The following is a 56,627-nucleotide window of genomic DNA, read 5'->3' as shown; positions in this document are numbered from 1 at the left end:
GCAAAAGTATCTATGCAGCCATTTGAACGTGGTTTCGGTCATACTTTAGGTAATGCTTTGCGCCGTATCTTACTGTCATCCATGAATGGTTTTGCTCCTACTGAAGTGGCTATTGCCGGTGTATTACACGAATATTCTACTGTTGATGGTGTTCAGGAAGATGTTGTTGACATTTTGCTGAATATTAAAGGTATTGTATTTAAGCTCCATGGTCGTAGCCAAGTTCAACTTGTGTTGAAGAAATCAGGTTCAGGTGTCGTATCTGCCGGTGATATTGAGTTGCCGCATGATGTAGAAATTCTGAATCCTGGTCATGTCATTTGTCATTTGGCTGATAACGGTCAAATTGAGATGGAAATTAAAGTAGAGCAAGGTCGTGGTTATCAATCTGTTTCAGGTCGTCAGGTAGTTCGTGATGAGAACCGTCAGATTGGTGCAATCCAGTTGGATGCGAGCTTTTCGCCCATCAGCCGTGTTAGCTTTGAGGTTGAACCTGCACGTGTAGAGCAGCGGACGGATCTTGATAAGTTGGTTTTGGATATCGAAACCGACGGTTCTATTAATCCTGAGGAAGCTGTACGCAGTGCAGCACGTATTTTGATTGATCAGATGTCTATTTTTGCTGATTTGCAGGGTACGCCTGTGGAGGAGGTTGAAGAAAAAGCACCTCCTATCGACCCTGTTCTTTTGCGTCCGGTGGATGATCTGGAATTGACAGTACGTTCAGCTAATTGTTTGAAAGCTGAGGATATTTATTATATTGGCGATTTGATTCAACGCACTGAAACCGAGCTTCTTAAAACGCCGAATTTGGGACGTAAATCTTTGAATGAGATTAAGGAAGTATTGGCATCTAAAGGTTTGACACTGGGTTCTAAGTTGGAAGCATGGCCACCTGTAGGCTTGGAAAAGCCTTAATGAAGAATTAAAGGATAATTGATATGCGTCATCGTAATGGCAATCGCAAATTAAACCGTACCAGCAGTCATCGTGCTGCAATGCTGCGTAATATGGCGAATTCATTATTGACTCACGAAACTATTGTAACAACTCTGCCTAAGGCCAAGGAATTGCGCCGTGTAGTAGAGCCGTTGATTACATTGGGTAAAAAACCGTCATTGGCAAACCGCCGTTTGGCATTTGACCGTACTCGCGACCGTGATGTTGTGGTAAAACTGTTTGGCGATTTGGGTCCTCGTTTTACTGCTCGTAACGGTGGTTATGTTCGAGTGTTGAAATACGGATTCCGTAAAGGTGATAATGCACCTCTGGCACTGGTTGAATTGGTTGACAAACCGGCTGCTGAGTAATTTTAGTCGTATAACGCCATCTGCCGAAAAGCAGGTGGCGTTATTTTTGCAATATCTGATAGGTAATAGGGTATTGGCTATTATGTTTAAAATATTAATTGAATAGCTAGGGTTTGCGCGGTAAACTTACATCATTAAAAAATTCTATGATGGTCTATATGATGAATGCCTTCGATATAAAGTCGACAAAGATGGACGTATTGTCTATATCTTTGCATACATCAGACTTGTTTAATTTGGAAGATGTGTTGGTCAAATTAGGCAAGAAGTTTCAAGAGTCTGGTGTTGTTCCATTTGTTCTGGATGTTCAAGAGTTTGATTATCCCGAGTCTTTGGATCTTGCTGCATTGGTTTCGTTGTTTTCAAGGCATGGTATGCAAATTTTGGGTCTGAAGCATTCTGATGAACGTTGGGCTGCTGTGGCTATGAAGTATCATTTGCTGTTTTGTCTGTCTCATTCGGAAAATGTCAAAGAACTGGGTCAGGTTGAGGTGCAGAAAACGGAGGATGGTCAGAAAGCAAGGAAAACAGTATTGATTACATCCCCTGTCCGTACTGGTCAGCAGGTTTATGCCGAAGATGGCGATTTGATTGTTACAGGGGCGGTCAGTCAGGGGGCGGAATTGATTGCGGATGGCAATATACATATTTATGCGCCGATGAGGGGGCGTGCTTTGGCCGGTGCCAAGGGTGATACTTCTGCCCGCATATTTATCCATTCCATGCAGGCAGAACTGGTTTCTGTGGCGGGTATTTACCGTAATTTTGAACAGGATTTGCCGGATCATCTGCACAAGCAGCCGGTACAGATATTGTTACAGGATAACCGGTTGGTTATCAGTGCAATTGGCTCAGAGTAATTGTTTGATATTTTAAAAAGGAAATATTGTGGCAAAAATTATTGTAGTAACTTCAGGTAAGGGCGGTGTCGGTAAAACGACTACCAGTGCCAGTATTGCGACAGGTTTGGCATTACGCGGATATAAAACGGCGGTAATTGATTTTGATGTGGGCTTGCGTAACCTCGACCTCATTATGGGTTGCGAGCGTCGTGTCGTTTATGACCTGATCAATGTCATTCAGGGTGAGGCGACACTCAACCAGGCTTTGATTAAAGATAAAAATTGTGAAAACCTGTTTATTTTGCCGGCTTCCCAGACTCGGGATAAAGACGCTTTGACACGCGAGGGTGTCGAAAAAGTGATGCAGGAGCTGTCCGGCAAGAAAATGGGTTTTGAGTATATTATTTGCGACTCTCCCGCCGGTATTGAGCAGGGTGCATTGATGGCGTTGTATTTTGCTGATGAAGCCATTGTAACGACCAATCCTGAGGTTTCCAGTGTGCGTGACTCCGACAGGATTTTGGGAATTTTGCAAAGCAAATCCCGTAAGGCAGAGCAAGGCGGTTCGGTTAAAGAACATCTGTTGATTACGCGTTATTCTCCCGAACGTGTGGCAAAAGGCGAAATGCTGTCTGTACAGGATATTTGCGATATTCTGCGTATTCCTTTGCTGGGTGTGATTCCCGAATCCCAAAACGTCTTGCAGGCATCCAATTCCGGAGAACCGGTCATCCATCAGGACAGCGTAGCGGCTTCCGAGGCATATAAGGACGTTATTGCCCGTCTTTTGGGCGAGAACCGTGAAATGCGTTTCTTGGAAGCTGAGAAAAAAAGCTTCTTCAAACGTCTGTTCGGAGGATAAGGTATGTCATTGATCGAACTTTTATTCGGCAGAAAGCAGAAAACGGCAACCGTTGCCCGCGACCGCCTTCAAATCATCATTGCCCAAGAGCGCGCCCAAGAAGGTCAGGCTCCGGATTACCTGCCGACTTTACGTAAAGAGTTGATGGAAGTCCTGTCCAAATATGTGAATGTTTCATTAGACAATATCCGTATTTCCCAAGAAAAGCAGGATGGTATGGATGTGCTTGAGTTGAACATTACTTTGCCGGAACAGAAAAAGGTATAGGACATGACCTTAACCGAATTGCGGTACATCGTCGCAGTCGCCCAAGAACGTCATTTCGGTCGGGCGGCGCGGCGTTGTTTTGTCAGCCAGCCCACTTTGTCTATTGCCATTAAGAAATTGGAAGAAGAGCTTGCCGTCTCTTTGTTTGACCGGAGCAGCAACGATATTATTACGACCGAGGCGGGGGAACGTATCGTTGCACAGGCGCGTAAGGTATTGGAAGAGGCGGAGCTTATCAGGCATTTGGCAAATGAAGAACAAAACGAGCTGGAGGGTGCGTTCAAACTCGGGCTGATTTTTACGGTTGCGCCGTACCTGCTGCCGAAATTGATTGTTTCGTTGCGCCGTACTGCACCGAAAATGCCTTTGATGTTGGAAGAGAATTACACGCATACTTTGACCGAGTCGCTCAAACGCGGGGACGTTGACGCGATTATCGTTGCCGAACCGTTTCAAGAGCCGGGCATTGTTACCGAACCCTTGTATGACGAACCGTTTTTCGTGATTGTCCCGAAAGGGCATTCATTTGAGGAACTGGATGCCGTTTCGCCCCGGATGCTGGGTGAGGAGCAGGTTTTGCTGCTGACGGAAGGCAACTGTATGCGGGATCAGGTACTCTCAAGCTGTTCCGAATTGGCGGCGAAACAGCGCATACAGGGGCTGACCAATACATTGCAGGGCAGCTCGATCAATACAATCCGCCATATGGTCGCCAGCGGTTTGGCAATCAGCGTGTTGCCGGCAACCGCGCTGACCGAGAACGACCATATGCTGTTCAGCATTATTCCGTTTGAAGGTACGCCGCCAAGCCGGCGGGTCGTATTGGCATACCGCCGCAATTTTGTCCGTCCGAAGGCGTTGTCGGCGATGAAGGCGGCGATTATGCAGTCGCAGCTTCACGGGGTAAGTTTTATCTACGATTAGGCGCAGGCAATGCCGTCTGAAACGGGTTTCAGACGGCATTTGTTATCTCTGCCGTCAATCAGGCAAACCGATTTGACCTGCAATCGTGTTTTACTTCACTTTCGTACATACCTCACGGGAAATTCCGTCTTCAGACACCAATTTTCCTGTTTTATCCGCTTGATATATTTCATCTTTTCCGGGTTTGTCCATCTGCGCGACCAATCCGGTGTGCATCATGCTTTCCAAGAGTCGTCCATCCTCCGACTTTTCCAACCACGCCAGTGTTTCGGGGCTGTGTTGCCGTGAAACTTCGCTATATTTGATTTGGCTTTGCGTCAAGGCATTGTTTTCAAGACGCCATTTCCCTTCGCCGACAACACGGTATGCCAAGATATTGCCGTCATCATCAATTTTGAGTATGGCATCGCCACGGAAACTGCCGTCCTGAAGATATTCGACTTTTGTATCACTGTGAATGTTTTCATCAGTGCCGATGCAATGCCATGTACCGACAATCGGAGAAGCCAAGGCGGTTGTTGCGGATAAAAGTACCGGCAGAATAAAGAGTTTCATCGTATTTCCTTTTCGGTTGAAACCCCGCCCTTTAGGGCGGCAGGATTAGACTTTATTTGGGAGGGGCGTAACCCTTGGCAACACATAGGGCGACGCTTTATGTGTCGTCCTGTATGTTGAAACATCTATTTCCTTTCTTAAAAGAGGCCGTCTGAAAAACATTTTTCAGACGACCTTTGCGGGTATTCTGCCACAGGCGGACGTTCAAGAAATATAAATCACGAGGCCGGCAATCAGCACCAGTTGGACACCCAGCTTCATCAGTGCGGTACGGCTGACGAAGTAGATAAACCAAGTGCCGGTCAGAATCAACAATAGAATAATCAGCCACGGTCGCCATTTGTTGAGGTGGACGGCTTCGGTAAAGCAGGTATGAATATGAAGTACGACGATGGCGACGACGAGCAATATAGGCACGATGAAGTCCATCATTTGATTTCCTTTTGATGAGGCCGTCTGAAAACTCTGGTTTCAGGTTTTCAGACGGCCTTGTCTATTCAATCAAATCAGTCTTTCAACTTCGCCAACTGAGTTTGCACTTTTGCCATTTTGTCTTCCAATTCCACCAAATCGGCTTTGTCTTTTTCCACCAGATGCGCCGGGGCTTTTTCGGTGTAGCCGGGTTTGGAGAGTTTGGTGTTGAGTTTGTCCAAGGCTTTTTGCAGCTTCTCGGCTTCTTTGCTCAAGCGGGCGGTTTCGGCGGCTTTGTCGATTTCGACTTTCAGCATCAGGCGCGCGCCGTTGCAGACGGCGACGGGCGCGTCTTCGCTTTCGGGCAGGGCGGCGACTTGCCGTGCTTCGGTCAGGCGGGTCATCATCGGCAGGTATTTGAGGTAGTCCGCCAAGTCGTCCGCGCTTTCGACAAACAGCGGAGCTTTGACATTAGGCTGGATGCCCATTTCGCCGCGCAGGTTGCGGACGGCGCCGATCAAATCCTGCAACACGGTCATTTGCTCGAATGCCGTCTGAACAATATCGCCGCCGTCAGCTTCGGGGAAGCGGGCGAGCATGATGCTGTCGGCGGTTTTCGCGTCGCACATAGGAGCGACGGTTTGCCACAGTTCTTCGGTAATGAACGGGATAATCGGGTGCAGCAGGCGCAGGGCGGCTTCGAGTACGCGCAATAAGGTATGGCGTGTGGCGCGCTGGCGGCTGGCGCAGCCGGTTTGGAGCTGCACTTTGGCGAGTTCCAAATACCAGTCGCAATAGTCGTTCCACACGAAGCTGTACAGGGTTTCTGCCGCCAAATCAAAGCGGTAGGTTTCGTAGGCTTGCGTAACCTGCTCGATGGTTTGATTCAGACGGCCTACAATCCACATATCGGGGAAGGAATAGCCGCGCGGTTCGGTGGCGGTTGCGCCGTAGCCGCAGTCTTGGTTTTCGGTGTTCATCAAGACGAAGTTGGTGGCGTTCCAGATTTTGTTGCAGAAGTTGCGGTAGCCTTCGGCGCGTTTGAAGTCGAAGTTCACGCTGCGGCCGAGGCTGGCGTAGCTCGCCATGGTGAAGCGCAATGCGTCCGCGCCCATGCTCGGAATGCCTTCTGGGAAGAGTTTTTTCGTGGCTTCTTCCACTTTCGGCGCGGTTTCGGGTTTGCGCAGACCGGTGGTGCGTTTCACCAGCAGCTTGTCCAAGTCGATGCCGTCAATCAAATCGACGGGGTCGATGACGTTGCCTTCGGATTTGGACATTTTTTTGCCTTCGTGGTCGCGCACGATGCCGTGGATGTACACGTCTTTAAACGGTACTTTGCCGGTGAAGTGGGTGGTCATCATAATCATGCGCGCCACCCAGAAGAAGATGATTTCGTAGCCGGTTACCAAGACGTTAGACGGCAGGAAGGCTTTGAGTTCGTCGGTTTCAGACGGCCAGCCGAGCGTGGAGAACGGCACGAGCGCGGAGGAGAACCATGTGTCCAATACGTCTTCTTCGCGGGTCAAGCCTGTTTTGCCGGCTTGTTTTTCAGCTTCTTCCTGATTGCGGGCGACGTACACATTGCCTTCGTTGTCGTACCACGCGGGGATTTGATGCCCCCACCACAGTTGGCGCGAAATACACCAGTCTTGGATGTTGTTCATCCATTGGTTGTAAGTGTTGACCCAGTTTTCGGGGATAAAGCGCACTGCGCCGCTGTCGACGGCTTTTTTGGCTTTGTCTGCGAGGCTCAAGCCTTTGTATTCGCTGTCAGGTTCGCCGCCGTTTGGCGTGGCGGACATGGCGACAAACCATTGGCTGGTCAGCATAGGTTCAATCACTGAGCCTGTACGGTCGCCTTTTGGCGTCATCAGCGTGTGCGCTTTGATTTCGACCAACAAGCCTTGTTCCTGCAAATCGGCAACCATTTGTTTGCGCGCGGCAAAGCGGTCTAAACCTGCATATTTTTCAGGCAGGGCAAAGCCTGATTGCGCTTCGCCTTTGAAGTTGAACACTTCGGCGTTTGCCAGCACTTTGGCTTCCAAATCGAACACATTAATCAGGCGCGTGTCGTGGCGTTTGCCGACTTCATAGTCGTTGAAGTCGTGTGCAGGCGTGATTTTCACGCAACCGGTGCCGAAGTCTTTTTCAACGTATTCGTCGGCAATCACGGGGATGGTACGGCCGGTCAGCGGCAGGATTAATTCTTTGCCGATTAAGTGGGTGTAACGTTCGTCTTCGGGATTGACGGCAACGGCCACGTCGCCCAGCAACGTTTCGGGACGGGTGGTCGCCACGATAACGGCTTCGGCAGGATTGTCGGCCAGCGGATAGCGGATGTGCCACATAGAGCCTTGTTCTTCCACGCTTTCCACTTCCAAATCAGACACTGCCGTGCCAAGCACGGGATCCCAGTTCACCAAGCGTTTGCCGCGGTAAATCAAGCCCTGTTCATACAGGCGCACGAACACTTCGGTTACGGTTTCGGCGCGCACGTCGTCCATCGTGAAATACTCGCGCGTCCAGTCGGCAGAGCAGCCCACGCGGCGCATTTGTTGGGTAATCGTGCCGCCGGAAACTTCTTTCCATTCCCACACTTTTTCCAAGAATTTTTCGCGCCCCAAGTCATGACGGGACACGTTTTGCGCGGCAAGCTGACGCTCGACCACGATTTGCGTGGCGATGCCCGCGTGGTCTGTGCCGGGAATCCAGGCGGTGTTGCAGCCTTTCATGCGGTAGTAGCGGGTCAGGCCGTCCATGATGGTTTGGTTGAAGGCATGGCCCATGTGCAGCGTGCCGGTTACATTCGGCGGCGGCAGTTGGATGGAGAAAGACGGTTTGGTTAAATCCATATCGGGCTGGAAATAACCTTGGGTTTCCCAGTTTTGATAGTGTTTGGATTCGATTTCGGCGGGATTGTATTTGTCTAACATATGAAGCCCTGAGAAATAAGATGATTTGATGGTTTGAATTATAGCGCAAATGCCGTCTGAAACGCTTTTGGAGGTTTCAGACGGCATCAAAAGGGTACGGTTAGCGGATGATGCCGCGCGTCGATTGTGCGAAAAAGTCTCGGAATACGGCAAGCTCGGCTTGGGTTTCGGCGCGGCGGAGGATGTCTGCCTTGGCTTCTTCAAACGGAATGCCGCGATGGTAGAGGGTTTTGTACACGTCTTTGACGGCGGAAATCTGCTCTGCGGTAAAACCGTTGCGGCGCATGCCTTCGCTGTTGAGCCCCGCCGGTTCGGCGCGGTAGCCCGATGCCATAAAGTAGGGCGGTACGTCTTTGTGTACGCCTGCGGCGAAGGCGGTCATGGCGTAGTCGCCGATGCGGCAGAATTGGAAAACCAGCGTGTAGCCGCCCAAAACGACGTAGTCGCCGATGGTAACGTGTCCGGCAAGCGAGGCGTTGTTGGCGAAGATGGTGTAGTTGCCGACCACGCAGTCGTGCGCGAGGTGGCAGTACGCCATAATCCAGTTGCCGTCGCCGACGCGGGTTTCGCCGATGCCGGTTACCGTGCCTAAATTGAAGGTGGTGAATTCGCGGATGGTGTTGCCGTTGCCGATAATCAGCTTGGTCGGCTCGTCGCGGTATTTTTTGTCCTGCGGGATTTCGCCGAGGCTGGCAAATTGGAAAATGCGGTTGTTTTCGCCGATGGTGGTATGACCGTTGATGACGGCGTGCGGGCCGATTTCGGTATTCGCGCCGATTTGGACGTTGGGGCCGATGACGGTGTATGCGCCGACTTTGACGCCGGAGTCGAGTTCGGCTTTGGGGTCGATGACGGCGGTCGGGTGGATGAGGGTCATGTTTTTAATACTCCGCTGCTTGTTAAGACAAATAATAGAAAATCACAGTTTGTCGATTTCATCGCAGACCGCAATCACTTGATCGCCAAAATGGCTAAATACTGAAGCAGTATCTACATCCATGTAATTAAGCAGTTCAAAAATAGATTGGTGAATATTTCTAGCGTAGCCGGTATCTTTTATTGCACCTTTAAAACAAATCGGCTCGTGATGTGCCAAACGATTACGGAAATTGTTAATATTGGAAAGTTCTCGAAAAATCCATTTTTGGTTATATTGCACACTTGGTGTAGATTTGGGCTTTTTGGGAAAAACTTTCATCAATACTTTCCCTGTAGCATCAAATTGGGCATCTTTCCCTCCTGCAAACAGATACCGCCAAAAACCGAATCCTAGTCCTGCAACCAATTGGTTGTGGTCAAACTTTCCTCCGCTATTATTTTGTATTTTAGATAATGCAACCTTGATTAATTCAGCAGATTCTTTCGTACCATTTCTTAAAAAGCAACCTTGATATTTCAATGCAGGATTCGTTTGTGGCTGTATGCTATCATATAACCAGTTTCCGTCTTTAAACGCCTGCTGAAGGCAAATGTCAATTTTGTTTCTTAAAACAATCTCAAATATTGAAACAACATGAAAAAGTTCTCTTGATAAAGATAAATTCAATAAATACAATTCAGCTGCTTTGTCTTCCCCAACGGCATTTTTATACCGTTCCATTCTGAAATCAGAAAAAATACTACAGCATTCCTTATAATTCACGCTAACCCCTGATTCTTTATTTTTAAATTGACGTTTCAAACTATATTTGATATAGTCAGATGAAACTAATCCCCACCGTGTCCCTGGGTTTGAATAAACCTAAACCGGTGGGTTTTCTTTTTATTAGGTCGTCTGAAACTTTCAGACGACCTTTTTCTGAACACTCAAACCACGCGTTTGGCGCACATAATCACGGCTTCGACAGCGACTTGGCCGTCTACTTTGGCAACGGCGTTGAATTTGCCGATGCCGCGCCGGCTGGTCAGCAGCTCGACTTCAAAGACGAGTTGGTCGCCGGGGATGACTTGGCGTTTGAAACGGGCTTCGTCTATACCGGCGAAGAAGAAGAATTCGTTTTCCTTGCGCCCGCCTTCGCTTAAAATCGCCAACGTGCCGCACGCCTGCGCCATCGCTTCGATGATGAGTACGCCGGGCATAACGGGCAGGTCGGGAAAGTGGCCTTGGAACTGCGGCTCGTTCATGGTGACGTTTTTAATCGCGGTCAGGGTTTTCATCGGCTCGAAGGCGGTGATGCGGTCGAGCTGGAGAAACGGATAGCGGTGGGGGATGAGTTTTTGGATGTCTTTGGCTTCGATGGGGAGTTGAACGTCCATGTTTTTGTGTTCCTTGGAAAAATCGGTTTGGATTTATTGCGTGTCTTTGCCGTCTGAAAGCTGCTGCTCCAGTGTTTTGAGGCGTTTGTTCATTTCGCTTAAGCGGTGGATATGGACGGCGTTGCGCGCCCATTCTTTATGCTCGGACATCGGGAAGATGCCGGCGAGGTGTTTGCCGCTTTCGGTAATGCTGTGGGTCACGGACGTGCCGCCGCCGATGGTGGTTTTGTCGGCGATTTCGATGTGTCCGACCGTGCCGACACCGCCGCCGATGATGCAGTAGCTGCCTATGGTTACGCTGCCGGAAATGCCGGTTTTGGCGGCGATGACGGTGTGCGAACCGATTTTGCAGTTGTGTCCGATTTGGACTTGGTTGTCGATTTTGGTGCCGTTGCCGACGGTGGTGTCGCTCATCGCGCCCCGGTCGATGTTGGTGTTCGAACCGATTTCCACGTCGTCGCCCAGCGTTACCGCGCCGGTTTGCGGGATTTTAAACCACGAGTCGCCGGCGAAGGCGAGTCCGAAGCCGTCTGCGCCGATGACTGCGCCGCTGTGGATTTCGACGCGTCTGCCGAGTGTGCAGCCGTAATAAACGACGGCGTTGGGATGCATGACGACTTCGTCGCCCAGTTTGCAATCGTGTTGGACGACGGCGTTTGCCAAGATGCGGCAGCCTTCGCCGAGTACGGTGTTCGCGCCGATGTAGGCGTTCGCGCCGATTTCGCAGCTTGCGGGAACGGTTGCGCCCGGTTCGACGACGGCGGTCGGATGGATGCCGCCGCGCGCTTTGACGACGGGTGAAAACAGGCGCGCGACTTTGGCGAAATAGAGATAGGGGTCGTCGGCGACAATCAGGTTGCGCCCTTCAAATCCGTCTGCCGCTTTGGCGGAAACGATGACCGCGCCCGCGCTGCTGTCGTGGACTTCGGCTTTGTATTTCGGGTTGGCGAGGAAGCTGATGTGTTCCGCCTGCGCGTCTGCGAGCGGGCGCACGGCGGTAACGGAAATGTCCTCGCCGCGCCATTCGCCGCCGAGCCGCGCGGTGATTTGGGACAGGGTGTAGGTGGCCGGAATCATGGTTTTCCTGTTCGGTATGCCGTCTGAAAGGGTCAGCGGGCGTTCATTTCTTTAATGACGCTGTCGGTAACGTCGTATTGGGTGTTGACGTAAATCACGTCCTGCAAAATGACATCGTAACCTTCCTGTTTGGCGATTTTGACGATGACGCGGTTGGCGTTTTGCTGGAGGGAGGCAAACTCTTCGTTGCGGCGGAGGTTGTAGTCTTCTTCAAACTGCGCCTGTTTTTTGCGGAACGCCGCGACCAGTCCGCGCCATTTTTCTTCGGCTTGCGCCTTTTTTGCGTCTTTGAGTTTGCCTTCGGCAAGCTGCCTTTCCAAATCCAAACCTTCGCGTTGCAGTTTTTGCAATTCGTCCTGGCGGGCGGAAAATTCGCCGTCCAGCGTTTTTTGAATCTCGCGCGCCTGCTTGGATTCGAGGTAGATACGCTCGGTGTTGATAAAGCCGATTTTTTGGAAGGTGTCGGCGTACGCGCCTGCGGTGCAGCACAAACCGATCAGGGCGGCGGCAAACGCGCGGGTAAAACGGGTCATGGTAAAACTCCTTCGGATGTTGCCGCGAAATGCCGTCTGAAGGGCTTCAGACGGCATTTGCGGGATTAGAACGTCGTGCCGAGTTGGAATTGGAAGCGTTGGATTTCGTCTTCCGGTTTTTTCTTCAGCGGGTAGGCGTAGCTGAATTTCATCGGGCCCAAAGGCGAGAGCCAGGTAACCGCGCCGCCGGCGGAATAGCGCAATTCGGTGGCGAAGGTCGATTTGTGGGTATTGCCGGCGCCGTAAACGTTTTGAACCCTGCCGCCGGACGTGCCGGCAGCGCCGGTGCCGCCGGTCGCGGAATTGCTGCTGTTGTCGTCGTAGGTTTTGCCGTCCCACACGCTGCCTGCGTCGGCAAACAGGCTCAGGCGGACGGTGCGCGCGTCTTTTGCACCCGGCATCGGGAAGAGCAGCTCGGCGGAGACGTTGGCTTTTTTGTTGCCGCCGTAGCTGATTTTTTCGCCGTATTCGTCATACACTTTCGGGCCGAGCGTGCCGCTTTCGTAGCCGCGCACCGAACCCAGACCGCCGCCGTAGAAGTTTTCAAAGAAGGGGATTTCTTTGGTTTTGCTGTAGCCGTTGGCATAGCCGGCTTCGCCGCCGAGCATCAGCGTGAAGGTTTTGCTCAGGGGGAAGAACCAGGTTTGGTTGTGGGTGGCGGAGTAGTATTGCAGTTTGCTGCCGGGCAGGGCGATTTCGGCGTTCACGCCCGTCAGGTAGCCGCGCGTCGGCCATAACGCGCTGTCGGTTTTGTTGCGCCCCCAGCCGACGGTACCTTTGTACAGCCAGCCTTTGAAGCTGCCGTCTGCGCCGTCGGTTTTGCCGTATTGTTTGATAAAGTCGGCATAGCGTTTGGGTGCTTTGTTGTAGGTGTTGACGGTCAGGTGTTCCGCCGCCAGCCCGAAATTGACGCGGTCGTATTCGGTAACAGGGATACCCATCCTTACGCCGCCGCCGGCCGTGGTGGTTTTATATTGTTTGATGCTGGTCGATGCTTTGCGCGGGTCGAAGGCTTTTCCGTAAACATCGTAGCCCAGGCTGATCCCGTCTGCCGTGAAGTACGGGTCGGTAAACGACAGCGAGCCGTTGAGCGTGGTTTTGCTTCGTGAGGCGCGCAGGGCGGCCGACTTGCCCGTACCGAAGAGGTTGTCCTGCGATACGCCGGCGGACATGACCAAGCCGGTATCCTGCACCCAGCCCGCGCTCAAGTCGAGCGAGCCGGTGGAGCGTTCGGTCAGGCTCATGTTCAAATCGACTTTGTCGGGCGTGCCGGCAAGCGGGACGGCATCAAACTGTACGTTGTCGAAGTAGCCCAACAGCTCGACGCGCTCTTTGGAACGTTGCAGCTTGGAGGTGTCGTAAGGCGCGGATTCCATTTGGCGCAATTCGCGGCGGACGACTTCGTCGCGGGTTTTGTTGTTGCCGGTGATGTGGATTTCGTTGACGTAGATTTTCCGGCCCGGTTCGATGTGCAGGACGAAATCGACGGTTTTGGTTTCGGCGTTTGGCAGCGGCTGTACGCTGATTTCGCTGTAGGCGTAGCCTGCCGAACCCATACGGTTCTGAATCTCATCCAAAACGGCGGTCATCTGCTGACGTTCGTACCATTTGCCGGGTTTCATGGTCAGCAGTTTTTCCAGTTCGGCCTTGGGGACTTCGTTGGTATCGCCTTCAATGGAGACTTTGCCCCAGCGGAAACGTTCGCCTTCGTGGACGGTGATTTTGATGGTCTGCTTGGTTTTGTCTTCGTTGGTTTGGATGTCGGTATCGAGGATGCGGAAATCGAAGTAGCCGTTGTTCTGGTAGAAGTCGGTTACTTTTTCCATGTCTTGGGCAAATTTCTGCTCGTTGAATTGGTTGCTTCGTGTCAGCCATGTCCAAATGCCGCCTTCGGTCAGCGACATCTGCCGCATCAGTTTGCGGTCGGAATAGACTTGGTTGCCTTCAAATTCGATGTCGGTGATTTTGGCGGATTTGCCCTCGTCAATCGTGATGTCGATGTCGACGCGGTTGCGGGCGAGTTTGGTCACTTTGGGCGTGATTTGGATATTGAGTTTGCCGCGTCCGAGGTATTCTTCTTTCAGTCCGGCAACTGCCTGGTTGAGTGTCGCCTGATTAAAGTATTGAGACTGCGCCAGCCCGAACGATTCGAGGTTTTTCTTGATGGCGTCGTTTTGCAGCATTTTTGCGCCGGTGATGTTGAGCGAGCCGATGGTGGGGCGTTCGATGACGGTCAGCAGGAGCTGCCCGTCCGCAGTTTCGACGCGCACGTCGTCAAAGAAACCGGTGGCGTACAGGCTTTTGATGATGGCACTGCCGTGTGTGTCGTTGTAGGTATCGCCGACTTTGACGGGCAGGTAGTTGAATACGGTGCTCGGCTCGGTACGCTGCAAGCCTTCGACGCGGATGTCTTGGATGGTGAAGTCGGCAAATGCCAAAGGCGATATGCCCAACATCATCAGTGCGGAAGCAATCTGTTTCAGTTTCATCGTAAGTTCCTTGTGGTGCGGAATGCGGTTTCAGACGGCATTCCGAAACGTAAAATCTAACCGAGCAGCCGGGTAACGTCGTTGAAGAAGGCGACCGCCATCATCAGCATCATGAGGGCAAGCCCGAAGCGCAAACCGATGTTTTGGACGCGTTCGCTCAAAGGTTTGCCGCGTATCCATTCGGCAGTATAAAACACGAGGTGGCCGCCGTCCAAAACGGGGACGGGCAACAGGTTCAGCACGCCGAGGCTGATGCTGACCAGTGCTAAAAATTCCAAATAACTCTGCAAACCGAGTTCGGCGGACTGCCCGGCAATATCGGCAATGGTCAGCGGCCCGGAAATATGGCTGACAGAGGCGTTGCCGCTAATCAGTTTGCCGAAAAATTTGACGGTTGTCCACGAGTGGGAAACGGTTTTTTCCCAGCCCATACCGAATGCTTGTGCAACTGTCGGGCGGTAGCTGCGGCGGATTTGCGCGTCCCACGCCCTGTCGGGCCGGGGGAACACCCCGACGCGCCCGATCAGGGTGTGGTCGGACTGTTCGACAGTATCGGGGCGGATGTCGGCGGTGCGGGTTTGTCCGGCGCGTTCGTAGGTCAGGGTGATTTTTTTGCCGGGGCTTTGGCGGGTCAGGTTTGCCCATTCCTGCCATGAGGCGATGGGTTTGCCGTCGGCGGCAGTCAGCCTGTCGCCCGGTTTCAGGCCTGCTTTTTCGGCGGGGCTGCCTTTTTCCACGCCGCCGGCAACGGTTGTGATTTTAAAGGGCATCAGTCCGATGTAGCCTTGGTTTTTTGCGATTTTGCCGGCTTCCGGCGTGCCTGCGGCATCGATGGTGCGGACGGTTTGCGCGCCCGATGCCGTCTGAACGCCGACGGCGACTTTGCCGGCTTCGAGGTTGAGGACGATTTCGGTTTGCGCGCCGCCCCAGTCTTGGACGGCAACGCCGTTGACGGATTGTATTTTGTCGCCGCTTTGGAAGCCGGCACGGGCGGCAATGGTGCCGGGTTCGACTGTGCCGACATAGGGGAGGATTTCGGTTACGCCGAAGGAAAAACTCAAGCCGTAAAGCAAAACCGCCAGTGCGAGATTGGTCAGCGGGCCGGCGGCGACGATGGCGATGCGTTTGGCGGGGTGTTGTTTGTCAAAAGCGTAGGGTAAATCGGCTTCTGATACTTCGCCTTCGCGCGTATCGACCATTTTGACGTAGCCGCCCAACGGAATCGGGGCGAGGCACCATTCGGTGTCGCCGCGCTTTCGGGTGAAAAACGGTTTGCCGAAGCCGATGGAAAAACGCAGCACTTTTACGCCGCACAATCTGGCGACGATGTAGTGTCCGAATTCGTGCAGGCTGACCAAAATCAGGATGGCAACGATAAAGGCAAGTAGGGTGTGCAAATGGTTTTCCTTTGATAACGGTGTTCAGACGGCATCAGCGCAGTGTGCCGATAAATGCCCGCGCCTGTGCGCGTGTCCGGGCATCTTGCGCCAAGAGCCCCCCTATATCGCCTATGCCGTCTGAAAAGTCTTGTGCGAGACAATGGGCGACGGTTTTGGCAATATCGGTAAACTTAATCTGTCCGTCCAAAAAGGCGGCGACGGCGGCTTCGTTGGCGGCGTTCAACACGCAGGGCGCGGCTCCGCCCGCATTCATGGCTTCATAGGCGAGTTTCAGGCAGGGGAAGCGGTCAAAGTCGGGCTTTTGGAAAGTCAGTGCGGACAATGCGTCGAAATCCAGGTCGCCGACACCCGAATCGATGCGCTCGGGCAGGCCCAAACAATAGGCGATGGGCGTACGCATATCGGGATTGCCCAGTTGCGCCAACACAGAGCCGTCGCGGTAGCGCACCATACTGTGTATCACGGATTGCGGATGGATGACGACTTCGAGCTTGTCAGGCGGACAGTCGAACAGCCAATGCGCTTCAATCAGCTCCAAACCTTTGTTCATCATGGTGGCGGAATCAACGGAGATTTTGCGCCCCATGCTCCAATTGGGGTGTTTGACCGCCTGGGCGGGCGTAATGCGGTCGAACGTGTTTAAATCGGCGGTCAGAAACGGGCCGCCGGAAGCAGTCAGGATAATCGAACGGATGCCGTGTTCGTTCAGACGGCCTGTGTAATCGCGCGGCAAAACTTGGAAAATGGCGTTGTGTTCGCTGTCGACGGGCAACACTGCCGCGCCGTTTGCGCGCGCGGTTTCCATAAACAACGCGCCGGAAACCACCAGCGTCTCTTTGTTCGCCAGATAAATGGTTTTGCCTTTTTGCGCCGCTGCGAGCGCGGAAGGCAACCCCGCCGCACCAACAATGGCGCACATGACACCGCCGCCTTCGCCGGCAGACGCAACATCGACCAATGCCTGCGCGCCGTGTAAAACCTGAGTTGCCGTGCCGTCGCGTTTCAACAGGGTTTCGAGCCGGGCGGCGTGTTCGGCATCGGCAACGACGGCATATTCGGGGTGGAACGTTTGACATTGAGCCGCCAGTTTCTCGACCTGCTTATGCCCTGCCAGCGCGAATACGCGGAATTTTTCGGGGTGGCGGGAGACAACGTCCAGCGTGCTTTCGCCTATGCTGCCGGTACTGCCTAATATGGTCAGGACTTGTGGTGTCATAATGAGGATAACTTTATACCGGATGCCGTCTGAAGCGTTTTCAGACGGCATAGAATCAATTTAAAACCGACATCATCGCCGCATAGACGCTGATAACGGCAATCAGGCTGTCGGTACGGTCGAACACGCCGCCGTGTCCGGGCAGCAGCTTGCTGCTGTCTTTGATGCCCGCCGCACGTTTGAGCCAGCTTTCCAACAGATCACCGCATACGCTGACAACGGTCAACACCAAACCGATTAACACGGTATCGAACCAACCTGTATCGAATGCCAGCCAGCCGGCACTTCGTACGGCAGTCATGTACACGGCCACGCAAACCGCACCGCCGATTGCGCCTTCCCAGCTTTTGCCGGGGCTGATTGCCGGTGCGATTTTGTGTTTGCCGAACGCCTTGCCGCTGAAATACGCGCAAACGTCGGCAACCCAGACTAGACCCATGACGGCGAGCAGCGGCAGGGCGTCATCGGGATGCGGGCGCAGGGATACGAGCGAGAACCAAAACGGCATGACCAAAAGCCAGCCGACGGCATAAACCTGCCAACCGCCGTTGAGCCTCCATTTGAATCTCAACCATAAAGGCATAACGGCGAGCCAAAATGCCAAAACAACATACCAAACCAAATTAGGCAGCATCCAGCCGCCCGCATAGGCAACCACGCCGAAAACCAAGGTTGCGGCGAGGTAATGGTTGGTTTTGATTTTGCACAAGCCGCCCATACGGGCATATTCCCACAAGGCAATCAGGGCAATCAGTCCGCAAAATGCAGCCCACAACCATTGCGGTGCGTAAAACAGCATGCCCAGCATCAGCGGCAGCAGCCACATGGCGGTCATTACCCGTTGTTTCAGCATATTCAGTTCCTTTGCTGTTCGATAGGCAGTTGCTCGGAGGTGCGTCCGAACCGCCGTTCGCGTTTTTGGAACGAAGCGACGGCGGTATCTAAGGCGGTTTCGTCGAAATCGGGCCACAGGATGTCGGTGAAATACAGTTCGGCATAAGCCATTTGCCAGAGCAGGAAATTGCTGATGCGCGTTTCGCCGCCGGTGCGGATGAACAAATCCGGTTCCGGTGCATCGCCCAGCATCAAGTGTTTCGCCAGCGTGTCTTCCGTAATCTCGGATACGCCTTCGGCAATCAGTTTGTTTGCCGCCTGCAAAATATCCCAGCGGCCGCCGTAATCGGCGGCAATGCTCAGGGTCAGGCCGGTATTGTTTGCCGTCAACGCTTCCGCTTCTTCGATGCCTTGCAGAATCTGCCAGTTGAAGCGTTCGCGGCTGCCCAATATCTTCAGGCGCATATTGTTTTCGTGCAGGCGGCGTACCTGTTTTTGCAAAGCCTGTAAAAACAGCCCCATCAGGAACGAAACTTCGTCTTCGGGGCGGCGCCAGTTTTCGGTTGAAAAGGCAAATACGGTCAGATATCGCACACCCAGTTTGGCGCAATGCTTCACCATATTTTCCAACGCGTCCAAACCGCGTTTGTGTCCCATTATGCGCGGGAGGAAACGCTTTTTCGCCCAACGGCCGTTGCCGTCCATAATCACGGCGATATGCCTCGGGATGGCGGTGTGTTCCAAAACGGCCTGCGTGCTGCTTTTCATGTCTGCCTTTCGCGGTTCGGCGTTCAAATGCCGTCTGAACGCCGGACCGTGCAGGTTAAACCGCCATCAAATCTTCTTCTTTGGCAGTCAGGAGTTTGTCGGCTTCGGCAATGTATTTGTCGGTCAGTTTTTGAACCGCCTCTTCGCCCCGGCGTGCCTCGTCTTCGGAAATTTCTTTGTCTTTGAGGAGTTTTTTGATGTGGTCGTTGGCATCGCGGCGCACGTTGCGGATAGAGACGCGGCCTTCTTCCGCTTCGCCGCGTACGACTTTAATCAGGTCTTTGCGGCGTTCCTCGGTCAGCATGGGCATCGGCACGCGAATCAGGTCGCCGACCGCTGCCGGGTTCAGTCCCAAGTTTGAATCGCGGATGGCTTTCTCGACTTTGGCCGCCATATTGCTTTCAAACGGTTTCACGCCGATGGTGCGCGCGTCCAGAAGCGTTACGTTGGCAACCTGGCTGACGGGGACCATGCTGCCCCAGTATTCGACTTCCACTTGGTCGAGCAGGCCGGTATGCGCGCGGCCAGTACGCACTTTCGCCAGATTTTCTTTCAGTACTTCGACCGAACGCTGCATCTTGCTTTCGGCTGTTTTTTGAATATCGTTGATCATATTGTTCTTTCGGTAAGATAAGGTAAGCGGGCAGCCGTCTGAAACGCGCTTCAAACCTTTCAGACGGTATGAAAACTGTTAACTGCGAATAGTACCGTTATTCGGGCATAACGACAAGGTAGGTGGATTGGGGATGCCGTCTGAAGCGGTAGGCGTTTCAGACGGCATCGTGTCCGGCCGTCAGCCGTGTTCCCGCGTTTCAAGCAGGCTTTGGCGCAGGTGTTGGCGTTCGTGGGCATCCAGCCATTTGCGGCGGGTGCGTTGCAGCAGGATGACGAGGGCGGAAATTTCCTGACGCATATTGGTGCTGAGCCAGAGGAAGCCCTGCCATTGGTAGTGGAGGTGCTCGGCGAGGGTTTCCAGTTCGGGGTTGATGGTGGTGTCGATGCGGATGCGGCGGGCGTGTCTGCCGTTGATAAGGGCGACGGTTTGTTGCAGGTCGGTTTGGAGCAGTGTGAAGTGGCGGTCGAGCAGCCGGATTTCGCTGCCGTTGAGTTTGGGAGATTGCAGCTTGGCGGCGGTGGTCAGGAGCAGTTCGGTGGTGTTGACGATTTTACGGTGGGCGTGCTGCATGGCTTCCATCATGGCGGGGCTGATGCGGCTTTCGCCCGATGTGGCGGCGAGGTGGCTGCGGCTTTTGACCATGCGTGCGTTGATTTGGCGCATTTTCGCCATGTTCTCTTCGAGGCGTTCGCGGGTCATGCGTCTGCCGTTGCTGATTTCGGCAATCATTTTGCTGCAGTCGGTCAGGTTGTCGGCAAGCATGAAACGCCACATCAGTGTGGATTTCAGCGGCAGCAGTTTGGCGGCGGCAATGGCGATGGCCGCGCCGATGAGGACGTTCATGGCGCGCATCAGGCCGCTGTCGAGCCAGTGGAGGCCGTTGTCGCCGATGAGCATACACATGGTCAGTCCCGCCAGCATAGGGACGTAGCCGTTTTTGCCGACCGCCGCCCAACCGGCCAGTGCGCTTGCCGTGCCGACGGTGAGGTAGAAGAGGAGGTTGCCGTGGAAATAATGCTGGTTCAGCCATAAAACGCCCAAACCCGCGCCCAGCCCGATAACTGTGCCGAGCATACGTTCCACCGCCTTGGAGTAAATCGCGCCTTGGAACTGGAGCATACCAAGGACGACGAAGACGGTCATACCTATCCATTCGCCGTGTTGGAGGTGGAACAGCCGGGCGGAGGCGGTGGCGAACAGGACGGCTCCGCCGAGCCGGACGGAGTGGATGAGGCGGCGGTGGCGGTAGCGTTCGTAGGAGTTGAGCCAGCGGCTGACGAGGCGGTTGCGTTGCGAGGTGTTCATATCGGTTGCCGTCTGAAGCGGAAATGCGAAAAAGCACAGGCTTCCCGGGGAAGGGAGGGTCTGTGCTTGGTATTGGTGCCGGAGAAGGGAATCGAACCCCCGACCTTCGCGTTACGAATGCGCTGCTCTACCGACTGAGCTACACCGGCGTTTTTCGTTATGATATATATGAACGGTTGTTTGTGCAACTTTTCGGGCGGGCGGCAAGGCAGTGCGCGGTATAGTGGATTAACAAAAACCAGTACAGTGTTGCCTCGTCTTAGCTCAAAGAGAACGATTCTCTAAGGTGCTCAAGCACCAAGTGAATCGGTTCCGTACTATCTGTACTGTCTGCGGCTTCGTCGCCTTGTCCTGATTTTTGTTAATCCACTATATAATTCGGTCTGTTTCGGAAGAGGGGGACGGCGATGTTTGTGAACGAGAAATATCCCTATGCGGCTTTGTTTGCGGGGCTAGTGTTTTTGACGCTGCCGTTCGCACTGTCGGTGCATGATGCCTTGGCATTTGCGTTCGGACGGACGGGGCTGCTGGTGTCGGTGTCGGACGGCGGATTCGGCTGGCGTGGCGGTTGGGACGGCACTGTTTGGTTTGTGTTCGGTGTGTTTGCGTTTTTGAATGTGGTTGTATCGGCGGGTCTGACGAAACTGGCATACAAAAAGATGATGCGGCGGCATTCCCGTTACGCGCTGTTTCTGTCGGGCGTGGCGGCTTGCGCGGCAGCAGCGGTGGCTTGGATTTTCGAGCTGTTGTTGGGCAGTGAGGCTTTGGGCGGGCTGCGCGGGGAGGCGGTGTCGGAATATGCGTTTGCCGTGTGGCTGGTGGCGATGCTGACGCTGCCCAAACGCCTGACGCGCGCGCCGGTGCAGCCGGTGGTGTTTCACAGGAAAAAATAGGTTGGAACGGGAATGCCGTCTGAAACGCCGATACGCGGTTTCAGACGGCATGTTTTTCCGTTAACATTACGCCTGAACATGGACAGGATAGGGATATGGAACGCAAAGAACGCCTGCGTGCAGGCATTGCCGCGATGGGGCTGGATATTTCGGAAACGGCACAGGACAGGCTTTTGGCCTATGTGGATTTGTTGAAAAAGTGGAACAAAACCTACAATCTGACCGCCCTGCGCGACGAGGAAAAAATGATTGTCCATCATCTTTTGGACAGCCTGACGCTGCTGCCCCATATCGAGGGTGTGCAGACGATGCTGGATGTCGGTTCGGGCGGCGGACAACCCGGCATTCCGGCAGCAGTGTGCCGTCCGGATGTGCAGATAACCCTTTTGGATGCGAATACGAAGAAAACAGCTTTTTTACAGCAGGCGGTTATCGAGTTGGGATTGGACAATGTGCGCGTGGTGTCGGGGCGCGTGGAGGCGGTTTCGGACGTGCGTGCCGATGTGGTTACCAGCCGTGCGTTTGCAGAACTGGCGGATTTTGTGTCTTGGACGGCGCATCTGTTGAAAGACTGCGGCTACTGGGCGGCGATGAAGGGCGTGTATCCGCAGGAAGAAATTGACCGCCTGCCGCAGGATGTGTGCGTCGAAAAAGTCCAAAGGCTCGACGTGCCGGGCTTGGATGCGGAACGCCATATCGTTATCCTGAGCAAGCGTTGAGCGCGCTTCAGACGACATGAATACCTTTTTTGTGCGGATAAAGGTAAAATTCCGCACTGTTTTTCTTTTTTCAACATCAGACGGGACACGGGCGGGACATGAGTGTGAACATCCTTGCCATCGCCAATCAGAAGGGCGGTGTGGGCAAAACGACGACGACGGTAAATTTGGCGGCTTCGCTGGCATCGCGCGGCAAACGCGTGCTGGTGGTCGATTTGGATCCGCAGGGTAATGCGACGACGGGCAGCGGTATCGACAAGGCGAGTTTGCAGTCCGGCGTTTATCAGGTCTTATTGGGCGATGCGGACGTGAAATCGGCGGCGGTACGCAGCAAAGAGGGCGGATACGCTGTGTTGGGTGCGAACCGCGCGCTGGCCGGCGCGGAAATCGAGCTGGTGCAGGAAATCGCCCGGGAAGTGCGTTTGAAAAACGCGCTCAAGGCAGTGGCGGAAGATTACGACTTTATCCTGATAGACTGCCCGCCTTCGCTGACGCTTTTGACGCTTAACGGGCTGGTGGCGGCGGGCGGCGTGATTGTGCCGATGTTGTGCGAATATTACGCGCTGGAAGGGATTTCCGATTTGATTGCGACCGTGCGCAAAATCCGTCAGGCGGTCAATCCTGATTTGGACATCACGGGCATCGTGCGTACGATGTACGACAGCCGCAGCAGGCTGGTTGCCGAAGTCAGCGAACAGTTGCGCAGCCATTTCGGGGATTTGCTGTTTGAAACCGTCATCCCGCGCAATATCCGCCTTGCGGAAGCACCGAGCCACGGTATGCCGGTGATGGCTTACGACGCGCAGGCAAAGGGTACCAAGGCGTATCTTGCCTTGGCGGACGAGCTGATGGCGAGGGTGTCGGGGAAATAGGTCAATCCAAATCGGGCTGCCCGTGCCTTTATGCTGTTTGGCCGAGTGCGTTAATATGGCGGATTAAAATAAAAATACTTATATCGTCATTTATAGTGGATTAACAAAAACCAGTACGGCGTTGCCTCGCCTTAGCTCAAAGAGAACGATTCTCTAAGGTGCTCAAGCACCAAGTGAATCGGTTCCGTACTATCTGTACTGTCTGCGGCTTCGTCGCCTTGTCCTGATTTTTGTTAATCCACTATATCGTCATTCCCGCAAAAACAAAAAAAATCAAAAACAGAAAACTGAAATATCGTCATTCCCGCGCAGGCGGGAATCTAGGTCTGTCGGTACGGAAACTTATCGGGAAAACGGTTTCTTTAGATTTTACGTTCCGGATTCCCGCTTTCGCGGGAATGACGGGATTAAAGTTTCAAAATTTATTCTAAATAACTGAAACTCAACGAACTAGATTCCCGCTTTTGCAGGAATGGCGGTTTGGAAGTTACCTGAAATTCAAAAAAAAAAAAACGGAAACCGGATGGATTGGATTCCCGTCTGCTCGGGAATGATGGCTTTTAGGTTTCTTTTTTGATTTTCTGTTTTTCGCGGGAATGACGGTTGGGAAGTTTTCTGAAACTCAAAAAAAACGGAAACCGGACGGATTGGATTCCCGCCTGCGCGGGAATGACGGATTTTAGGTTTTTTTTGATTTTCTATTTTTCGCGGGAATGACGGTTTGGGTTCTTTCTCTTTGAAGTTGCGATGCTGAAAATGCCGTCTGAAGTTCAGACGGCATTTTTGTGCAGGTTTAAAACAAGGCCTGCTGCGCGAGCAGGTTTCTGACGGGGGCGAAGTCGCGGCGGTGTTCGGGCAGCACGCCGTATTTTTCGAGGGCTTCCAGATGCTGCTTCGTGCCGTAACCTTTGTGTTTGTCAAAACCGTATTGGGGATGGCGTTGCGCCAGTGCGTACATTTCCGCATCGCGTGCGGTCTTTGCCAAAACGGATGCGGCGGAGATTTCGATGATTTTGCTGTCGCCTTTGACAACGGCTTCGGCGGGGATGCCTAAATGTTCTGGAATGCGGTTGCCGTCGATGAATATTTTTTCGGGACGCACAGCCAAACCGTCAACGGCGCGTTTCATGGCGAGCATGGTGGCGTGCAGGATGTTGAGGCTTGCGATTTCTTCGGGCGTGGCGGCGGCGACGTGCCACGCGGACGCCTGTTCTTTAATCATTTCGGCAAGCGTGTCGCGTTTTTTCTCGCTGAGTTTTTTGGAGTCGGTCAGTCCGGGCAGGTCGAATGTTTCCGGAAGGATGACGGCGGCGGCAAACACGCTGCCGACTAAAGGCCCGCGTCCTGCCTCGTCCACGCCGGCGGTCAGTATGTGCATGATGTTTCCTGTCGGGATGGTACGATGCCGTCTGAAAAGGGTTTCAGACGGCATCGCGCCGATGTGTTTATTTCGCGTCTTTAAACCCGCGCTTCAAATGCACCATCAGCAATGCCACTGCCGCAGGCGTTACACCGGAAATGCGGCTTGCCTGCCCGACGGTTTCGGGTTTGTGCTGATTCAGTTTTTGTTGCACTTCGGCGGATAAGCCTTTGACTTTGCCGTAATCGATGCCGTCGGGCAGCTTTAAGGTTTCGATGTCGCGGCGGCTGTCGATTTCTTCGTTTTGGCGGTCGATATAGCCTTGGTATTTGACTTGGATTTCGACTTGTTCGACCACTTCGGCGGAGAGATTTTCAGACGGCATCGCGCCTTCGAGCGTCATCAGCGCGGCGTAGTCGAGGTTTGGGCGGCGTAACAAATCGTGCAGGTTGGCTTCGCGGCTGAGTTTTTGTCCGAATACGCGGATTTGTTCGCTTTCGGCGAGTTTCTGCGGTGTGTACCACATTGTTTTCAAACGTTGGATTTCGCGTTCGATGGCTTCGCGTTTTTCGTTGAACATGCGCCATTGCGCTTCACCCACCAAGCCGACTTTGTAGCCGTCTTCGGTCAGGCGCATATCGGCGTTGTCTTCCCTGAGTTGCAATCGGTATTCGGCGCGGCTGGTGAACATTCGGTAAGGTTCGTTCACGCCTTTGGTGATGAGGTCGTCCACCAATACGCCGAGATAGGCTTGTTCGCGGCGCAGCAGGAGCGGGTCTTGTTCGCGGACGTATTGCACGGCGTTCACGCCTGCAAGCAGGCCTTGCGCGGCGGCTTCTTCGTAGCCGGTGGTGCCGTTGATTTGTCCGGCGAAAAAGAGGCCTTGGATGGTTTTGGTTTCGAGGCTGGCTTTGAGGTTGCGCGGGTCGAAGTAGTCGTATTCGATGGCGTAACCGGGGCGCAGGATATGGGCGTTTTCGAGGCCTTTCATGCTGCGCACGAGGGCGATTTGGATGTCGAACGGCAGGCTGGTGGAAATACCGTTGGGGTAGTATTCGTGGGTGGTCAGGCCTTCGGGCTCAAGGAAAATCTGGTGGCTGTCTTTATCGGCGAAACGGTTGATTTTGTCTTCGATAGACGGGCAGTAGCGCGGGCCGACGCCTTCGATTTTGCCGGTGAACATGGGGCTGCGGTCGAAGCCTGAGCGGATGATGTCGTGGGTTTGCGTGTTGGTATGTGTAATCCAGCAAGACACTTGGCGCGGGTGCATATCGGCGCTGCCGCGTACAGACATTACCGGAACGGGTGTGTCGCCGGGCTGTTCGGTGAGCTGGGAAAAATCAATCGTGCGTCCGTCAATACGCGGCGGCGTGCCGGTTTTCAGACGGCCTTGCGGCAGGTTCAATTCGCGCAAACGGCCGCCCAAGGATTTGGCGGCGGGGTCGCCCGCGCGTCCGCCTTCGTAGTTTTCCAAACCGATGTGGATTTTGCCGGACAAAAACGTGCCGGCGGTCAGCACCACGGCGCGGGCTTTAAATTCCACGCCCATCGCGGTGATTACGCCGCCGATGCGTTCGCCCTCGAGCGTTACGTCTTCGACGGCTTGTTGGAAAAGGTCGAGGTTTTCTTGGTTTTCCAACATCTCACGGATGGCGGCTTTATATAGGATACGGTCGGCCTGCGCGCGTGTGGCACGAACCGCCGCGCCTTTGCTGGCGTTCAGGCGGCGGAATTGGATACCTGATTTGTCGGTTGCCAACGCCATTGCGCCGCCGAGCGCGTCGAGTTCGCGTACCAAATGCCCTTTGCCGATGCCGCCGATGGAAGGGTTGCACGACATTTGTCCGAGCGTTTCGATATTGTGTGTGAGCAAAAGCGTTTGCGCGCCCATACGGGCGGCGGCGAGTGCGGCTTCCGTGCCGGCGTGTCCGCCGCCGACGACGATAACGTCGTAGGTTTTGGGGTAAATCATGTGGGTCATGTGTGTCTTGCCTGACGGTGTTTCAGACGGCATTCCAAGCAGGATGCCGTCTGAAAAACGAAACGGATTCAAAAGTAAAGGGTTGGGATTGTACGCTTGTTCGCCCTGTTTTTATAGTGGATTAAATTTAAACCAGTACAGCGTTGCCTCGCCTTAGCTCAAAGAGAACGATTCTCTAAGGTGCTGAAGCACCAAGTGAATCGGTTCCGTACTATCTGTACTGTCTGCGGCTTCGTCGCCTTGTCCTGATTTAAATTTAATCCACTATACAGTGCGCGGAAAGGGAAAAGCCGCTTCGTGAAGAAGCGGCTCGTGTATGTTCAGGATTTACCAGATGTCAGATTTGATGCGGCGTTTCAGACCAGGATGTTCGGAAAGTTTGAATTCGGGGTCTTTGCCCATTTTCAGCTTGGCGGTGTAATCGCGCAGCAGCATAAACGCCAGTGGCGAGAGCAGCAGGATGGCGACGAGGTTGATCCACGCCATGATGCCCATCGCCATATCCGCCATATCCCAGACCAAAGGCACATTGGCAACCGCGCCGAAATAGACCCACGCCAAAACCAGCATACGGAAAACGGCGGTAATCAGCCAATGGCTTTTGATGAATTGGACGTTGGACTCGGCATAGGCATAGTTGCCGATAACGGTGGAAAAGGCAAACATAAACAGGATGACGGCGAGGAAGCCCGCGCCCCATTGCCCCACTTGGCTGACGATTGCCGCCTGCGTCAGCGCCGCACCGCTCAAATCGCCATAAGGCTGTTGGTAAATCAAGATGATGAAGGCGGTGCAAGAACAAACGATGATGGTATCGACAAACACGCCCAGCATTTGAATCATACCTTGCGAAACAGGGTGTTTCACTTCGGCGGCGGCGGCGGCGTTCGGCGCGGAACCCATACCCGCCTCGTTGGAATACAGGCCGCGTTTGATGCCCATCATCATCGTTTGCGAAATCAGACCGCCGAGGAAGCCGCCTGCTGCCGCGTCGAATTTGAACGCGCCCGAAAAAATCTGACCGAACACGTCCGGAATCATCGGAATATTGGTCAAAATGATGAAAAGCGCGATAAAGAGGTACAAAACCGCCATCAGGGGCACGACGATTTCCGCCGCTTTAGATACGCGCCGGATGCCGCCGAAGATAATCGGCGCGGTTAAAATCACCAGGGCAACGCCGACATAATGAGGCTCCCAGCCCCACGCCGCTTTGACGGTATCGGCGATGGTATTGGTCTGAACCGCTTCAAACACAAAGCCGAAACAGAAAATCAGGCTCAGGGCGAACAACACGCCCAGCCATTTCTGCCCCAGCCCTTGAGTGATGTAGTAGGCGGGGCCGCCCCGGAAATGGTGGTTGTCGTAGTCGCGGACTTTAAAGAGCTGCGCCAGCGAAGATTCGACAAACGCCGAACTCATACCGATTAAGGCGGTTACCCACATCCAAAACACCGCGCCCGGCCCGCCGACTTTGATGGCGATTGCCACGCCCGCGATATTGCCCACGCCCACGCGGCTGGCAAGGCCGGTTACAAATGCCTGAAACGGCGTGATGCCGTGAGGGTCGTCCCCCTGTTTGCGGCCGCCGAGCATTTCTTTGATGCTGCGTCCGAACAGGCGGAATTGGACAAAGCCCGTGGTTACGGTGAAGAAAAGCCCCGTACCCAAAAGCATATAGACCAAGTACGACCACATCGGATCGTTGATGGCGCCGACCCAGCCGTGCAGCCATTCGGTAAAGTTTCCGTTCATATTGCTTCCTTAAAGTTGAAACCCGCACATATTGGCGGTATGTAAGCAGGGTTTAAATTTTGTAAACGCCCATTCTAGCAGATTGTCAACAAAATCAGAAAAATTTACATCGCCGCGCGGCTGCGGCGTTAGAATCGCATTTTGTTTGGAGCAAACACGATGAAACAGCCTGTTTTTGCCGTTACTTCCGGCGAGCCTGCCGGCATCGGCCCCGATATTTGTTTGGACTTGGCATTTGCACGCCTGCCCTGCCGCTGCGCGGTATTGGGCGACAAACACCTTTTGCGCGCGCGCGCCGAAGCCTTGGGCAAAAGCGTCGTCCTGCGCGATTTCGATCCGGAATCAGGCGGCGCGGCATACGGCGAGCTGGAAGTGCTGCACATCCCGACCGCCAAAGCGGTTGAGGCGGGCAAACTCAATCCCGCCAACGCCGCCTATGTGCTGCAACTCCTAGACACCGCGCTCGCAGGCATTTCAGACGGCATTTTCGACGGCATCGTTACCGCGCCGCTGCACAAAGGCATCATCAACGACGCGCGCGCAAGCACAGGTTTTTTCAGCGGACACACCGAATATCTGGCGGAAAAAAGCGGCACGGGGCAGGTCGTGATGATGCTTGCCGGCAAAGGCCTGCGCGTCGCCCTCGTAACGACCCACCTGCCGTTGAAAGACGTTGCCGCCGCCATCACGCAACCGCTGATTGAAAGCGTCGCACGCATTTTGCATCACGACTTAAAACACAAATTCGGCATCAAAAATCCCAAAATCCTAGTCGCCGGACTCAACCCCCACGCCGGCGAAGGCGGACACCTCGGACACGAAGAAACCGACACCATTATCCCCGCGCTCGAAAACCTGCGCCGCGAAGGGATAAACCTTGCTGGCCCGTATCCGGCGGACACATTGTTCCAGCCGTTTATGCTCGAAGGTGCGGATGCCGTATTGGCGATGTACCACGACCAAGGGCTGCCCGTGTTGAAATACCACAGTTTCGGGCAGGGCGTGAACATCACGCTGGGTCTGCCCTTTATCCGCACCTCCGTCGATCACGGCACCGCACTCGATCTGGCGGCAACCGGCAGGGCGGATTCCGGCAGCCTGATAACTGCCGTGGAGACCGCCGTCGAGATGGCGCGCGGCAGCCTTTAAAGATAATAAAAGACCCGTCATTTCCGCGCAGGCGGGAATCCGGACCTTTGGGCAGCGGCAATATTCAAAGATTATCTGAAAGTTTGAGGTTCTAGATTCCCGTTTTCACGGGAATGACGAAAGGTTGCGGTAATCCGGTTTGTTCGGTTTCGGTTTTTTTTTTTTTGAGGTTTCGGGCAACTTCTAAACCGTCATTCCCGCGCAGGCGGGAATCCAGACCTTGAGATAGCGGCAATATTCAAAGGTTAGCTGAAGCTTTAGAGATTCTAGATTCCCGCTTTCGCGGGAATGACGAAGAGTTGCGGGAATGATGGAAAGCTATGGAAATAACGAAGTGTTAAAGTAATCACGGGATGGTGTTCGTAGGAATATAAATTTAAATAATTCAAAAGGATATCATATGCAGCCTGCGGTTTATATTTTAGCAAGCCAACGTAATGGCACGTTGTATGTTGGAGTTACATCTGATTTGGTGCAACGTATTTACCAACATAGGGAGCATTTGGTTGAGGGATTTACATCACGGTACAACGTTACTATGCTGGTTTGGTATGAACTGCATCCTACGATGGAGAGCGCAATTACTCGGGAAAAACAGTTGAAGAAATGGAACAGGGCTTGGAAATTGCAACTAATTGAAGAAAATAATGTTTCTTGGCGGGATTTATGGTTTGATATTATTTAGCCCGTCATTCCCGCGTAGGCGGGAATCCAGACCTTTGGGCGGCGGCAATATTTAAAGATGATAAAAGCCCCGTCATTCGCGTATGCCGTAAAAAATGCCGTCTGAAATTGTTTCAGACGGCATTGCAGGTATACGAAACCATGTAAAAAAGAGGTTCTGCGGAACAGAACCTCTTTTTGCCGCCGTCGGTTCAGCCTTGCCGGGTTTCGACTTGGATCATTTCTTCGGCAGGGACGCTTGCGGCTTCAGACGGCTTGGGCTGTTCGGAACGGCGCAAACCGCGTCCGGCTTGGACTTCGGGTTGTGCCGCCCATGCCTTCAATGCGGCAGGGTCGGTTTCGATCAGGACGAGTCCGCCGGTTTGTGCGGTTTCCCGTGCCTGTTCCGCCGCAGCCGTAAAGGTTGCGGTTTCAGACGGCATTTCCTGTGTTGCGGCTTTCGGTGCCGCGCCTTCGGGCAGGATGGCGGCGGCGGCACGGCGGATTTTTTCCGCCGCATCATAAACCAGTGCGTCGCCGTTTGAAACGGCGGAAGATGCCGTCTGAACGGGTGTGGCGATGAGCGGATCGGCAATGCTGACGGTAATCGGCGCGTTTGCGTCGGTTTCGCCGAAAACGTGTGCGGCGGCGGAACGGACTTTGTCGGCGGTGTCGTGAATATTCAGGTACTGCTCGATTTTGGCGGCAGACGGAATATTGCGTTTTTTGCCGTTTTGACGGCGGTCGCGCTGATTGTTGCGTTCGCGGCGTTCTTTGGCATCTCGGCTGTCGCGTTCGCGGCGGTTGCGTTCGGATTTGGGCTTGCTGCCTTTGCCTTCTGCGGTATGCGTTTCGGACGGTGTGTTTTCCGCTGTCTGAACGGCTGTTTCGGCAACGGCGGCGGTTTCCGGCGCGGTTTGGTTGCGTTCGTTGCGGTTGCCGTTGCGGCGGCGTTTGCCGGTTTGCACTTCGGTTTCGGACGGTGCGGCATCTGCAACGGTTGCGGCAGGCTGTACGTTGCGGCCTTGGATTTCCGCTTCGTTGGCGCGTTCGGCGGCACGGTCGCCGCGTTCGCTGCGTTCGCTGCGGCGGAGGTTGCCGTTGTTGCGCGTTTCGGCTTTGTCGGCACGCGCTTCCTGTCCGGCAGTTTTGCCTGCCACTTCGCGGACTTCTACTTTGCTGCCTTCGCGTTTGCTGCGGCGCGGGTTTTGGCGGCGGTTGTTGGCGCGGCTGCCGCTGCGGTTTGCCGTGCTGCGTTTTTCGGAGGTTTCGGCAGCGGGTGCGGCTTGGGTTTCGCTGCCGCCGAAAATGCGTTTGAGCCATGCTTTGAAGCTGTCCCACCAAGAGGTTTTTTTCTCGGGGGCGGCAGTCGGGGCGGGGCTGGTGTGGCGCACGCCTTTGACGGCGGGTTCGGGACGGGCGGCTTTGGCTTTTTCGCCGCCGAACGGTTTGGCGGATTCGTCTTCTTCCGGCTCGGCAACGCGCTTGTAGCTCGGTTCGCCGTCTTCTTCTACGTCGTCGATGCGGATGCGGTTGATTTCGTAGTGCGGATTTTCGAGGTGGATGTTCGGAATCAGGACGACGTTCACATCCAAACGCTCTTCCATCGCAAACAGCTCGGCGCGTTTTTCGTTCAGCAGGAAGGTGGCGACATCGACGGGCACTTGGGCGCGCACTTCGCCGGTGTTGTCTTTCATCGCTTCTTCCTGAACCATACGCAAAACGTGCAGGGCGGTGGATTCGATGCCCCGAATCACGCCGGTGCCGGCGCAGCGCGGACAGGCGACGTGGCTGCTTTCGCCCAAGGCGGGTTTCAGGCGTTGGCGGCTCAATTCCAAAAGTCCGAAACGCGAAAGTTTGCCCATTTGCACGCGGGCGCGGTCTTTTTTGAGCGCGTCGCGCAGGACGTTTTCCACATCGCGCTGGTGTTTGGGGTTTTCCATATCGATGAAGTCGATGACGACCAAACCGCCCAAGTCGCGCAGGCGCATTTGTCGGGCGACTTCTTCGGCGGCTTCCATATTGGTTTTGAACGCGGTGTCTTCGATGTCCGCGCCGCGTGTGGCACGGGCGGAGTTGACATCGATGGAGACGAGGGCTTCGGTGTGGTCGATGACGATCGCGCCGCCGGAAGGCAGGCTGACGCTGCGCGAAAACGCGCTTTCGATTTGGTGTTCGATTTGGAAGCGGGAGAACAGCGGCGTATGGTCTTCGTAGAGTTTCAGACGGCCTGCGTTGCCCGGCATAACGTAGCTCATAAACTCGGCAACCTGGTCGTAAACTTCTTGGTTGTCCACCAGAATTTCGCCGATGTCGGGACGGAAGTAGTCGCGGATGGCTCGGATGAGCAGCGAGCTTTCCATAAAGAGCAGGTAGGGGTCGTGATGCGCTTCGCCGGCTTCTTCAATCGCCTGCCAGAGTTGTTTGAGGTAGTTCAAGTCCCATTCCAACTCTTCCGCGCTGCGGCCGATGCCTGCGGTACGCGCGATGATACTCATCCCGTTCGGAATGTCGAGTTGCGCCATAGCGGCTTTGAGTTCTTGACGCTCTTCGCCTTCGATACGGCGGGATACGCCGCCGCCGCGCGGGTTGTTCGGCATCAATACCAGATAGCGTCCGGCGAGGCTGATGAAGGTGGTCAGTGCCGCGCCTTTGTTGCCGCGCTCGTCTTTTTCGACTTGGACGATGACTTCCATGCCTTCTTTGAGCACGTCTTGGATGCGCGCGCGTCCGCCTTCGTAGTCTTGGAAGTATGAGCGGGAGACTTCTTTAAACGGCAAAAAGCCGTGGCGGTCGGTTCCGTAATCGACGAAACACGCTTCCAGCGACGGCTCGATGCGGGTAATGATGCCTTTGTAGATATTGCCTTTGCGCTGTTCTTTGCCCAGCGTTTCGATGTCCAAATCCAGCAGGTTTTGTCCGTCGACGATGGCAACGCGCAGCTCTTCGGCCTGCGTTGCGTTGAATAACATTCTTTTCATGATCACCTCGTGGACGGGCGGCATTCGGGCGCGCCGGTCCGGTTCGGCATTCCGTAAGGCTGGGTTTTCCGATGTTTTCGGATAAAACCGGTAATCAGTTTTTGAGTTGAAAATCCGCAGGGATGCACGTTCCGGAGAACCGTGTGCGGAAGGGTCGGATACAGAAGGCTATAAAGATCGATGCGGCGGTTTGTCTGCCGCGTTCCGAACGCTGCGGTCGGAAAAATGGGTGCCGGCTTCTTCTTGTTATCGTGATGCCTGTGTTTTGGGCGGTTTGCGTTTGGGACTTGGGGTCCGGCTGCCGTCTTACTTCCGCACCGAAACGGCAAAATCAATTCAAACTTGACTACGTTCTGCGCCTGCCGGCTTGGAACAGGCGCAGGGAAAATGCTTTGCGGAGTGCTTTTTTAATATAAAATTCCGTTTTAAAGTAAACCGTTTCAGGGGGCGCGGCGGGCGCGCTTTCTGCTGAAACGGATGTTCGGATTATAGATGAAAACGCACGAAATAAGCAAAGGTTCGGTCAGCCTGATAGCGGTTGCCGAACACGAGGCGGGGCAACGCCTTGATAACTATCTGATAAAAATCCTCAAGGGTGTGCCCAAGAGCCATATCCACCGCATTATCCGCGCCGGCGAGGTGCGCTTGAACAAGAAACGCTGCAAACCCGACAGCCGTATTGCGGAGGGGGATACGGTGCGGATTCCGCCTGTGCGCGCGGCGGAGAAGGAAATGCCGTCTGAAAGGCGTGCCGCCGTGCCGGCGCGCGAATTTGACATTGTTTACGAAGACGACGCGCTGTTGGTGATCGATAAGCCTTCCGGCGTGGCGGTACACGGCGGCAGCGGCGTGAGTTTCGGCGTTATCGAACAGTTGCGCCGTGCCCGTCCGGAGGCGCGTTATCTCGAACTCGTCCACCGTTTGGACAAGGATACGAGCGGTTTGTTGATGGTGGCGAAGAAACGCAGCGCGCTCGTCAAACTTCACGAAGCCATCCGCAACGACCACCCCAAAAAAATCTACCTTGCGCTGGGGGTGGGCAAACTGCCGGACGACAATTTCCACGTTAGGCTGCCGCTGTTCAAATATACCGGCGCACAAGGCGAAAAGATGGTACGCGTTAGCGAGGACGGGCAGGCTGCGCATACGGTGTTCCGTGTGTTAAGCCGTTTTTCAGACGGCATTTTGCACGGTGTCGGGCTGTCGCACCTGACTTTGGTGCGGGCAACGCTGAAAACGGGTCGTACGCACCAAATCCGCGTCCACCTGCAATCTCAAGGCTGTCCGATTGCGGGCGACGAACGCTACGGTGATTATCAGGTGAACCGGCGTTTGCAGAAGTTGGGTTTGAAGCGGATGTTTTTGCACGCGTCCGAGCTGCACCTGAACCATCCGCTCACGGGTGAGCCGCTGGTGTTGAAGGCGGAGCTGCCGCCGGACTTGGCGCAGTTTGCGGTGATGTTGGAAAACGGGACGAAAATGTGAACCCCGATGCCGTCTGAAGCCTTCAGACGGCATCGGGAGGTGAAAGTATGTGGGGACAGACGAATATGGCTGATAAAAAAAGCCCTTTGATTGCCGTCAGTGTCGGCGAAGCGTCGGGCGACCTATTGGGGGCGCACCTGATACGCGCCATCCGAAAGCGTTGCCCGCAGGCGCGTTTTGTCGGTATCGGCGGCGAACTGATGAAGGCGGAAGGTTTCGAGAGCCTTTATGATCAGGAGCGGCTGGCGGTGCGCGGCTTTGTCGAAGTGGTCAGGCGGCTGCCGGAAATTTTACGGATACGCAGGGGGCTGGTACGGGATTTGCTGTCGTTGAAACCTGATGTGTTTGTCGGTATCGATGCGCCCGATTTTAATCTGGGTGTGGCGGAGCGGCTCAAACGGTCGGGGATTCCGACCGTGCATTATGTCAGCCCGTCGGTGTGGGCGTGGCGGCGCGAACGCGTGGGCAAAATCGTGCATCAGGTCAACCGCGTGCTGTGCCTGTTCCCGATGGAGCCGCAGCTTTATCTCGATGCGGGCGGACGTGCGGAGTTTGTCGGTCATCCGATGGCGCAGCTTATGCCCTTGGAAGACGACCGTGAAACGGCGAGGCAAACTTTGGGCGTGGATGCCGGCATTCCCGTATTCGCCTTGCTGCCCGGCAGCCGCGTCAGCGAAATCGATTATATGGCGCCGGTGTTTTTTCAGACGGCATTATTGTTGTTGAAACGCTATCCTGCCGCACGCTTCCTGCTGCCTGCCGCAACTGAGGCGACGAAGCGGCGTTTGGCGGAAGTTTTGCAGCGGCCGGAGTTTGCCGGCCTGCCGCTGACGGTAACCGACAGACAGTCTGAAACGGTGTGCAGGGCGGCGGATGCGGTGCTGGTAACGAGCGGTACGGCAACTTTGGAGGTGGCGCTGTGCAAGCGTCCGATGGTCATCAGCTACAAGATTTCGCCGCTGACCTATGCTTATGTGAAACGCAAAATCAAAGTGCCGCATGTCGGCCTGCCGAATATCCTGTTGGGTAAGGAGGCCGTGCCGGAATTATTGCAATCTGAAGCAAAACCGGAAAAACTGGCGGCGGCGTTGGCGGACTGGTACGAACACCCCGATAAGGTTGCCGCGCTGCAACAGGATTTCAGGGCGTTACACCTGCTATTGAAAAAAGATACGGCGGATTTGGCCGCGCGCGCGGTTTTGGAAGAGGCGGGATGTTGAGCGGTTAATGGATTATCTTCTTGAAGCAGCACGTGTTACAAAAAAAGGGGGAGAAATTGTGATTAATGGCACATCAAACAATAAGTATTTAAGAGGAATTCTAAATGAAGCAGAACTGGCCCGAATGGGATTAAGGTCAAAATATAATGGGCCGTTAAAGGAAGAGTTTAAACAACTGAAATTTCATAAGAGTAGTGGAACTAACTTGGACTTAAAAAATCTTAAAACCATTGTTTTTGAAAAGGTAAAATAATATGACAACTTATACTATTCCAAGAAAAGATTATCAATTTCTGTATATATTTGAAGGTGCTCTATTAAACTATACTTTAAAAAACAATGAACTTCATATCATCGTCAATTGTGTGGATTATCCAGATTTACCTCAAGAAATCCCTATGCCTAATTATTCAGACTGGGTAAAAATTAAATTCAAGCAGTTCAGCTATCTAAAATTTAGATATGAATACGCTACGAAGAACCAAGATAAAAAGATCACAAATGTATTAGAGCTTGGCGAATTAAAGCAAGATGATGAAATCTGGGATTATGGAGGTACGTTGGAATTGATAGGCGGTAGGTATGATCTTCCGACCGGTTTTATCATAGATATAGTTTGCCGGGAAATAGAGTTGGAATTTTTAGATCAGGAGAGTTTCAATTAAACGAGCCGTAGCTTGTTATGCCGCGCAGGCAACTTTATCGTATTTCCTTTTCGGTTGAAACCCCGCCACTCGGACATCTGTCCTTCGGGGCGGTAGAATCAGACTTTATTTGGGAGGGGCGTAACCCCTTCCGAATCAGGGCAACACATAGGGCGACGCTTTATGTGTCGTCCTGTGTGTTGAAACATTGATATGCCGATACGGAGCCTGTCGGCAAAATGCCGTCTGAACAATATCTTTTCAGACGGCATTTTGTATGGGGGTTAACGGTTGTTCAGCCCGAGTACGTCCTGCATATCGTACAAACCCGTTTTGCCGTTTACCCAAACTGCGGCGCGGACGGCACCGGCGGCAAAGGTCATGCGGCTGCTGGCTTTGTGGGTGATTTCCACGCGTTCGCCGTCGGTGGCGAAGAGGGCGGTGTGGTCGCCGACGATGTCGCCTGCGCGGACGGTGGCAAAGCCGATGGTGGAAGGATCGCGCGGACCGGTGTGGCCTTCGCGGCCGTAAACGGCGCATTGTTTGAGGTCGCGGCCGAGTGCGCCGGCGATGACTTCGCCCATGCGTAATGCGGTGCCGCTGGGGGCATCAACTTTGTGGCGGTGGTGGCCTTCGATGATTTCGATGTCGTAGCCTTCGTTTAATACGCGGGCGACGGTGTCGAGGATGTGGAAGGTGAGGTTGACGCCGACGCTGAAGTTGGCGGCGAAGACAACGCCTGTTTTTTCGCCTGCGGCTTGGATGGCGGCTTTGCCCGCATCATCGAAGCCTGTTGTGCCGATGATGATGTTGACTTGTTTTTCAACGCATTTTTGCAGGTGTTTGAGGGTCGGCTCGGGGCGGGTAAAGTCGATGAGTACGTCGCTTTGTGCGAGTACGGTGTCAACGTCGTCTGAAATGGCGATGCCGGTTTTGAGTCCGACGGCGTAGCCTGCGTCCAGTCCGAGGGCTTCTGAGCCTGAGTGTTCGAGCGCGCCGGAGAGGACGGTGTCGGGATGGTTGTTGACGGCTTCGACGAGGACGCGCCCCATACGGCCGTTTGCGCCTGCGATGGCGATTTTGAGCGGTGTCATGTGTGTTCCTTATTGTTTGTCTGCGTTTTGTTTCGCGCGGAGGGCTTCGGCGGCATTTTGGAGGGCGTCGCCTTCGGCGCGGACGAGTACGCCGTTTTCAAAATAGACGGTCAGGTTGCTTCGGTCTTTGATGATGCCGTTGCGGCCGGTGTTGAAGGTATAGTCCCAGCGGTCGGTATGGAATGTGTTGTGCAATATGGGGCTGCCGAGCAGTAGCAGGACTTGGTCTTTGGTCATGCCGGCGCGGAGGGAGGCGACGGCGCGGGGTTCGAGTTCGTTGCCTTGGATGATTTTGAGTTTGTAGGAGGGAAACAGTGAAACGCGTTCGACGCTGCACGCGGTCAGGCTGAACAGGGTGGAAAGGACGAGTATGAGGGTTTTGTTCACGGGAGAACCTTTCTGTGCAAATCGGGATGTCTAGTGTAGCACTGCTTGAATATTTTATAAAAGCGAACGATAATCATACGCTTAAGCGGTATTTCACCCTGTTTGTGTCCGACTGCCCGTCCGCCGTTGCGGTTTTGCTATTGCAAACTGCTATGGCGTGATAGTGGGCAAGCAGGCTGAAATTGCGTATTATAGCGTCTATTATTTTACAGGGATATTGAATATTATGGAAAAATTCAGCAACATTGCGCAACTGAAAGACAGTGGACTGAAAGTTACCGGTCCGCGTTTGAAGATTTTGGATTTGTTCGAGACTCATGCGGAAGAGCATTTGAGTGCCGAGGATGTGTACCGTATTTTGTTGGAAGAGGGTGTGGAAATCGGCGTGGCAACGATTTACCGCGTGCTGACCCAGTTTGAGCAGGCGGGTATTCTGCAACGCCATCATTTTGAAACGGGCAAGGCGGTTTATGAGTTGGATAAGGGCGACCACCATGACCATATCGTCTGTGTGAAATGCGGCGAGGTAACGGAGTTCCACAATCCCGAAATCGAGGCCCTGCAAGACAAAATCGCCGAGGAAAACGGCTACCGCATCGTCGATCACGCGCTTTATATGTACGGCGTGTGCAGCGACTGTCAGGCCAAGGGCAAACGTTAAATCCGGACGGTTTGTTGTTCAGACGGCATTCGTCATTTCGAATGCCGTCTGTGTTTTATGGAGGACTGCCATGCGTATTCCGCTGCTTGCGCCTGACGATTATGCCTTTCCCGATTCTGCCTATGCTTTGGCCCGGTGCGACGGGCTGGTCGGCGTGAGCGGCGATTTGGACGCGGGTCGGCTGCTTGAGGCGTATCGGAACGGCGTGTTTCCGTGGTTTTCCCGGGACGGGTGGTTTTTTTGGTATGCGGTCGGACCGCGTGCGGTGATTGTTCCTGAACGTCTGCACGTTCCGCGCTCGCTGGCAAAAACGCTGCGCAACAGAGCATATAGGGTTACGGCAAACGGCTGTTTTGCGGAAGTTGTCGCGCATTGTGCGGCAGCGGCGCGCCCGAATCAGGATGGGACTTGGATTGCGCCCGAGTTTCAGACGGCATATTTGAAGCTGCACGAAATGGGACACGCGCATTCGTTCGAGTGCCATTATCCCGATGAAAGCGGTAAAACGAGGTTGGCGGGCGGTTTTTACGGCGTGCAGATCGGCAGGGTGTTTTACGGCGAATCGATGTTCGCATTACAACCGGATGCGTCGAAAATCGCTTTTGCCTGCGCCGTGCCGTTTTTGGCGGATTTGGGCGTGGAACTGATAGACTGTCAGCAGGACACGGAACATATGCGCCGTTTCGGTTCGGAGCTGCTGCCGTTTGCGGATTTTGCCGCCCGGCTCCGAAGCCTGAATGCCGTACCTTTGAAAGAGGCGGTAGGCTGCTGCGAAGTGGCGTGCAACAGGTTGGGATAGCGGTTCTTGTGTGAAAATGCCGTCTGAAACTTGAAAACATCAGGTTTCAGACGGCATTTTGTTTGACGGGTTATTTGAGCGGGCGTACTTCGAGACCGAACATGCGGCGTGCAGTGTTCAGCATTTGACAGCTGAATCCCCATTCGTTGTCATACCATGCGAAGACTTTGACCATGTTGCCGTCAACGACTTTGGTCAGTGTGGCGTCGAAGTGGCTGGCTTGCGTGGTGTGGTTGAAGTCCATGGAAACCAATGGCAGGGTGTTGTAGCCTAAAACGCCTTTGAGCGCGCCTGCTTCCGAGGCGGCTTTCATCAGTGCGTTGATTTCTTCGACTGTCGTGTCGCGCGCGGCTTGGAAGCTCAAATCTACCAATGATACGTTGACGGTCGGCACGCGGATGGCAAGCCCGTCGAGCCTGCCTTTCAATTCGGGCAGTACCAAACCGACGGCTTTTGCCGCGCCGGTTTTGGTCGGAATCATGTTTTCCACGCCGCTGCGGGCGCGACGCAGGTCTTTGTGGCGCACGTCGGTAACGGTTTGGTCGTTGGTCAGCGCGTGGATGGTGGTCATCGCGCCTTTGACGATGCCGACGCTTGCGCTCAATACTTTGGCGACGGGGGCGAGGCAGTTGGTGGTGCAGGAGGCGTTGGAAACGACGGTCATGTCGTCGGTCAGGATGCCGTCGTTTACGCCGTAAACGACGGTCGCATCGACATCGTCGCCGCCCGGTGCGGAAATGAGGACTTTTTTCGCGCCGCTTTCGAGGTGGATTTTGGCTTTTTCTTTGCTGGTGAACGCGCCGGTGCATTCCATGACCAAATCGACACCGAGTTCTTTCCACGGCAGTTCGGCAGGGTTGCGGGTCGAGAAGAAGGGGATTTTGTCGCCGTTGACGATGAGGTTGCCGCCGTCGTGGGATACGTCGGCTTCAAAGCGTCCGTGCACGGTGTCGAATTTGGTCAGATGGGCGTTGGTTTCAAGGCTGCCGCTGGCGTTGACGGCGACGATTTGGAGTTGGTCTTGAATCTGATAATCGTAGATGGCGCGCAAAACCTGGCGGCCGATGCGTCCGTAGCCGTTGATGGCGACTTTGATGCCCATGGTTTGTTCCTTTGTTGAGGGGTTGGGTAGATTTCCGGGGCGGATTATAGCAAATTTGTAGTGGCGTGTAATTAATATTTTATTGAAAACGGCGCAGCCGGAAGGGTGGGCGGCACGGGTGCGGCGGACGGAGAGCTTGATAAAATGCCGTCTGAAACGGTTTTCAGACGGCATTTCGGGGAAGGGTCAGGAGGCGGTGTTTTGTGCGGTTTCCTGCTTGGCTTTGTATTGTTTGAGGTATTCGAGGGCGGCGGCTTTTTCGCTGTCGCTGCCGTATTTCATATCGCGTTGGGCGCGGCGCAACTCGGCGCGTTCGCGGGCTTCGGCTATCTGTTTTGCCTGATAGCCTTGGCGGTTGTCGGCAGCAACGAGGCGGTCTTGTTGGGTTTGCGCTTTTGCCATGGCTTTGGCGATGAGGTCGGCGGGGTTGAACGACGGTTTTTCCGGTGTGTCGGGCGTTTGCGGACGCGCGTTGCGGACGGCGGCTTCGCGTTCGGCAAGCATGGCTTTGCGTTCGTCGGCTTCGCGCTGTTTGCGTTCGTTGCGTTTGAGGTAGCGTGCGCGCGCGTGTTCGGCGGCGGCAAAACGGCTGTCGGCGGACAGGCTGAAACGGCGTGCGCGCGGCAGGAAGGTATCGGAAACGGGCTGCATGTGGATGCAGTCGACGGGGCAGGGGGCGACGCAGAGTCCGCAGCCGGTGCATTCGTCGGCGATGACAGTGTGCATAAGTTTGCCTGCGCCCATAATGGCATCGGCAGGGCAGGCGCGGATGCAGGCGGTGCAGCCGATGCAGGCGGTTTCGTCTATCCGGGCGAGTGCTTTGGCTTGGGTTTTGGCGGGTGCGACAAGGGGTTTGCCGAGCAGGGCGGCAAGGTCGCGGACGACGGCCTCACCGCCCGGAGCGCAGAGGTTGTACGCTTCGCCTGTTGCGACTGCCTGTGCGTAGGGCAGGCAGCCGTCGTAGCCGCATTCGCGGCATTGGGTTTGGGGAAGCAGGCGGTCCAGGGCGGCGGCTGTGGCGGTCATGTCGGTGTGCGGCTCAAAATCGAAAGGGCGTATTTTAGCAGAATTGTATGCCGCAACTGTTTCGGACGATGTGATGTGTAGTGTTTTGTTATAATGCGGCGGCGTGTGCCGTTTCAGACGGCATTTTGTCTGTTTTTCCTGTTCGGACGGTCTATGAACGAATTTTCGCTTGCCCCTATTGTGATTGTTTTGCTGGTGTCGGTCATTACGGTGATCCTGTGCCGCAAGTTCAACATTCCCTCCATGCTGGGCTACCTGCTGGTGGGCTTTTTGGCGGGGCCCGGTATGCTCAGCCTGATTCCGAAAAGCCATGCGACGGATTATTTGGGCGAAATCGGGATTGTGTTTCTGATGTTCAGCATCGGTTTGGAGTTTTCGCTGCCCAAACTGAGGGCAATGAGGCGGCTGGTGTTCGGGCTGGGCGGTTTGCAGGTCGGTATTACGATGCTGTCGGTGATAGGCATCCTTATGTTGACGGGTGTGCCGTTCAATTGGGCGTTTGCCGTGTCAGGTGCGTTGGCGATGTCGTCTACGGCGATTGTGAGCCGGATTTTGTCGGAAAAGACGGAATTGGGGCAGACGCACGGACAGATGGTAATGGGCGTGTTGTTGATGCAGGATATTGCAGTTGTTCCGCTGATGATTCTGATTCCTGCGTTGTCGGGGAATGGCGGGGAAGGCAGCCTGTGGGTGGCACTCGGCCTTGCCGGATTGAAAATGCTGATTACGCTGGGCGTATTATTCGTCGTAGGCAGCAAAGTCATGTCGCGCTGGTTCAGGATGGTGGCAAAACGCAAGTCGTCTGAACTGTTTATGATAAATGTCCTGCTGGTAACCTTGGGTGTGGCTTATCTGACTGAGCTGGAAGGTTTGTCTATGGCGTTGGGTGCATTCGTTGCCGGCATGCTGCTTTCGGAAACGGAATACCGTTTCCAGGTGGAAGACGACATCCGTCCGTTCCGCGATATCTTGCTCGGTTTCTTTTTTATTACGGTCGGTATGAAGCTGGATGTGCAGGCCTTGATCGGCGGCTGGCGTCAGGTATTGATGCTGTTGGCCATTTTGCTGATTTTGAAGGCGTTGGTTGTATTTGCCATTGCATTCAAAATGAGGCATTCGGTTGCCGACAGTTTGAAAACTGCCCTGTACTTGGCACAGGGGGGTGAGTTTGGCTTTGTTATGCTGGCAATATCCAGCCAAATCAATATGGTTTCCCTTGAGTTGGAGCAGGCGGCGACGGCAGCAGTGCTGCTGTCTATGATTATCGCCCCCTTTGTGTTGGGCAGCAGCGATGCGCTAGTAGGGCGTTTGGCCAAGTCAAGCTGGGACATGAAGTCGCTTGACTTGCACAGCATGTTGGTGGAAACCATGAGCAAGTCAGACCATGTGCTGATTGTCGGCTTCGGCAGGGGTGGGCAGACGGTCGGACGCGTGCTTGCCCAAGAGGGTATCCCGTATTTCGCACTTGATTTGGATATTGCGCGTGTACAAGTAGCGAGAAGTGCTGGCGAGCCAGTGTCGTTCGGCGATGCGAAACGCAGGGAAGTATTGGAAGCCGCCGGCTTGGGGCGCGCGAAAATGGTGGTGGTTACGCTCAACAATATGCACGAAACGCAACACGTTTTAGACAATGTGCTGTCCATGTATCCCAATATGCCCATATATGTGCGCGCCACCAACGACGATTATGTGAAAACGTTTACCGATATGGGGGCGGAAGAAGCCGTGTCGGACACCAAAGAAACCGGACTCGTGCTGGCAGGCTATGCGATGTTAGGCAACGGCGCGTCGTACCGGCACGTCTATCAGACGATGGCAAATATCCGCCACAGCCGTTATGCCGCGTTGGAGGGGCTGTTTGTCGGCAGCGACGACGAAGCGGGATTCGGTGAAAACGGAAAAACGGTTTGCCGCCATGCTTTTTCTTTGGTGCAAGAGGCTTATGCCGTCGGAAAAACAATCGGCGCACTGCCTTTGGACAGGCACAGCATCAAACTGCTGTTCGTCCGCCGCCGTACCGCGAGGATTGAAAATCCCGTTCCTTCCTTTGTTTTGGAAGGCGGAGACATATTGGTCGTCGTCGGCAAAAAGGATGAAATTATTTCGTTTGAAAACTGGAGTTTGCAAGGCGATTGAATGGGGCGGTCAAATAATGCTTGCATGAAGGCCGATTATTTGGTCTAATAGCGTTTTCGCAAATCGCAGGGGTGATTAGCTCAGTTGGTAGAGCGTCTGCCTTACAAGCAGAATGTCGGCGGTTCGACTCCGTCATCACCCACCAAGTTTCCTTTCATTGTTGTTAAACAGTGGATGCGCGGTGGTAGCTCAGTTGGTTAGAGTACCGGCCTGTCACGCCGGGGGTCGCGGGTTCGAGCCCCGTCCGCCGCGCCAAGTTTCACAATACTGACTCTGTCGGTATTTTTTATACACGGGTGATTAGCTCAGTTGGTAGAGCGTCTGCCTTACAAGCAGAATGTCGGCGGTTCGACTCCGTCATCACCCACCAAGTTTCCTTTCATTGTTGTTAAACAGTGGATGCGCGGTGGTAGCTCAGTTGGTTAGAGTACCGGCCTGTCACGCCGGGGGTCGCGGGTTCGAGCCCCGTCCGCCGCGCCAAGTATTGAAAATACCGACCTTAGGGTCGGTATTTTTTCGTCTGCCCGATTTGATGGGTTTGTCTGTTTTGGGTCTGTTTCGTCCGGATATTGCCGTTTTAATCCGGTTTTGTATCATTGGATGGTATTTTCGATACGGATTCGGACAGTTGTTGCGTGCTGTTCTGATGTTGCTTACTGTCGTATCAATGGGCAGGAGGATGCTTGCGGATTTTATGGCTTCCTTCTTGCCGTTTTGTAGGTTGAAATGTCGGCAGATATGTCGGATGTTTTTGAAAATGCCGTCTGAAAGTTTTCAGACGGCATTTTTGTCAGGCGGTTTCAGGTTCGCGGATGGGGAGGTTGAGGAGGGCGGCAGTTCCGGCCAGCAGTGCGTCGGCATACCACATCCAGCCGTAGTCGCCGAATTGTGTAATCACGATGCCGCCGATGTATGAGCCGAGGAATCCGCCGATTTGGTGGCTGAGCATCGTCAGTCCGAACAGGGTGGCGAGGTAGCGTGTGCCGAAGAGTTTGCCGGTAATGGAGGCGGTTGGCGTGACGGTGGCGAGCCATGTGAATCCGAGTGCGGCGGCGAAAATGTAGAAGTTGAGGTCGGTTTTGGGTGAGAAGATGTAAATCAGCACCATGGCGACGCGTGAGGCGTAGAGTCCGAACAGGACGTGTTTTCCTTTGAAGCGTCCGGTGCACCAGCCTGAGAACACGCAACCGGCGATGTTTGCCAGTCCGATGATGGCAATGGATGTTGAGGCGACGGTGGCGGGCAGTCCGCACAGGGAGACTTCCGTGGGTAGGTGGGTTACGAGAAAGGCGATGTGGAAGCCGCAGGCGAAAAAGCTCAGGTGCAGCAGGATGTAGCTTGGGGTTTTGAAGGCTGTTTTGACTGCTTCTCCGAGCCCTTGTCCGTGTGTGGCTTGGGTGTGTTGGGTGTGGGCGGCGTTGTTGCCACCGGCAAGCCACCATGAGACGGGCAGGATCAGCAGAGCGATTGCGCCCCAAACGTAAAATGTGCCCGTCCAGCCGACTTCGGGCAGGACGACGAGTCCTTGAACCAGCGGTGCGAACAGGAATTGTCCTGCCGAACCGCCTGCGTTGACCAGTCCGGATGCCAAGCCGCGTTTGTGTGCGGGGGCTTGGGCGGCAACCTGCCCCATAATGATGGAGAAACCGCCTGAGCCTGTGCCGAATGCGAGCAGCAGCCCGACGGCAATCATCAGCCCCCAATAAGTCGGGATGTTGGGGGCAATCAGGCAGGCGCAGACGAGCAGGACGGCACCGCCGCTTAATACCCTGAACGTGCCGAAACGGTCGGCAAGCGCGCCGGACAATGGTTGCGATATGCCCCACATCAGTTGGAAAACGGCGATGATGAGGCTGAATTGGGCAATGCTCAATTCGGTGGTGTTGACGACGGGTTGGACGAACAGTCCGAGCGTCATCCTCATCCCGATGGTAATCAGCAGGATAAATGCGGCGGCGGCAATGACCGTCCAGAGCTTGGGTGTTTTCGATGCGGTGTGCGTCATAATGTGTATTTTGAGTCGGTTAAGTTTGCGAATTTTAACAAACCGGATGATTCGGGCTAAATAATTCCTGATTCTTTGGATATAGCCAACGGTATGCCTGCCGATGCCGTCTGAAAGGGCCTGATGGGCGTTTGCGGTTCGGGTTAATATTTGTGCCGTATTTGTTAATTCCGGTTAGTACAACAGGTCGGGCGGGGACGGTGCGAGCCGCCGGCCGGTTTTGCACGGGCGGCAATGATGCCCGGCGCAAGGTGCGCCGTTTCGGGAGGCGTGTGTGATGGGTTTTCTGATTGGTTTGAGCCGCAACCTGACGCGGTTTACGGCTTTGGTCATTTTGCTTGCGTCGGCGGTTGCGTTTATCGAACCGGTTTCGTTTGTATGGGTCAAAGGCGATGTTCAGGCTTTGGTGCAGGGCATCATTATGCTGGGTATGGGGATGACTTTGGGCAGGGAGGACTACCGGATTTTGGCGCAGCGTCCTTTGGATGTGTTTATCGGTGCGGCGGCGCAATATACCGTGATGCCGCTGCTCGCCATCGGTATTGCCAAGCTGTTCGACCTTTCGCCGGGGCTGACTTTGGGGCTGGTGTTGGTGGGGACGTGTCCGGGCGGCGTGTCGTCCAATATTATGGGCTTCCTTGCCAAAGGCGATGTGGCGTTTTCAGTCGGGATGACGACGGTGTCCACGGTGCCGGCCCGACCGTCAAGCCTTTGTGGATGACCTGCCTGGCCGGTCAGACGGTGGATATGGACGGTTGTGGGATGTTCCGGTTCAGTGCCGTAGCAACTGTATTTTTGCCCGACGGGGTGAAAAATACAGTTGCTACATCCTCCCCTGCACAACACCTTACGACCGCTGAAAAAATTTCAGGCGGCATTTTTGCCAAATGCAAAAATATCCCGTTATTCCCGCGAAAGCGGGAATCCGGAAACTTAACGTTGCGGCAATTTGTCGGAGACGGCTGAAACTCAGCGGGCTAGATTCCCGCCTGCGCGGGAATGACGGGATTTTTGGTTTCTGTTTTTGTGAGAATGGCAAGATTTTCGGTTCTTGTATGGATAACGAGATTTTAGATGGCGGGAATTTGTCGGGAAAACAGCAACCCCGCCGCCGTCATTCCCGCGAAAGCGGGAATCTAGAAACGCAAAGTTGCAAGAATTTATCGGAAATGACCGAAACTCAACGGGCTAGATTCCCGCTTTCGCGGGAATGACGAGGGTTTGGGATTTCTGTTTTTGAATTTCTGTTTTTGTGAGAATGGCAAGACTTTCGGTTCTTGTATGGATAACGAGATTTTAGATGGCGGGAATTTGTCGGGAAAACAGCAACCCCTCCGCCGTCATTCCCACGAAAGTGGGAATCTAGAAACGCAAAGTTGCAAGAATTTATCGGAAATGACCGAAACTCAACGAACCTGGATTCCCGCTTTCGCGGGAATGACGGGGGTTTCGCGGGAATGGCGGGGGTTTATCAGAAATGACCGAAACTCAAAAGCCGGCAGCCTTGTTTACGCCTTCAAAATATCGAGCAATTTCAAATCGACTTTTTCGGCATCGAATTTATCTTTGGCAATCGCATAACTTGCATTCCCCATCAGGCGGACGGCTTCCCTGTTTTCGATAAAATAAATCATTTTTTCGGCCAAGATGCGGGGATTCCAAGGTTCGATCAGGAAGCCGTTGACCTTGTCGGCAACCGTTTCCCTGCATCCGGGGACATCCGTCGTAATCACCGCCCTGCCGACGGCCATTGCCTCCTGAGTGCTTCGGGGAACGCCTTCCCTATAAGACGGCAATACGAATATATGATGTTCTTTTATCACTTCGGAAACATTGTTCACAAAACCGGGGAAACGGATAATATCGCGGGCGGCAAGCCGTTCCAAATCGCCCCCCCCCCCGCGTGATTTGTCGATTGCGCCCAAAGCGGTAAAAACCGTATCGGGGTATTTGCCCTTAACCCGTTCCGCCGCCCGAATAAAATCATTAATCCCTTTTTCTTTCAGAAATCTGCCGATAAAGAGGAATTTTATGGGTTCTTTTTCATCGGGAATATCCGCCTCGGAATAAGGATATTGCCGCAAATCCAGACCGATTCCGCCCAAAATATGGATGTTTTTTATTTTGATGCCGTATTTGTCCGTCAGTTCGTCTTTGTCGTCGGAGTTTAATACAATCAGGCTTTCCAACATCGGCAGGGCAATGCGGTACAAGGCAATCAAAATCCCCTTTATGATTTTTGTTTTTAACGGTATGCCTTCCGGCTGCGGGGTAAATGCGAATCCCAAACCTTCCAGCATCCCGACGATTCTGGGCACGCCTGCCAGTTTTGCGGCAAAAGTGCCGAAAATCACGGGTTTTGCGAAATAAGGGAAAACCAAATCCGGCGATATTTTTTTGAGTTCTTTAAATATGAGGAAGGTGGATTTTATATCGGAAAACGGGTTCAGCCCGCTGCGGTTTGACCGGTAGGTAACGGGTGTAACCCCCATTTCCCTGATAATATCCAAATCGTTATCGGAAAACTCCGATACAAAGGCATACACCTGATGGTTTTTGCCGATTAATTTTTTAATGACGGGGGCGCGGAAACCGTAAATGCTGGATGCGACTGTGGTGATAAAAACGATTTTCATCGTGTTTCCTTTTCGGTTGAACCCCGCCCTTTGGGGCGGTAGAATCAGACTCTGTTTGGGAGGGGGCGTAACCCCTTCCAAATCAGGACGACACATAGGGCGGTGCTTTATGTGTCGTCCTGTGTGTTGAAACATAAGGCGGACACCTTGAATATATGATTGGAAATACGGTCTGCTACGGCAGGGTTTCGTCCCGCAATCCGGCAGGGCTTGGGTTTGCCTGCGTATTATAAGGCTGCCTTGTGTGCCGCGAAGTGCCGGTAACGGGAGGGGTGTTTTGAAAATGCCGTCTGAAACGGTTTCAGACGGCATTTCGATGTCGGCGGCGGCTTTGCGGAATCAGCCTTTGAAGCGTTTGAACACCAGCGTGCCGTTGGTGCCGCCGAAGCCGAAGGAGTTGGAAATGGCAACGTCGATTTCCGCGTCGCGTGCTTCGTTGGCGCAGTAATCCAAATCGCAACCGGCTTCGATGTCTTGTTCGACAAGGTTGATGGTCGGTGGAACTTTGCCGTCATGTATTGCCAAAATGCTGTACACCGCCTCCACGCCGCCCGCCGCACCGAGCAGGTGGCCGGTCATGGATTTGGTCGAGCTGACGATGGTTTTGTAGGCGTGTTCTCCCAAAGCGCGTTTGAGGGCTTTGGTCTCGTTGGCATCGCCCAAGGGGGTGGACGTGCCGTGTGCGTTGACGTAATCCACGTCTTCGGGATTCAGTCCGGCATCTTTCAGTGCGCGGGTAACGGCGAGCGCAGGGCCTTCTTCGTTCGGCGCGGTAATGTGGTAGGCATCGGAACTCATCCCGAAGCCGACGATTTCGGCGTAGATTTTCGCGCCGCGTTTTTTGGCGTGTTCCAATTCTTCCAACACCAATACGCCCGCGCCTTCGCCGATGACGAAGCCGTCGCGGCCTTTGTCCCACGGACGGGAAGCGGCGGCGGGGTCGTCGTTGCGGGTGGAGAGGGCTTTCATCGCAGCAAAACCGCCCACACCCAAAGTGCTGATTGCGCCTTCCGCGCCGCCTGCAATCATCACGTCAGCGTCGCCGTATTTGATCAGTCGGGAGGAATCGCCGATGGCGTGCGCGCCGGTGGTACAGGCGGAAACCATCCCGTAGCTGGGACCGCGGTAGCCTTTGAGGATGGTAACGTGTCCGGAAATCAGGTTAATCAGCGAACCGGGGATGAAGAAAGGGTTGATTTTGCGCGCGCCGCCTTCGATTACGGCTTTGCCGGTGGCTTCGATGCTGGGCAGTCCGCCGATGCCGGAACCGATGTTCACGCCGACGCGGTCTTTATCGAGGTTTTCCACATCGTCCAAACCCGAATCGGCGATTGCCTGAAGCGCGGCGGCGATGCCGTAGTGGATGAACACGTCCATCCGGCGCGCTTCTTTCGCGCTGATGTATTGTCCGATGTCGAAACCGTGGACTTCGCCGGCGACACGGCTGTTGATGTCGGATGCGTCAAAGCGGGTAATCGCGCCGATGCCGCTTTTGCCGGCGAGCAGGTTGTCCCAAGCCTCTGCGACAGTGTTGCCGACAGGGGAAACCTGACCTAAGCCTGTAATGACTACTCTTCTCTGACTCATGATAACCTCGCTGTTGGTTGTCGGAATGGGGGCATATGCGGCTGTCGTGCAGATGCCGTCTGAAATTTGCGGCAGGGGTTCAAACAGTTTGCCATATAAGGGAAAAGCCTCTATTGCGCGGTGCAGCAGAGGCTGTTGTGTCGGGCGACGACCGATTAGCCGTTGTGGGCATTGATGTAGTCGATAGCCAGTTGGACGGTGGTGATTTTTTCGGCATCTTCGTCGGGGATTTCGCAGCCGAAGGCTTCTTCCAAAGCCATAACCAGCTCCACGGTGTCCAAAGAATCCGCGCCCAAGTCGTCTTGGAAGGAAGATTCGTTTTTCACGTCGGCTTCGTTTACGCCCAGTTGTTCAGCAACAATTTTTTTAACTTGTTGTTCGATGTTTGACATATCAGTCGTTCCTTTATGCCTTGCGGCAGGTTGTTTAAGGGAAATAAATCGGTGGTATTGTACCGACTTTTAATAGAGTTTTCTATCTAATGCCTATTATATCAATATTTGCGGATTTGTACATTTTTGGGTGCGGCGGGTTTTGTCGTTCAAGTTTGACCTGTGTGCCGTATGTTTGGCGGGATTTCGGTTAAAATGACGGCATTTCCATCTGAAGCAGAAAGCCCTGTCATGTATCCACTTGCCCGCCGCATCCTGTTTGCACTCGATGCCGAGAAAGCCCACCACTTCACGCTCGACGCGCTCAACATGGTTTATAAATTGGGTCTGATTCCCGTAACCGACAACCGTACCAAACCTGTAAAACTGATGGGCATGGATTTGCCCAACCCTGTCGGACTTGCCGCAGGTCTCGACAAAAACGGCGGATACATAGATGCTTTGGCCGCGCTCGGCTTCGGTTTCATCGAAATCGGCACGGTAACGCCCAAACCGCAGCCCGGCAACCCGCAGCCGCGCCTCTTCCGAGTTCCCGAACACCAAGGCATCATTAACCGCATGGGTTTCAACAACCACGGTATCGACACCATGATACGCAACATCGAAAAAAGTAAATTCAGTGGCGTATTGGGCATCAACATCGGCAAAAACGCCGTAACACCTATCGAAAATGCTGCCGATGATTATTTAATCTGCCTCGAAAAAGCCTACGCACACGCAAGTTACATTACCGTCAATATTTCCTCGCCCAACACCAAAAACCTCCGCGCGCTGCAAGGTGGCGACGAGTTGAGCGCATTGCTTGAGGCTTTGAAAAACAAACAGGCACAGCTTGCCTCTGTATACGGGAAATACGTTCCGCTCGCCGTCAAAATCGCCCCCGATTTGGATGAAGCACAAATCGAAGACATCGCCCACGTTGTCAAATCCGTTGAAATGGACGGCATCATCGCTACCAACACCACCATCGACAAATCAAGCCTAGGCAGCCATCCGCTCGCAGGCGAGCAGGGCGGTTTGAGCGGGCTGCCCGTTCATGAAAAAAGTAATCGGGTGTTGAAGCTGTTGGCAGACCATATCGACGGCAAGCTGCCGATTATCGGTGTAGGCGGCATCATGAACGGCAAGGATGCGGCAGAGAAAATCCGCCTCGGTGCAACTGCCGTCCAGGTGTACAGCGGATTGATATACAAAGGTCCGGCATTGGTCAAAGAATGTTTGAAGGCTTTGGCGCGATGATGCGTCCCGCTCAAAATGCCGTCTGAAAGCACGTTTTGCCGTTCAGACGGCATTTTCATTTCCTTTTTCCGCCTGCCGCCCTTTGAAAGTCCCTTATTCAAATGATAAAAAGGGCGCGGGCGTTGGCTTGGAGGAAGGCAGGTAATCCAATTTGAAGGACGCGGAAGCCGATACGTTAAAAAGGATGAAAAATGGAAAACGGGCAACGGAATAATTGGTTTCCCTTGGAAAAAAGAATTTTTTATCTGGAGCATTCGGGGCGGTATCTGATGATTTGCGCCTTATCGGATTATTCCCAAAACAAACATACTGTCGTTATGGCAAATTTCATCTATCTGGATGAAAAAATGGATTGGAGGAATTTGGATGATTTATTCAATGAGTTGGTTTTAGAGGAATTGCAGGCTTCATTTATGGATTGGCATCCGACTGTTGAAGAGGCAATCAGCCGTCATTTGGAAGACTTTTCGTAACAGGCATAATCGGAAGGGGCGGAATGACGGGGCAGGCAAACCGATGCGTGAGAACAAAGTAAGCAAAATGAACCTTGATTTAACCGCGCAAAAAGTCCGCCTTTCTTGGAAGAATATTCTGTGGGGATATGAGAATAAATACTTGGGTTGGGCTGATGTAGTAGCTTATGCCCGGAAAATGACGCTTTCAGATCATGATGAACGCGTGTTCAAGCTATCTTTAATCAACAAATCCAATATTCTTGAATTAAAGCCTGTTCTGGAAGATTTGGCTTCGGAAATGAGGGATTATTCCCCTAAAAATTGGCTGTACGTCCTCTTAAGCGATGTATTCCATAGAAAAGAAGAATTTGACGACCCTTTGGGGGAAGTTGAAAAAATTTATGCAGATTTCGATTATCCGGAAGAAATAGAATCATTTGTCAGATATATGCCGCCTAAAGACGGTTATATTCCTTCTGCCCACAGCTATGAAGAAAATATTGCCCGGCTGTATCTCAATTGGGCAAAATATTTGGGCAGATAAGGCAGGCTAGATTCAAATGCCGTCTGAAATGGGCTTTCAGACGGCATTTTGATTATCCCTTATAATTAGGTCATTTTTATTTTCTCATCAGCAGATACTATCATGGCAACCATTCACACCCTTCTCCTTGTTGACGGCTCTTCTTATCTTTACCGCGCGTATCACGCGATGGCACAGTTGACCGCGCCCGATGGTGCGCCGACGGGCGCGATGTATGGTGTGTTGAACATGCTGCGCCGGTTGCGGGCGGATTATGTGCATGATTATTGCGCGGTGGTGTTTGATGCGAAGGGCAAGAATTTCCGCCACGAGATGTTCTCCGACTACAAGGCGACGCGTCCGCCGATGCCGGACGATTTGCGCCCGCAGGCGGAAGCCTTGCCGGATTTGGTGCGGTTGATGGGCTGGCCGGTGCTGGTGATTCCGCAAGTCGAAGCGGATGACGTGATTGGCACGCTGGCGGCAATGGCAGGCGAAGCAGGTTGGAATGTGGTGGTGTCCACCGGCGATAAGGACATGGCGCAGTTGGTGAACGAACGCGTAACGCTGGTGAACACGATGAGCGGCGAAACGCTGGACATTGAGGGTGTAAAAGAAAAATTCGGCGTGCGTCCCGACCAAATCCGCGATTATCTCGCGCTGATGGGCGACAAGGTGGACAACGTTCCAGGCGTGGAAAAATGCGGCCCGAAAACGGCGGTGAAATGGCTGGAAGCCTACGGCTCGCTGGCGGGCGTGATGGAACACGCGGCGGAAATCAAGGGCAAAGTGGGCGAGAATCTGCGTGCCGCCCTGCCGCGCCTGCCGCTGTCGTATGATTTGGTGACGATTAAAACCGATGTGGACTTGCACACCGAACTTTCAGACGGCATCGAAAGCCTGCGCCGTACCGCGCCGAAATGGGCGCAACTGGTTGTCGATTTCAAACGCTGGGGCTTCCGCACCTGGCTGAAAGAAGCGGAATCAAACATGAATACCGGATCGACCGATGATTTGTTCGGCAGCGACAGCATCGGCGAGCAGGCGGCTTTGAATGCGGAGATGCCGTCTGAAAGGCTACCTGAAAAAGCCGTTGCGCCCGAAAAGCTGGATTATCAAGCCGTTACCACCGAAGCGCAGTTTGCCGCTTTGTTAGACAAACTGTCGCAAGTGGACAAAATCGGCATCGATACGGAAACCACGTCCCTAGACGCGATGAACGCCGCGCTGGTCGGCATCAGCATCGCGTTCCAAGCAGGCGAAGCGGTTTACATTCCCGTAGGACACAGCCTGACCGCCGCGCCCGAACAGCTTGATTTGCAAGACGTATTAGATCGTCTGAAACCGCATTTGGAAAATCCCGCCCTGAAAAAAATCGGGCAAAACCTCAAATACGACCAACACGTTTTCGCCAACTACGGCATCGCCCTGAACGGCATTGCCGGCGACGCCATGCTCGCTTCCTATATCATCGAGAGCCATCTCGGACACGGCTTGGACGAATTGTCCGAACGCTGGCTGGGCTTGGAAACCATTACCTACGAATCGCTGTGCGGCAAAGGCGCGAAACAAATCGGTTTTGCCGACGTCGCCATCGGGCAGGCGACCGAATACGCCGCCCAAGACGCCGATTTCGCCCTGCGCCTCGAAGCGCACCTGCGCGCGCAAATGGACGCCAAACAGCTTGAAATGTATGAAAAAATGGAGTTGCCCGTCGCGCAGGTATTGTTTGAAATGGAACGCAACGGCGTGCAAATCGACCGCGCCGAACTCGCCCGCCAAAGCGCGGAACTCGGCACCGAGCTGATGAAACTCGAACAAGAAGCCTACGCAGTCGCAGGCCAGCCGTTCAACCTCAACTCGCCCAAACAGCTACAAGAAATCCTGTTCGACAAAATGGGCATCCCCACCAAAGGCCTGAAAAAAACCGCCAAAGGCGGCATTTCTACCAACGAAGCCGTGCTCGAACAGCTCGCGCCCGACTACCCCCTGCCCAAAATCATCCTGCAAAACCGCAGCCTGGCGAAGCTCAAATCCACCTACACCGACAAACTGCCCGAAATGATTTCGCCCAAAGACGGCCGCGTGCATACCACCTATGCCCAAGCCGTCGCCATCACCGGCCGCCTCGCCAGCAACAACCCCAACCTGCAAAACATCCCCATCCGCACCGCCGAAGGCCGCCGCGTGCGCCGCGCCTTCACCGCACCGCAAGGCAGCGTCATCGTTTCCGCCGACTATTCCCAAATCGAGCTGCGCATCATGGCTCATCTTTCCGGCGACAAAACCCTCATCGCCGCGTTCCAAAACGGCGAAGACGTCCACCGCCGCACCGCCGCCGAAGTATTCGGCATCGACCCCGAGAACGTCTCGCCCGAACAACGCCGCTACGCCAAAACCATCAACTTCGGCCTGATTTACGGCATGGGGCAATACGGCCTTGCCAAATCGCTGGGCATAGACAACATCTCCGCCAAAAACTTTATCGACCGCTACTTCGCCCGCTACCCCGGCGTCGTCGAATACATGCAGTGCACCAAAGAACAAGCCGCCGCCCAAGGCTTCGTCGAAACCCTGTTCGGCCGCCGCCTCTACCTGCCCGACATCCGCAACAAAAACGCCAACGCCCGCGCCGGAGCCGAACGCGCCGCCATCAACGCCCCCATGCAAGGCACCGCCTCCGACCTCATCAAACGCGCCATGATAGACGTGCGAAACTGGCTTTCAGACGGCATCGGCAGCAAACTGGTCATGCAGGTGCATGACGAACTGGTGCTGGAAGTCGGTGAAACCGAACTGGATTTTGTCAAAGAAAAACTGCCGCAGATTATGGCGAAAGTGGACGGCGGATTATTGGATGTACCGCTGGTGGCTGAGGTTGGCGTAGGGGAGAATTGGGAAGAGGCGCATTGAGAATGCACAAGTATTGAACTGTTACGTTTTGATTTATCAAAATTTAAGGAAGTAAAATACTTGATTCAAATGATTGGAAATCAATAGTATTAAATATTGTTTGCGGTATTGTTACAGCTATTATTGTAGGTATATTTACCGGTTTATGGAAAAAATCCAGATATAAATGTCAAGAATGGGTATCTGGAAATTCTGATCGGATACCTGTTCAAGATACGTCGTTTTATCCTAATGATATAAAAGCCAAGAGGAGGTATGAAGTAAAAAAATTTATTGGCGAAGTGTCTTTTTATACACTTACTTATTTGATTATTTTGGTATCTTTTCCTATGCCGATTTTATTCTACGACCCTTTTGGTACAAATCGGCTTTATTTGAGTCAGGCCAAATATATTGGAATGTATTTTCCTGAAATCTCAATGACTGGAAGATACGCTAATATTTTTGTATGGTTCATTACGCTTACCTTATATGTTCCAATTTTTGGGATGTCTAAGTTAATGACAAAGTATTTATGGTGTCCGTTGACAAACATATTTTGGGACGATAACGAAAATTTGGATAAGGTTGGATTTCTCATTTTTATTGCTTTGAAATCATTATTTATATCAGCTTGTGTGCAGTGGTTATTTTTTGATACGGAATTTTTGCAGGCATTGGAAAATGTCTTAATTTTAACTGTTTTTTCAATTGTTTTTGCGCTATCACAAAATCGGTACCGGCAAGCCGTAGCCTGGATACCTATTTAGTTGCGCGCGACGGTTGAAACCCAAAACCCGACCCATGCCGTCTGAAGCCCGACAATTCGGGTTTCAGACGGCATCGGGCTCCGGCTGTGTTTTCAGATGGTGCGGATTTGCCGGTCTGAAATGCCGGATACGCATTTTGCCATCATTTGAAGCTATTTTAACTGGTTGTGTTTTAGTAATCTGTCGATTTCAATTATCTGCAAGGGAAAAGACAATTATTTTTCGGTTGGGAAGAAAGTTATCATATTGAATACATTGAAGATAATTATATCTATCAACACTATATTAAAATATGGTCTGTTAATTTTTCGGACTAAAACAACTTTATCCGCCCCAGCCTGTTTCGCGGCACTATTTTGAAACCCAGCCGTTTGTTCCGGCGGTGTTTGAACAATCGGTACGATTCCGGCTGTTGCAAGGCGGTTATTCCTAAGTTCGGGCGGCAAACCGCCCTATCGGATACAAAATATTTTCCTCGCCGTTGCGGGATTGAAACCCATCCGGATACCGCCTTGTTTTCAGGATTTGCGGGAAAGATGTTTATTTATTATTCAAACAAAATAAATTGTAAATTTGTTATCTTATTGTTTTTATTGGTTATTT

Annotated in this window: 52 protein-coding genes, 5 tRNA genes and 2 pseudogenes (1 of these 59 running past the window's edge); 30 read left to right on the top strand and 29 right to left on the bottom strand. The window is 53.6% G+C overall.

All coding sequences use genetic code 11. The annotated features are described in order from the left end of the window. The 6 genes from Q9J79_RS06685 to oxyR form a co-directional block, all read left to right on the top strand. A protein-coding gene (locus Q9J79_RS06685) for a DNA-directed RNA polymerase subunit alpha (protein ID WP_301911766.1) crosses the window boundary here: on the top strand, nt 1-918 show its 3' portion. It extends 69 nt beyond the left edge of the window; 918 of the gene's 987 nt are visible here — the last part of the coding sequence; the start codon falls outside the window, past its left edge; it ends in the stop codon at nt 916-918. 23 nt (nt 919-941) lie between these two features. After that, a complete protein-coding gene (rplQ, locus tag Q9J79_RS06680; protein ID WP_002216251.1) occupies nt 942-1,310 on the top strand; it encodes a 50S ribosomal protein L17 in 369 nt (122 codons plus the stop codon). 146 nt (nt 1,311-1,456) lie between these two features. Beyond that, on the top strand, nt 1,457-2,170 hold the full coding sequence (gene minC, locus Q9J79_RS06675) for a septum site-determining protein MinC (RefSeq protein ID WP_301911767.1): 714 nt from the start codon (nt 1,457-1,459) through the stop codon (nt 2,168-2,170). A gap of 28 nt (nt 2,171-2,198) precedes the next feature. Continuing rightward, nucleotides 2,199-3,014, top strand: a complete 816-nt coding sequence (gene minD, locus Q9J79_RS06670) for a septum site-determining protein MinD (protein ID WP_003690053.1) — start codon at nt 2,199-2,201, stop codon at nt 3,012-3,014. A gap of 3 nt (nt 3,015-3,017) precedes the next feature. Continuing rightward, nucleotides 3,018-3,281: a cell division topological specificity factor MinE gene (gene minE, locus Q9J79_RS06665; protein WP_003749826.1), complete on the top strand. Its 264-nt coding sequence runs from the start codon at nt 3,018-3,020 to the stop codon at nt 3,279-3,281. A 3-nt stretch (nt 3,282-3,284) separates the two neighbouring features. Beyond that, the gene (oxyR, locus tag Q9J79_RS06660; RefSeq protein WP_301911768.1) at nt 3,285-4,205 is read left to right on the top strand and encodes a LysR family transcriptional regulator OxyR; all 921 of its coding nucleotides are present in this window, start codon (nt 3,285-3,287) and stop codon (nt 4,203-4,205) included. Nucleotides 4,206-4,295: 90 nt separating this feature from the next. Here the strand turns inward: oxyR and Q9J79_RS06655 are convergent, their stop codons facing one another. The 16 genes from Q9J79_RS06655 to Q9J79_RS06580 all read right to left on the bottom strand — a co-directional run bounded on the left by Q9J79_RS06655 (nt 4,296) and on the right by Q9J79_RS06580 (nt 20,747). After that, a complete protein-coding gene (locus tag Q9J79_RS06655; protein ID WP_301911769.1) occupies nt 4,296-4,760 on the bottom strand; it encodes a hypothetical protein in 465 nt (154 codons plus the stop codon). Between the two features lie 204 nt (nt 4,761-4,964). After that, nucleotides 4,965-5,192: an enterochelin ABC transporter gene (locus tag Q9J79_RS06650; protein ID WP_096108450.1), complete on the bottom strand. Its 228-nt coding sequence runs from the start codon at nt 5,190-5,192 to the stop codon at nt 4,965-4,967. A gap of 74 nt (nt 5,193-5,266) precedes the next feature. Next, nucleotides 5,267-8,104 carry a valine--tRNA ligase gene (locus Q9J79_RS06645; RefSeq protein ID WP_301911798.1) on the bottom strand — a complete coding sequence of 946 codons (2,838 nt, stop codon included), beginning with the start codon at nt 8,102-8,104 and terminating at the stop codon, nt 5,267-5,269. Nucleotides 8,105-8,204: 100 nt separating this feature from the next. Continuing rightward, nucleotides 8,205-8,981: an acyl-ACP--UDP-N-acetylglucosamine O-acyltransferase gene (lpxA, locus tag Q9J79_RS06640; protein WP_301911770.1), complete on the bottom strand. Its 777-nt coding sequence runs from the start codon at nt 8,979-8,981 to the stop codon at nt 8,205-8,207. A gap of 42 nt (nt 8,982-9,023) precedes the next feature. Continuing rightward, nucleotides 9,024-9,704, bottom strand: coding sequence for an Abi family protein (locus Q9J79_RS06635; protein WP_301911799.1), 681 nt, complete (start codon nt 9,702-9,704; stop codon nt 9,024-9,026). Nucleotides 9,705-9,910: 206 nt separating this feature from the next. After that, complete coding sequence (gene fabZ / locus Q9J79_RS06630) at nt 9,911-10,360, bottom strand: 3-hydroxyacyl-ACP dehydratase FabZ (RefSeq protein WP_003675936.1); 450 nt, start codon at nt 10,358-10,360, stop codon at nt 9,911-9,913. A gap of 33 nt (nt 10,361-10,393) precedes the next feature. Then, the gene (lpxD, locus tag Q9J79_RS06625; protein WP_301911771.1) at nt 10,394-11,437 is read right to left on the bottom strand and encodes a UDP-3-O-(3-hydroxymyristoyl)glucosamine N-acyltransferase; all 1,044 of its coding nucleotides are present in this window, start codon (nt 11,435-11,437) and stop codon (nt 10,394-10,396) included. Nucleotides 11,438-11,469: 32 nt separating this feature from the next. Beyond that, complete coding sequence (locus Q9J79_RS06620; RefSeq protein WP_301911800.1) at nt 11,470-11,970, bottom strand: OmpH/Skp family outer membrane protein; 501 nt, start codon at nt 11,968-11,970, stop codon at nt 11,470-11,472. Between the two features lie 65 nt (nt 11,971-12,035). Next, nucleotides 12,036-14,459, bottom strand: coding sequence for an outer membrane protein assembly factor BamA (bamA, locus tag Q9J79_RS06615; protein WP_301911772.1), 2,424 nt, complete (start codon nt 14,457-14,459; stop codon nt 12,036-12,038). A 56-nt stretch (nt 14,460-14,515) separates the two neighbouring features. Then, the gene (gene rseP / locus Q9J79_RS06610; RefSeq protein ID WP_301911773.1) at nt 14,516-15,856 is read right to left on the bottom strand and encodes an RIP metalloprotease RseP; all 1,341 of its coding nucleotides are present in this window, start codon (nt 15,854-15,856) and stop codon (nt 14,516-14,518) included. A 34-nt stretch (nt 15,857-15,890) separates the two neighbouring features. Continuing rightward, nucleotides 15,891-17,126, bottom strand: a complete 1,236-nt coding sequence (ispC, locus tag Q9J79_RS06605) for a 1-deoxy-D-xylulose-5-phosphate reductoisomerase (RefSeq protein ID WP_301911774.1) — start codon at nt 17,124-17,126, stop codon at nt 15,891-15,893. Between the two features lie 4 nt (nt 17,127-17,130). Beyond that, nucleotides 17,131-17,928 carry a phosphatidate cytidylyltransferase gene (locus tag Q9J79_RS06600; RefSeq protein ID WP_301911775.1) on the bottom strand — a complete coding sequence of 266 codons (798 nt, stop codon included), beginning with the start codon at nt 17,926-17,928 and terminating at the stop codon, nt 17,131-17,133. A gap of 2 nt (nt 17,929-17,930) precedes the next feature. Beyond that, nucleotides 17,931-18,677: an undecaprenyl pyrophosphate synthase gene (uppS, locus tag Q9J79_RS06595; RefSeq protein WP_301911776.1), complete on the bottom strand. Its 747-nt coding sequence runs from the start codon at nt 18,675-18,677 to the stop codon at nt 17,931-17,933. Between the two features lie 55 nt (nt 18,678-18,732). After that, entirely contained in the window at nt 18,733-19,290 is a 558-nt protein-coding gene (frr, locus tag Q9J79_RS06590; protein ID WP_301911778.1) for a ribosome recycling factor, read from the bottom strand. Nucleotides 19,291-19,470: 180 nt separating this feature from the next. After that, nucleotides 19,471-20,598 (bottom strand): FUSC family protein, encoded by a 1,128-nt coding sequence (locus Q9J79_RS06585; protein WP_301911779.1) that lies wholly within the window; start codon nt 20,596-20,598, stop codon nt 19,471-19,473. A gap of 73 nt (nt 20,599-20,671) precedes the next feature. Next, nucleotides 20,672-20,747 (bottom strand) — tRNA-Thr (locus Q9J79_RS06580). A gap of 258 nt (nt 20,748-21,005) precedes the next feature. Here Q9J79_RS06580 and Q9J79_RS06575 point away from each other — a divergent pair. From Q9J79_RS06575 to Q9J79_RS06565, 3 genes are all read left to right on the top strand, one after another. After that, the gene (locus tag Q9J79_RS06575) at nt 21,006-21,491 is read left to right on the top strand and encodes a hypothetical protein (RefSeq protein ID WP_301673881.1); all 486 of its coding nucleotides are present in this window, start codon (nt 21,006-21,008) and stop codon (nt 21,489-21,491) included. A 95-nt stretch (nt 21,492-21,586) separates the two neighbouring features. Further along, complete coding sequence (gene rsmG, locus Q9J79_RS06570; protein WP_301673882.1) at nt 21,587-22,210, top strand: 16S rRNA (guanine(527)-N(7))-methyltransferase RsmG; 624 nt, start codon at nt 21,587-21,589, stop codon at nt 22,208-22,210. Nucleotides 22,211-22,308: 98 nt separating this feature from the next. Beyond that, complete coding sequence (locus Q9J79_RS06565; protein WP_118997367.1) at nt 22,309-23,082, top strand: ParA family protein; 774 nt, start codon at nt 22,309-22,311, stop codon at nt 23,080-23,082. A gap of 793 nt (nt 23,083-23,875) precedes the next feature. On the opposite strand, the gene rnhB is transcribed toward Q9J79_RS06565, so the two are convergent. The 4 genes and pseudogenes from rnhB to Q9J79_RS06550 all read right to left on the bottom strand — a co-directional run bounded on the left by rnhB (nt 23,876) and on the right by Q9J79_RS06550 (nt 28,178). Continuing rightward, entirely contained in the window at nt 23,876-24,460 is a 585-nt protein-coding gene (gene rnhB / locus Q9J79_RS06560) for a ribonuclease HII (protein ID WP_301911801.1), read from the bottom strand. Between the two features lie 67 nt (nt 24,461-24,527). Further along, nucleotides 24,528-26,423 carry a tRNA uridine-5-carboxymethylaminomethyl(34) synthesis enzyme MnmG gene (gene mnmG, locus Q9J79_RS06555; RefSeq protein WP_301911802.1) on the bottom strand — a complete coding sequence of 632 codons (1,896 nt, stop codon included), beginning with the start codon at nt 26,421-26,423 and terminating at the stop codon, nt 24,528-24,530. A 206-nt stretch (nt 26,424-26,629) separates the two neighbouring features. Further along, nucleotides 26,630-26,692: pseudogene (locus tag Q9J79_RS10450) on the bottom strand (transposase); the annotation flags it as partial. 58 nt (nt 26,693-26,750) lie between these two features. Further along, on the bottom strand, nt 26,751-28,178 hold the full coding sequence (locus Q9J79_RS06550; protein ID WP_301911780.1) for an alanine/glycine:cation symporter family protein: 1,428 nt from the start codon (nt 28,176-28,178) through the stop codon (nt 26,751-26,753). A 159-nt stretch (nt 28,179-28,337) separates the two neighbouring features. Between Q9J79_RS06550 and pdxA the strand changes: the two genes are divergently transcribed. Continuing rightward, nucleotides 28,338-29,327, top strand: a complete 990-nt coding sequence (gene pdxA / locus Q9J79_RS06545; RefSeq protein ID WP_301911781.1) for a 4-hydroxythreonine-4-phosphate dehydrogenase PdxA — start codon at nt 28,338-28,340, stop codon at nt 29,325-29,327. Between the two features lie 400 nt (nt 29,328-29,727). Further along, nucleotides 29,728-30,012, top strand: coding sequence for a GIY-YIG nuclease family protein (locus tag Q9J79_RS06540; protein WP_003714649.1), 285 nt, complete (start codon nt 29,728-29,730; stop codon nt 30,010-30,012). Nucleotides 30,013-30,202: 190 nt separating this feature from the next. Here Q9J79_RS06540 and Q9J79_RS06535 read toward each other — a convergent pair whose 3' ends face one another. Then, a complete protein-coding gene (locus Q9J79_RS06535; RefSeq protein ID WP_304685303.1) occupies nt 30,203-32,971 on the bottom strand; it encodes an Rne/Rng family ribonuclease in 2,769 nt (922 codons plus the stop codon). Between the two features lie 492 nt (nt 32,972-33,463). Between Q9J79_RS06535 and Q9J79_RS06530 the strand changes: the two genes are divergently transcribed. From Q9J79_RS06530 to Q9J79_RS06515, 4 genes are read left to right on the top strand one after another with little or no spacing between them, the layout of a single operon-like run. Then, nucleotides 33,464-34,456, top strand: coding sequence for an RluA family pseudouridine synthase (locus Q9J79_RS06530; protein WP_301911783.1), 993 nt, complete (start codon nt 33,464-33,466; stop codon nt 34,454-34,456). A 47-nt stretch (nt 34,457-34,503) separates the two neighbouring features. Next, the gene (gene lpxB / locus Q9J79_RS06525; protein ID WP_301911784.1) at nt 34,504-35,676 is read left to right on the top strand and encodes a lipid-A-disaccharide synthase; all 1,173 of its coding nucleotides are present in this window, start codon (nt 34,504-34,506) and stop codon (nt 35,674-35,676) included. Between the two features lie 7 nt (nt 35,677-35,683). Beyond that, nucleotides 35,684-35,929, top strand: a complete 246-nt coding sequence (locus tag Q9J79_RS06520) for a hypothetical protein (RefSeq protein ID WP_301911785.1) — start codon at nt 35,684-35,686, stop codon at nt 35,927-35,929. A gap of 1 nt (nt 35,930) precedes the next feature. After that, nucleotides 35,931-36,341 (top strand): hypothetical protein, encoded by a 411-nt coding sequence (locus tag Q9J79_RS06515; RefSeq protein WP_301911786.1) that lies wholly within the window; start codon nt 35,931-35,933, stop codon nt 36,339-36,341. Nucleotides 36,342-36,604: 263 nt separating this feature from the next. On the opposite strand, the gene dapB is transcribed toward Q9J79_RS06515, so the two are convergent. Together dapB and Q9J79_RS06505 are read right to left on the bottom strand one after the other, a co-directional pair. Continuing rightward, nucleotides 36,605-37,414 (bottom strand): 4-hydroxy-tetrahydrodipicolinate reductase, encoded by an 810-nt coding sequence (gene dapB, locus Q9J79_RS06510; RefSeq protein ID WP_301911787.1) that lies wholly within the window; start codon nt 37,412-37,414, stop codon nt 36,605-36,607. 9 nt (nt 37,415-37,423) lie between these two features. Beyond that, the gene (locus Q9J79_RS06505; protein WP_301911788.1) at nt 37,424-37,801 is read right to left on the bottom strand and encodes an outer membrane protein assembly factor BamE; all 378 of its coding nucleotides are present in this window, start codon (nt 37,799-37,801) and stop codon (nt 37,424-37,426) included. A gap of 226 nt (nt 37,802-38,027) precedes the next feature. Between Q9J79_RS06505 and fur the strand changes: the two genes are divergently transcribed. Both fur and aat read left to right on the top strand, forming a co-directional pair. Then, nucleotides 38,028-38,462 carry a ferric iron uptake transcriptional regulator gene (gene fur, locus Q9J79_RS06500; RefSeq protein WP_002216289.1) on the top strand — a complete coding sequence of 145 codons (435 nt, stop codon included), beginning with the start codon at nt 38,028-38,030 and terminating at the stop codon, nt 38,460-38,462. 70 nt (nt 38,463-38,532) lie between these two features. Continuing rightward, entirely contained in the window at nt 38,533-39,261 is a 729-nt protein-coding gene (aat, locus tag Q9J79_RS06495; RefSeq protein WP_301911789.1) for a leucyl/phenylalanyl-tRNA--protein transferase, read from the top strand. Nucleotides 39,262-39,331: 70 nt separating this feature from the next. Here the strand turns inward: aat and gap are convergent, their stop codons facing one another. After that, nucleotides 39,332-40,363, bottom strand: a complete 1,032-nt coding sequence (gene gap / locus Q9J79_RS06490) for a type I glyceraldehyde-3-phosphate dehydrogenase (protein ID WP_301911803.1) — start codon at nt 40,361-40,363, stop codon at nt 39,332-39,334. Nucleotides 40,364-40,549: 186 nt separating this feature from the next. Continuing rightward, nucleotides 40,550-41,389, bottom strand: coding sequence for an RnfABCDGE type electron transport complex subunit B (locus tag Q9J79_RS06485; RefSeq protein WP_301911790.1), 840 nt, complete (start codon nt 41,387-41,389; stop codon nt 40,550-40,552). A gap of 153 nt (nt 41,390-41,542) precedes the next feature. Here Q9J79_RS06485 and Q9J79_RS06480 point away from each other — a divergent pair, with 153 nt between their 5' ends. The 5 genes from Q9J79_RS06480 to Q9J79_RS06460 all read left to right on the top strand — a co-directional run bounded on the left by Q9J79_RS06480 (nt 41,543) and on the right by Q9J79_RS06460 (nt 44,005). Continuing rightward, nucleotides 41,543-43,525, top strand: a complete 1,983-nt coding sequence (locus tag Q9J79_RS06480; RefSeq protein WP_301911791.1) for a monovalent cation:proton antiporter family protein — start codon at nt 41,543-41,545, stop codon at nt 43,523-43,525. A gap of 69 nt (nt 43,526-43,594) precedes the next feature. Next, nucleotides 43,595-43,670 (top strand) — tRNA-Val (locus Q9J79_RS06475). A gap of 33 nt (nt 43,671-43,703) precedes the next feature. Continuing rightward, a tRNA-Asp gene (locus Q9J79_RS06470) sits at nt 43,704-43,780 on the top strand. A 39-nt stretch (nt 43,781-43,819) separates the two neighbouring features. Then, nucleotides 43,820-43,895 (top strand) — tRNA-Val (locus Q9J79_RS06465). A gap of 33 nt (nt 43,896-43,928) precedes the next feature. Then, nucleotides 43,929-44,005 (top strand) — tRNA-Asp (locus Q9J79_RS06460). Between the two features lie 310 nt (nt 44,006-44,315). Here Q9J79_RS06460 and Q9J79_RS06455 read toward each other — a convergent pair. After that, nucleotides 44,316-45,530, bottom strand: a complete 1,215-nt coding sequence (locus Q9J79_RS06455) for an MFS transporter (protein WP_301911792.1) — start codon at nt 45,528-45,530, stop codon at nt 44,316-44,318. Nucleotides 45,531-45,807: 277 nt separating this feature from the next. Here Q9J79_RS06455 and Q9J79_RS06450 point away from each other — a divergent pair. Both Q9J79_RS06450 and Q9J79_RS06445 read left to right on the top strand, forming a co-directional pair. Beyond that, nucleotides 45,808-46,322: pseudogene (locus Q9J79_RS06450) on the top strand (bile acid:sodium symporter family protein); the annotation flags it as partial. A gap of 95 nt (nt 46,323-46,417) precedes the next feature. After that, entirely contained in the window at nt 46,418-46,744 is a 327-nt protein-coding gene (locus tag Q9J79_RS06445; RefSeq protein WP_304717640.1) for a hypothetical protein, read from the top strand. A gap of 294 nt (nt 46,745-47,038) precedes the next feature. Here the strand turns inward: Q9J79_RS06445 and Q9J79_RS06440 are convergent, their stop codons facing one another. From Q9J79_RS06440 to acpP, 3 genes are all read right to left on the bottom strand, one after another. Further along, nucleotides 47,039-48,166, bottom strand: a complete 1,128-nt coding sequence (locus Q9J79_RS06440) for a glycosyltransferase family 4 protein (protein ID WP_301911794.1) — start codon at nt 48,164-48,166, stop codon at nt 47,039-47,041. 339 nt (nt 48,167-48,505) lie between these two features. Continuing rightward, nucleotides 48,506-49,753 carry a beta-ketoacyl-ACP synthase II gene (gene fabF, locus Q9J79_RS06435; protein WP_301911795.1) on the bottom strand — a complete coding sequence of 416 codons (1,248 nt, stop codon included), beginning with the start codon at nt 49,751-49,753 and terminating at the stop codon, nt 48,506-48,508. A 155-nt stretch (nt 49,754-49,908) separates the two neighbouring features. Then, nucleotides 49,909-50,145, bottom strand: coding sequence for an acyl carrier protein (gene acpP, locus Q9J79_RS06430; RefSeq protein WP_002215574.1), 237 nt, complete (start codon nt 50,143-50,145; stop codon nt 49,909-49,911). Nucleotides 50,146-50,376: 231 nt separating this feature from the next. Between acpP and Q9J79_RS06425 the strand changes: the two genes are divergently transcribed. The 6 genes from Q9J79_RS06425 to Q9J79_RS06400 form a co-directional block, all read left to right on the top strand. Further along, the gene (locus Q9J79_RS06425; RefSeq protein WP_301673895.1) at nt 50,377-51,384 is read left to right on the top strand and encodes a quinone-dependent dihydroorotate dehydrogenase; all 1,008 of its coding nucleotides are present in this window, start codon (nt 50,377-50,379) and stop codon (nt 51,382-51,384) included. Between the two features lie 191 nt (nt 51,385-51,575). After that, on the top strand, nt 51,576-51,857 hold the full coding sequence (locus Q9J79_RS06420) for a hypothetical protein (RefSeq protein WP_301673896.1): 282 nt from the start codon (nt 51,576-51,578) through the stop codon (nt 51,855-51,857). A 67-nt stretch (nt 51,858-51,924) separates the two neighbouring features. Further along, nucleotides 51,925-52,383, top strand: coding sequence for a DUF2247 family protein (locus Q9J79_RS06415; RefSeq protein ID WP_301673947.1), 459 nt, complete (start codon nt 51,925-51,927; stop codon nt 52,381-52,383). 102 nt (nt 52,384-52,485) lie between these two features. After that, nucleotides 52,486-55,275 (top strand): DNA polymerase I, encoded by a 2,790-nt coding sequence (gene polA, locus Q9J79_RS06410; protein WP_301911796.1) that lies wholly within the window; start codon nt 52,486-52,488, stop codon nt 55,273-55,275. A gap of 329 nt (nt 55,276-55,604) precedes the next feature. Next, nucleotides 55,605-56,024, top strand: coding sequence for a hypothetical protein (locus Q9J79_RS06405; RefSeq protein WP_301668832.1), 420 nt, complete (start codon nt 55,605-55,607; stop codon nt 56,022-56,024). A 356-nt stretch (nt 56,025-56,380) separates the two neighbouring features. Beyond that, nucleotides 56,381-56,627 (top strand): hypothetical protein (locus Q9J79_RS06400; protein ID WP_301911797.1); only part of this gene is annotated, 247 nt, incomplete at its 3' end.

Origin of the sequence: Neisseria viridiae, assembly GCF_962747995.1 — a bacterium.
Lineage (GTDB): Bacteria > Pseudomonadota > Gammaproteobacteria > Burkholderiales > Neisseriaceae > Neisseria > Neisseria viridiae.
This window is presented reverse-complemented; position numbering and strand designations above follow the sequence as displayed.

Bases quoted from the DNA above. Each gene is read 5' to 3' on its own strand.
- rplQ (WP_002216251.1), top strand. From the start codon at position 942: ATGCGTCATCGTAATGGCAATCGCAAATTAAACCGTACCAGCAGTCAT.
- minC (WP_301911767.1), top strand. From the start codon at position 1,457: ATGATGGTCTATATGATGAATGCCTTCGATATAAAGTCGACAAAGATG.
- minE (WP_003749826.1), top strand. From the start codon at position 3,018: ATGTCATTGATCGAACTTTTATTCGGCAGAAAGCAGAAAACGGCAACC.
- oxyR (WP_301911768.1), top strand. From the start codon at position 3,285: ATGACCTTAACCGAATTGCGGTACATCGTCGCAGTCGCCCAAGAACGT.
- Q9J79_RS06655 (WP_301911769.1), bottom strand. From the start codon at position 4,760: ATGAAACTCTTTATTCTGCCGGTACTTTTATCCGCAACAACCGCCTTG.
- Q9J79_RS06650 (WP_096108450.1), bottom strand. From the start codon at position 5,192: ATGATGGACTTCATCGTGCCTATATTGCTCGTCGTCGCCATCGTCGTA.
- Q9J79_RS06645 (WP_301911798.1), bottom strand. From the start codon at position 8,104: ATGTTAGACAAATACAATCCCGCCGAAATCGAATCCAAACACTATCAA.
- lpxA (WP_301911770.1), bottom strand. From the start codon at position 8,981: ATGACCCTCATCCACCCGACCGCCGTCATCGACCCCAAAGCCGAACTC.
- Q9J79_RS06635 (WP_301911799.1), bottom strand. From the start codon at position 9,704: ATGGAACGGTATAAAAATGCCGTTGGGGAAGACAAAGCAGCTGAATTG.
- fabZ (WP_003675936.1), bottom strand. From the start codon at position 10,360: ATGGACGTTCAACTCCCCATCGAAGCCAAAGACATCCAAAAACTCATC.
- lpxD (WP_301911771.1), bottom strand. From the start codon at position 11,437: ATGATTCCGGCCACCTACACCCTGTCCCAAATCACCGCGCGGCTCGGC.
- Q9J79_RS06620 (WP_301911800.1), bottom strand. From the start codon at position 11,970: ATGACCCGTTTTACCCGCGCGTTTGCCGCCGCCCTGATCGGTTTGTGC.
- bamA (WP_301911772.1), bottom strand. From the start codon at position 14,459: ATGAAACTGAAACAGATTGCTTCCGCACTGATGATGTTGGGCATATCG.
- ispC (WP_301911774.1), bottom strand. From the start codon at position 17,126: ATGCCGTCTGAAAACGCTTCAGACGGCATCCGGTATAAAGTTATCCTC.
- Q9J79_RS06600 (WP_301911775.1), bottom strand. From the start codon at position 17,928: ATGCTGAAACAACGGGTAATGACCGCCATGTGGCTGCTGCCGCTGATG.
- uppS (WP_301911776.1), bottom strand. From the start codon at position 18,677: ATGAAAAGCAGCACGCAGGCCGTTTTGGAACACACCGCCATCCCGAGG.
- frr (WP_301911778.1), bottom strand. From the start codon at position 19,290: ATGATCAACGATATTCAAAAAACAGCCGAAAGCAAGATGCAGCGTTCG.
- Q9J79_RS06585 (WP_301911779.1), bottom strand. From the start codon at position 20,598: ATGAACACCTCGCAACGCAACCGCCTCGTCAGCCGCTGGCTCAACTCC.
- Q9J79_RS06575 (WP_301673881.1), top strand. From the start codon at position 21,006: ATGTTTGTGAACGAGAAATATCCCTATGCGGCTTTGTTTGCGGGGCTA.
- rsmG (WP_301673882.1), top strand. From the start codon at position 21,587: ATGGAACGCAAAGAACGCCTGCGTGCAGGCATTGCCGCGATGGGGCTG.
- Q9J79_RS06565 (WP_118997367.1), top strand. From the start codon at position 22,309: ATGAGTGTGAACATCCTTGCCATCGCCAATCAGAAGGGCGGTGTGGGC.
- rnhB (WP_301911801.1), bottom strand. From the start codon at position 24,460: ATGCACATACTGACCGCCGGCGTGGACGAGGCAGGACGCGGGCCTTTA.
- mnmG (WP_301911802.1), bottom strand. From the start codon at position 26,423: ATGACCCACATGATTTACCCCAAAACCTACGACGTTATCGTCGTCGGC.
- Q9J79_RS06550 (WP_301911780.1), bottom strand. From the start codon at position 28,178: ATGAACGGAAACTTTACCGAATGGCTGCACGGCTGGGTCGGCGCCATC.
- pdxA (WP_301911781.1), top strand. From the start codon at position 28,338: ATGAAACAGCCTGTTTTTGCCGTTACTTCCGGCGAGCCTGCCGGCATC.
- Q9J79_RS06540 (WP_003714649.1), top strand. From the start codon at position 29,728: ATGCAGCCTGCGGTTTATATTTTAGCAAGCCAACGTAATGGCACGTTG.
- Q9J79_RS06535 (WP_304685303.1), bottom strand. From the start codon at position 32,971: ATGAAAAGAATGTTATTCAACGCAACGCAGGCCGAAGAGCTGCGCGTT.
- Q9J79_RS06530 (WP_301911783.1), top strand. From the start codon at position 33,464: ATGAAAACGCACGAAATAAGCAAAGGTTCGGTCAGCCTGATAGCGGTT.
- lpxB (WP_301911784.1), top strand. From the start codon at position 34,504: ATGTGGGGACAGACGAATATGGCTGATAAAAAAAGCCCTTTGATTGCC.
- Q9J79_RS06520 (WP_301911785.1), top strand. From the start codon at position 35,684: ATGGATTATCTTCTTGAAGCAGCACGTGTTACAAAAAAAGGGGGAGAA.
- Q9J79_RS06515 (WP_301911786.1), top strand. From the start codon at position 35,931: ATGACAACTTATACTATTCCAAGAAAAGATTATCAATTTCTGTATATA.
- dapB (WP_301911787.1), bottom strand. From the start codon at position 37,414: ATGACACCGCTCAAAATCGCCATCGCAGGCGCAAACGGCCGTATGGGG.
- fur (WP_002216289.1), top strand. From the start codon at position 38,028: ATGGAAAAATTCAGCAACATTGCGCAACTGAAAGACAGTGGACTGAAA.
- aat (WP_301911789.1), top strand. From the start codon at position 38,533: ATGCGTATTCCGCTGCTTGCGCCTGACGATTATGCCTTTCCCGATTCT.
- gap (WP_301911803.1), bottom strand. From the start codon at position 40,363: ATGGGCATCAAAGTCGCCATCAACGGCTACGGACGCATCGGCCGCCAG.
- Q9J79_RS06485 (WP_301911790.1), bottom strand. From the start codon at position 41,389: ATGACCGCCACAGCCGCCGCCCTGGACCGCCTGCTTCCCCAAACCCAA.
- Q9J79_RS06480 (WP_301911791.1), top strand. From the start codon at position 41,543: ATGAACGAATTTTCGCTTGCCCCTATTGTGATTGTTTTGCTGGTGTCG.
- Q9J79_RS06455 (WP_301911792.1), bottom strand. From the start codon at position 45,530: ATGACGCACACCGCATCGAAAACACCCAAGCTCTGGACGGTCATTGCC.
- Q9J79_RS06445 (WP_304717640.1), top strand. From the start codon at position 46,418: ATGCAAAAATATCCCGTTATTCCCGCGAAAGCGGGAATCCGGAAACTT.
- Q9J79_RS06440 (WP_301911794.1), bottom strand. From the start codon at position 48,166: ATGAAAATCGTTTTTATCACCACAGTCGCATCCAGCATTTACGGTTTC.
- fabF (WP_301911795.1), bottom strand. From the start codon at position 49,753: ATGAGTCAGAGAAGAGTAGTCATTACAGGCTTAGGTCAGGTTTCCCCT.
- acpP (WP_002215574.1), bottom strand. From the start codon at position 50,145: ATGTCAAACATCGAACAACAAGTTAAAAAAATTGTTGCTGAACAACTG.
- Q9J79_RS06425 (WP_301673895.1), top strand. From the start codon at position 50,377: ATGTATCCACTTGCCCGCCGCATCCTGTTTGCACTCGATGCCGAGAAA.
- Q9J79_RS06420 (WP_301673896.1), top strand. From the start codon at position 51,576: ATGGAAAACGGGCAACGGAATAATTGGTTTCCCTTGGAAAAAAGAATT.
- Q9J79_RS06415 (WP_301673947.1), top strand. From the start codon at position 51,925: ATGAACCTTGATTTAACCGCGCAAAAAGTCCGCCTTTCTTGGAAGAAT.
- polA (WP_301911796.1), top strand. From the start codon at position 52,486: ATGGCAACCATTCACACCCTTCTCCTTGTTGACGGCTCTTCTTATCTT.
- Q9J79_RS06405 (WP_301668832.1), top strand. From the start codon at position 55,605: ATGCCGATTTTATTCTACGACCCTTTTGGTACAAATCGGCTTTATTTG.